This is a genomic window from Micromonospora sp. NPDC050417, assembly GCF_044458865.1.
Taxonomy (GTDB): domain Bacteria; phylum Actinomycetota; class Actinomycetes; order Mycobacteriales; family Micromonosporaceae; genus Micromonospora_G.
On sequence record NZ_JBITIH010000016.1, the window covers coordinates 1 to 57,671 of the forward strand.

General features: G+C 70.8%; 42 protein-coding genes and 1 pseudogene (1 of these 43 running past the window's edge). 26 read left to right on the plus strand and 17 right to left on the minus strand.

Annotated features, from left to right (window positions below):
* Positions 1-141: 141 nt before the first annotated feature.
* A complete protein-coding gene (locus ACIBF5_RS20795) occupies positions 142-2,733 on the minus strand; it encodes a M64 family metallopeptidase (protein ID WP_396813971.1) in 2,592 nt (863 codons plus the stop codon).
* A gap of 331 nt (positions 2,734-3,064) precedes the next feature.
* On the opposite strand from ACIBF5_RS20795, the gene ACIBF5_RS20800 reads away from it, so the two are divergent.
* Entirely contained in the window at positions 3,065-3,265 is a 201-nt protein-coding gene (locus tag ACIBF5_RS20800) for a hypothetical protein (protein ID WP_396813973.1), read from the plus strand.
* A 6-nt stretch (positions 3,266-3,271) separates the two neighbouring features.
* On the opposite strand, the gene ACIBF5_RS20805 is transcribed toward ACIBF5_RS20800, so the two are convergent.
* Positions 3,272-3,982, minus strand: coding sequence for a M15 family metallopeptidase (locus ACIBF5_RS20805; protein WP_396813975.1), 711 nt, complete (start codon positions 3,980-3,982; stop codon positions 3,272-3,274).
* A gap of 183 nt (positions 3,983-4,165) precedes the next feature.
* Between ACIBF5_RS20805 and ACIBF5_RS20810 the strand changes: the two genes are divergently transcribed.
* Entirely contained in the window at positions 4,166-7,030 is a 2,865-nt protein-coding gene (locus tag ACIBF5_RS20810) for an AAA family ATPase (protein ID WP_396813977.1), read from the plus strand.
* Here the strand turns inward: ACIBF5_RS20810 and ACIBF5_RS20815 are convergent.
* From ACIBF5_RS20815 to ACIBF5_RS20855, 9 genes are all read right to left on the minus strand, one after another.
* The gene (locus ACIBF5_RS20815) at positions 7,002-8,819 is read right to left on the minus strand and encodes a thiopeptide-type bacteriocin biosynthesis protein (protein ID WP_396813979.1); all 1,818 of its coding nucleotides are present in this window, start codon (positions 8,817-8,819) and stop codon (positions 7,002-7,004) included. The genes ACIBF5_RS20810 and ACIBF5_RS20815 overlap by 29 nt on opposite strands.
* Positions 8,816-10,054, minus strand: a complete 1,239-nt coding sequence (locus tag ACIBF5_RS20820) for a hypothetical protein (RefSeq protein ID WP_396813981.1) — start codon at positions 10,052-10,054, stop codon at positions 8,816-8,818. Before ACIBF5_RS20820 ends, ACIBF5_RS20815 begins: the two co-directional genes overlap by 4 nt.
* 8 nt (positions 10,055-10,062) lie before the next feature.
* Entirely contained in the window at positions 10,063-12,033 is a 1,971-nt protein-coding gene (locus ACIBF5_RS20825) for a TOMM precursor leader peptide-binding protein (protein ID WP_396813983.1), read from the minus strand.
* On the minus strand, positions 12,030-13,928 hold the full coding sequence (locus tag ACIBF5_RS20830) for a hypothetical protein (protein ID WP_396813985.1): 1,899 nt from the start codon (positions 13,926-13,928) through the stop codon (positions 12,030-12,032). The genes ACIBF5_RS20825 and ACIBF5_RS20830 overlap by 4 nt, the downstream gene beginning before the upstream one ends.
* On the minus strand, positions 13,925-15,241 hold the full coding sequence (locus tag ACIBF5_RS20835) for a hypothetical protein (protein WP_396813987.1): 1,317 nt from the start codon (positions 15,239-15,241) through the stop codon (positions 13,925-13,927). The genes ACIBF5_RS20830 and ACIBF5_RS20835 overlap by 4 nt, the downstream gene beginning before the upstream one ends.
* A complete protein-coding gene (locus ACIBF5_RS20840; protein ID WP_396813989.1) occupies positions 15,238-17,877 on the minus strand; it encodes a lantibiotic dehydratase in 2,640 nt (879 codons plus the stop codon). Before ACIBF5_RS20840 ends, ACIBF5_RS20835 begins: the two co-directional genes overlap by 4 nt.
* Positions 17,874-18,629 (minus strand): ABC transporter permease, encoded by a 756-nt coding sequence (locus ACIBF5_RS20845; RefSeq protein WP_396813991.1) that lies wholly within the window; start codon positions 18,627-18,629, stop codon positions 17,874-17,876. The genes ACIBF5_RS20840 and ACIBF5_RS20845 overlap by 4 nt, the downstream gene beginning before the upstream one ends.
* Position 18,630: 1 nt before the next feature.
* Complete coding sequence (locus ACIBF5_RS20850) at positions 18,631-19,533, minus strand: ABC transporter ATP-binding protein (protein WP_396813993.1); 903 nt, start codon at positions 19,531-19,533, stop codon at positions 18,631-18,633.
* A gap of 77 nt (positions 19,534-19,610) precedes the next feature.
* Entirely contained in the window at positions 19,611-20,120 is a 510-nt protein-coding gene (locus tag ACIBF5_RS20855) for a thiazolylpeptide-type bacteriocin (RefSeq protein WP_396814305.1), read from the minus strand.
* 33 nt (positions 20,121-20,153) lie between these two features.
* On the opposite strand from ACIBF5_RS20855, the gene ACIBF5_RS20860 reads away from it, so the two are divergent.
* A complete protein-coding gene (locus ACIBF5_RS20860) occupies positions 20,154-23,012 on the plus strand; it encodes an ATP-binding protein (protein WP_396813994.1) in 2,859 nt (952 codons plus the stop codon).
* A gap of 143 nt (positions 23,013-23,155) precedes the next feature.
* On the plus strand, positions 23,156-23,344 hold the full coding sequence (locus tag ACIBF5_RS20865) for a thiazolylpeptide-type bacteriocin (protein WP_396813996.1): 189 nt from the start codon (positions 23,156-23,158) through the stop codon (positions 23,342-23,344).
* A 140-nt stretch (positions 23,345-23,484) separates the two neighbouring features.
* On the opposite strand, the gene ACIBF5_RS20870 is transcribed toward ACIBF5_RS20865, so the two are convergent.
* Positions 23,485-23,652, minus strand: coding sequence for a hypothetical protein (locus ACIBF5_RS20870; protein ID WP_396813998.1), 168 nt, complete (start codon positions 23,650-23,652; stop codon positions 23,485-23,487).
* Between the two features lie 427 nt (positions 23,653-24,079).
* Here ACIBF5_RS20870 and ACIBF5_RS20875 point away from each other — a divergent pair.
* The 3 genes and pseudogenes from ACIBF5_RS20875 to ACIBF5_RS20885 all read left to right on the plus strand — a co-directional run.
* Positions 24,080-24,199, plus strand: a pseudogene (locus tag ACIBF5_RS20875) (sigma factor); the annotation flags it as partial.
* A gap of 131 nt (positions 24,200-24,330) precedes the next feature.
* Positions 24,331-24,921 carry a sigma factor-like helix-turn-helix DNA-binding protein gene (locus ACIBF5_RS20880; RefSeq protein ID WP_396814000.1) on the plus strand — a complete coding sequence of 197 codons (591 nt, stop codon included), beginning with the start codon at positions 24,331-24,333 and terminating at the stop codon, positions 24,919-24,921.
* Positions 24,922-25,120: 199 nt separating this feature from the next.
* Positions 25,121-25,957: a GNAT family N-acetyltransferase gene (locus tag ACIBF5_RS20885; protein WP_396814002.1), complete on the plus strand. Its 837-nt coding sequence runs from the start codon at positions 25,121-25,123 to the stop codon at positions 25,955-25,957.
* A gap of 121 nt (positions 25,958-26,078) precedes the next feature.
* Here ACIBF5_RS20885 and ACIBF5_RS20890 read toward each other — a convergent pair whose 3' ends face one another.
* Positions 26,079-27,134 (minus strand): LacI family DNA-binding transcriptional regulator, encoded by a 1,056-nt coding sequence (locus ACIBF5_RS20890; RefSeq protein ID WP_396814004.1) that lies wholly within the window; start codon positions 27,132-27,134, stop codon positions 26,079-26,081.
* Between the two features lie 143 nt (positions 27,135-27,277).
* On the opposite strand from ACIBF5_RS20890, the gene ACIBF5_RS20895 reads away from it, so the two are divergent.
* The 15 genes from ACIBF5_RS20895 to ACIBF5_RS20965 all read left to right on the plus strand — a co-directional run bounded on the left by ACIBF5_RS20895 (position 27,278) and on the right by ACIBF5_RS20965 (position 48,882).
* Positions 27,278-28,585, plus strand: coding sequence for an ABC transporter substrate-binding protein (locus ACIBF5_RS20895; RefSeq protein WP_396814006.1), 1,308 nt, complete (start codon positions 27,278-27,280; stop codon positions 28,583-28,585).
* On the plus strand, positions 28,582-29,580 hold the full coding sequence (locus tag ACIBF5_RS20900) for a carbohydrate ABC transporter permease (protein ID WP_396814008.1): 999 nt from the start codon (positions 28,582-28,584) through the stop codon (positions 29,578-29,580). The genes ACIBF5_RS20895 and ACIBF5_RS20900 overlap by 4 nt, the downstream gene beginning before the upstream one ends.
* Positions 29,577-30,443 (plus strand): carbohydrate ABC transporter permease, encoded by an 867-nt coding sequence (locus tag ACIBF5_RS20905; protein WP_396814307.1) that lies wholly within the window; start codon positions 29,577-29,579, stop codon positions 30,441-30,443. Before ACIBF5_RS20900 ends, ACIBF5_RS20905 begins: the two co-directional genes overlap by 4 nt.
* A 245-nt stretch (positions 30,444-30,688) precedes the next feature.
* Positions 30,689-32,314: a glycoside hydrolase family 43 protein gene (locus ACIBF5_RS20910; protein WP_396814010.1), complete on the plus strand. Its 1,626-nt coding sequence runs from the start codon at positions 30,689-30,691 to the stop codon at positions 32,312-32,314.
* 337 nt (positions 32,315-32,651) lie between these two features.
* Entirely contained in the window at positions 32,652-33,845 is a 1,194-nt protein-coding gene (locus ACIBF5_RS20915; protein ID WP_396814012.1) for an endo-1,4-beta-xylanase, read from the plus strand.
* A gap of 89 nt (positions 33,846-33,934) precedes the next feature.
* Positions 33,935-34,984, plus strand: a complete 1,050-nt coding sequence (locus ACIBF5_RS20920) for a polysaccharide deacetylase family protein (RefSeq protein ID WP_396814014.1) — start codon at positions 33,935-33,937, stop codon at positions 34,982-34,984.
* 71 nt (positions 34,985-35,055) lie between these two features.
* Positions 35,056-35,700 carry a polysaccharide deacetylase family protein gene (locus ACIBF5_RS20925; protein ID WP_396814015.1) on the plus strand — a complete coding sequence of 215 codons (645 nt, stop codon included), beginning with the start codon at positions 35,056-35,058 and terminating at the stop codon, positions 35,698-35,700.
* A 184-nt stretch (positions 35,701-35,884) separates the two neighbouring features.
* Complete coding sequence (locus tag ACIBF5_RS20930) at positions 35,885-36,400, plus strand: DinB family protein (protein WP_396814017.1); 516 nt, start codon at positions 35,885-35,887, stop codon at positions 36,398-36,400.
* A 121-nt stretch (positions 36,401-36,521) separates the two neighbouring features.
* Positions 36,522-37,001: an RNA polymerase sigma factor gene (locus tag ACIBF5_RS20935; protein ID WP_396814019.1), complete on the plus strand. Its 480-nt coding sequence runs from the start codon at positions 36,522-36,524 to the stop codon at positions 36,999-37,001.
* A complete protein-coding gene (locus ACIBF5_RS20940; RefSeq protein ID WP_396814021.1) occupies positions 36,991-38,376 on the plus strand; it encodes a hypothetical protein in 1,386 nt (461 codons plus the stop codon). Before ACIBF5_RS20935 ends, ACIBF5_RS20940 begins: the two co-directional genes overlap by 11 nt.
* A gap of 218 nt (positions 38,377-38,594) precedes the next feature.
* On the plus strand, positions 38,595-38,774 hold the full coding sequence (locus ACIBF5_RS20945; RefSeq protein WP_396814023.1) for a hypothetical protein: 180 nt from the start codon (positions 38,595-38,597) through the stop codon (positions 38,772-38,774).
* A 100-nt stretch (positions 38,775-38,874) separates the two neighbouring features.
* Positions 38,875-40,644 (plus strand): thiamine pyrophosphate-dependent enzyme, encoded by a 1,770-nt coding sequence (locus ACIBF5_RS20950; protein WP_396814025.1) that lies wholly within the window; start codon positions 38,875-38,877, stop codon positions 40,642-40,644.
* Positions 40,641-41,648: an SDR family oxidoreductase gene (locus tag ACIBF5_RS20955; RefSeq protein WP_396814028.1), complete on the plus strand. Its 1,008-nt coding sequence runs from the start codon at positions 40,641-40,643 to the stop codon at positions 41,646-41,648. Before ACIBF5_RS20950 ends, ACIBF5_RS20955 begins: the two co-directional genes overlap by 4 nt.
* A gap of 62 nt (positions 41,649-41,710) precedes the next feature.
* The gene (locus ACIBF5_RS20960; protein WP_396814030.1) at positions 41,711-43,009 is read left to right on the plus strand and encodes a low temperature requirement protein A; all 1,299 of its coding nucleotides are present in this window, start codon (positions 41,711-41,713) and stop codon (positions 43,007-43,009) included.
* Positions 43,010-43,257: 248 nt separating this feature from the next.
* Entirely contained in the window at positions 43,258-48,882 is a 5,625-nt protein-coding gene (locus ACIBF5_RS20965; protein WP_396814032.1) for a ThuA domain-containing protein, read from the plus strand.
* A 231-nt stretch (positions 48,883-49,113) separates the two neighbouring features.
* On the opposite strand, the gene ACIBF5_RS20970 is transcribed toward ACIBF5_RS20965, so the two are convergent.
* The 3 genes from ACIBF5_RS20970 to aceA all read right to left on the minus strand — a co-directional run bounded on the left by ACIBF5_RS20970 (position 49,114) and on the right by aceA (position 52,615).
* Positions 49,114-49,362 carry a hypothetical protein gene (locus ACIBF5_RS20970; protein WP_396814034.1) on the minus strand — a complete coding sequence of 83 codons (249 nt, stop codon included), beginning with the start codon at positions 49,360-49,362 and terminating at the stop codon, positions 49,114-49,116.
* Between the two features lie 278 nt (positions 49,363-49,640).
* A complete protein-coding gene (gene aceB, locus ACIBF5_RS20975) occupies positions 49,641-51,278 on the minus strand; it encodes a malate synthase A (protein ID WP_396814036.1) in 1,638 nt (545 codons plus the stop codon).
* The gene (gene aceA, locus ACIBF5_RS20980; RefSeq protein WP_396814038.1) at positions 51,278-52,615 is read right to left on the minus strand and encodes an isocitrate lyase; all 1,338 of its coding nucleotides are present in this window, start codon (positions 52,613-52,615) and stop codon (positions 51,278-51,280) included. Before aceA ends, aceB begins: the two co-directional genes overlap by 1 nt.
* Before the next feature lie 203 nt (positions 52,616-52,818).
* On the opposite strand from aceA, the gene ACIBF5_RS20985 reads away from it, so the two are divergent.
* Positions 52,819-54,243: a short-chain fatty acyl-CoA regulator family protein gene (locus ACIBF5_RS20985; protein ID WP_396814040.1), complete on the plus strand. Its 1,425-nt coding sequence runs from the start codon at positions 52,819-52,821 to the stop codon at positions 54,241-54,243.
* 31 nt (positions 54,244-54,274) lie between these two features.
* Here ACIBF5_RS20985 and ACIBF5_RS20990 read toward each other — a convergent pair whose 3' ends face one another.
* The gene (locus ACIBF5_RS20990; protein ID WP_396814042.1) at positions 54,275-55,429 is read right to left on the minus strand and encodes a magnesium and cobalt transport protein CorA; all 1,155 of its coding nucleotides are present in this window, start codon (positions 55,427-55,429) and stop codon (positions 54,275-54,277) included.
* A 157-nt stretch (positions 55,430-55,586) separates the two neighbouring features.
* On the opposite strand from ACIBF5_RS20990, the gene ACIBF5_RS20995 reads away from it, so the two are divergent.
* From ACIBF5_RS20995 to ACIBF5_RS21005, 3 genes are all read left to right on the plus strand, one after another.
* The gene (locus ACIBF5_RS20995) at positions 55,587-55,916 is read left to right on the plus strand and encodes an ArsR/SmtB family transcription factor (RefSeq protein WP_396814044.1); all 330 of its coding nucleotides are present in this window, start codon (positions 55,587-55,589) and stop codon (positions 55,914-55,916) included.
* Complete coding sequence (locus ACIBF5_RS21000) at positions 55,916-56,551, plus strand: cation transporter (protein ID WP_396814046.1); 636 nt, start codon at positions 55,916-55,918, stop codon at positions 56,549-56,551. Before ACIBF5_RS20995 ends, ACIBF5_RS21000 begins: the two co-directional genes overlap by 1 nt.
* 180 nt (positions 56,552-56,731) lie before the next feature.
* Positions 56,732-57,671, plus strand: partial view of a family 20 glycosylhydrolase gene (locus ACIBF5_RS21005; RefSeq protein WP_396814308.1) — the 5' end (the start) only. Its footprint extends 1,550 nt past the window's final position; only the first 940 of its 2,490 coding nucleotides appear in the window; the start codon lies at positions 56,732-56,734; its stop codon lies beyond the right edge, outside the window.

Sequence of the window (57,671 nt, forward strand, 5' to 3'; positions counted from 1 at the left end):
TGGGGCGCCCCCGGGTCGCTTCGTTACCCCCTGTGTTTTCGTAGCGGCCCGTCCCCGTTGGGGGTTCAACCCCCGGCCCAACGGGGGGGGGGGCGGCCCCCGGGCCGGCCCACCACCTGTCAACCTGCGATCACCACGGGCTCAGAGCTTCGCGCAGTCACCGCTCCGGGCACCGTTCACCTTGTTCGGCGCACCGAAGTCCTTGACCTGGGCGCTGTTGCCCGAGCAGCTCAGCGCCCCGTTGAGCCGGTTGCCGACCAGCAGCGGCCCGTACGCCCCCGCGAGCCGGCTGTACCGCTCGTTCGCCGAGACCTGGGTGTTGTTCGACAGTGCGACCGCACCGTTGAACGTGCTCCCGGCGATGGTCACGTCCCGCGTGGTCCCGGTGATCTGGGCCGCCCCGTTCAGCGTGGAGCCGAACATCTGCACGGCCTGGGCACCAGCCGACACCAGCGTCCCGTTGATCGAGCTGTCCCGGACCACCAGGGAGGCGCCGGCACGTACCGTCACCGCGCCGTTGACCTGGGCGTTCGTCAGGCAGGTGACGCCCTGGTCGACGACCACCCGCGACTGCCGCCCGGTCAGCGTGGTGGTGCAGGTGGGGGAGGAGCCCGGCAACACGGTGGCCTGGTAGCTCTCGGCCGTACCGATGTTGCCGGCCGGGTCGATCGCCCGGTGCTCGACCAGGTGCGTGCCGAAGCCCGGTACGAAGCCGCCACTCGGGTGGTCGTCCGGCAGGGTCTGCTCGAACGTGGCCCGGGAGAGCCCGCCGGTGCCGAGGTTGCCGTACGTGAGCGCCTTCACGCTCGTCCCCGAGTGGCGGAACTGGAACGGCGATGAGGGCATCGGCTGCTCCGGGAAGCCGAAGTAGTTGAACCAGCCGTCGTTGTCCAACCGGAGCTGACCGACGACGTACCGCTTCTCGTCATAGCCGGCCTGGTTGTCCTTCGGGTCCAGCCACATGTCCCAGCCGTCGAAGTAGACCGGGTGCTCCAGCGTGCCGGGCAGCCGGGTCAGCGGTGCCGACAGCGTCCGTGGTGCGGTCGGCAGCGCGTTGTCAATGGTCCATTCGACCTGGTCGGAGACGCCGCCCGGGTTGGCCGGGTCGGTCACCCGCGCGCTCAGGCTGTGGGTGCCCGGGGCCAGCTTCAGCGCACCGAGGTCCACGGTCCGGCTGTTGTTCGGGTTCGGCAACGCCTTCCCGTCAAGCGACCAGGAGACGTTGACGATCCGGTCGGTCGGGTGGTTGGTCTCCACGAAGACGACCTCGTCGCCGGCGACGGGCTGGGTGTTGATCGTCGCCGAGGTGATGTCCGCCTCGGGGGCCGACGGTACGGCGGTGGTGTTCCCGACCGTCCACTCCCGGGTCTGCACGAACCGGGGTCCGTTGTAGCCGGAGTCCGAGGCGGTGTTGTTCGTCGACGGGTTCCGTACCCAGTCGACGCCGTCCGGACCCACCGGGTCGCGTACCTCGACGTGCACCACCGTGCCGGCGGGCAGGTTGAGCGGGTCGAGATCGAGGTTGCGGCTGTTGCGGGTGTCGAGCACGGTGCCGTTGGCCCCGCCGACCCGCCAGGTCACCTGGAGCTCGTGGTAGCGCGGCTGTCCGGTCTCGACCCAGAGCACGCCGTCGCCGGGTACGACGTTGCCGAGCGGTGCCTGCCCGATGTTCATCTGACCGGCGTTACGCATCCCGGTGATCCGGGCCACCATGTTCTCCCGGCCGATCTGGTCCAGGTCGAACCCGATCCACCGCATCATCGAGTGCTCGCTCGGACGACGTTGCCCGCAGGGGTACATTCCGCCGCCCTCGTGCAACCCGATCGTGCCCCCGGAGAGGCTCTCCTCGCCCAACCAGCGGAACCACTTGTGCTGGTCGGTGATCATCTGCTGTTCGGAGGAGTAGGCGGTGTGGTGGAAGCTGCTCGGCTCGTTGCCGGTGTAGCAGCTCCGGACCACGTCACGGGAGCTGTACGGGTACTCGTCGACCAGGGTGCCGAGCGAGTGTCCCAGCTCGTGCAGCGAGATCAGCGGACCCTGCGGCGAGCCGCCGGAGGTGGTCGCGTTCGTGCCGCCGATGCCGCCGTACGTGAACGTGTTGAAGATGGCGAGCGACTGCACGTTCTGCGCGGTACGGGGCAGGCCCAGCACCGGAGTGACGTACCGGTCCATGATCCGGTTGTGGGCCTGGTTGCCGGTCTCGCAGGGGTTCACCCCCTCCGGGTAGTAGCCGGCGTAGCTCTGACAGTTGAGCGGCGCGGCACCGTACACCGTTCCCCGGGAGAGCGGGTCGGCGCACCCGTTCTGGTAGATCATCCGCAGGGCGGTGTTCTTGGCGTCGATCGGACCCTCGCGCTCACCGGTGTCCCGGACCGTTCCGTCCGGGTTCCGGACCCGACCGTCGGGGTCGCAGCGGACGCCGTAGTCGATGGAGGCGAGTTCGACCGCGTACACGTTGATGTAGTCGCGGTAGGAGCGGAACGGCTCGGTGGCCCACATGACCGCGAGGTTGCGGTCCACGTCCGCGAAGAAGAGACTCTGCTGGTCGGCCTGGTAGCCGTCACCCATGATGACCAGGTTGAGTCGTTCGGTGGCCGGACCGGTGACCTGGATCGGGTGGACCTTCGGCTCCGGCAGCGGCGTGTTCTCGGCCAGTGCCGTCGAGATCGGGCCGGCGACCAGCAAACTCGCTGCCAGGCCCGCCACCGCGAGCGATGCTCTCCAGCGTCTCACAAGCTTCACCTCACCTTTCAGATGCCGGTACGACGCCGGCACGCGACTGTCTGGCGGTGCTCAGGGTGAAATCCGCCCGGCCAACTCCAGCGGGCAGGAAGTGATCCGCCAACATCTATTCCGGGCCGCTAGACCGTATCCGCCGATCTCGATCGGCGGCACCGGACACCTGACGGAAGTTCCGTGTACGCGCTCCGTCCAACGTCGCAACGGCGGCGACAGCGGTCCGGGTCAGTCGGTGGCGACCCAGAACTGGAACAGGAAACCTTCCACGCCACGCGATCCATCTCCGGCGCGCCCCGACCTGTACCTGCTCACCGACCGTGCGGGGGTGCCGTTCGAGGACGACGGGCTGCGGGGCGGCGAGCACCTGCGCGGCTGGATGACCGGACGGTTCCGGGAGGTGTTGGGGGAGAGTGGCGTACCGGTCCGGGAACTGACCGGCCCGCCCGAGGTTCGTCTCGCTGCCGCGCTGCGCGCCTGCGACGAAGTGCTGGCCGGCGGCTGGCCGTTGGCCCCACCCCTGGGGTAGCCGGGCTCAGTCGCCGGTACTGCTGAAATGTTGGTAGTCCGGCGCCCGCCAGTCACCGCCCCAGGTCCAGCCCACCGCCGCGAACGCCTTGACCAGTGGGCTGTCCGGGACCGCGAGGCCGGGGCGGTCGCTGTCGCGATCGGCGTACGCGGCACCGGCCGGTGGCAGCACCCCACCGTCGACCAGGTAAGGGTTCTCCACCGGGTTGACGTCGATCGCCTTTCCGTACGCGTGCGCGGACCACTTCGTCGGACCGGTGGCCACCGCCGCGCGACAGTTGAAGCCGGAGGTGTTGTCGTCGGCCATCGACCGGTCGTCGTCCCCGCCGTACGCGTCGACCGGGGTCATCCGCCGGATCGGGAACCGTTGGTCGTACAGCGAACGGAAGACGGTGACCACGTCCGTGGCGACCGTCCGGTGCACCACGATCGTGCCGGTGTGGGGCTGCGCGTCGAATCCCCAGTAGCTCAGCGTGAGCAGGTTGAGCTGGTCCGGCCCGACCGGGCAGCCGGGGTGCCAGCTCTGGGCGACGTCGTCGGCGGTGACCGGGGCGACGGTGGCGGCGAACTCCGGTGGCCGCCCGGCGCTGGTGGCGACGGGTGCCGGCGTCGCGGTGGGGCCGCCGGGTGGCGCCGAGACCGACGGTGTCGCGCAAGCCGCGGTGGCGAGGGCGGGGAGCAGCACAGCCAAGATCAGTTTGTCCCGGTTCCGTGGCATTGTCGACACGGTACCCCCGGGACGGCGGGGCGTCGTCGCGGCGGCGGGCGGTGCCCGCGACTTGGTGTACTCCGGGCTGAATATTGGCTTTCCGCCGTACGTCGTCCTTTCGCCCATGGTGGGCAGTTGCCTGCATGTGATTGGCTCGGCGCCGAACGTGATCATCGCCGGGAGGTCCTGCACATGATTGCCCCGAAACCGGTCGTCGACACACGTCCCCGACTGCTCGGCCGAGACCCGGAGATGGGCCGAATACGCGGGTTGCTGGCCGGCACCGGTGGGCCGGCCTTCGTCGTGCTCACCGGGGACCCGGGCATGGGAAAGTCGCGGCTGCTCGGCGCTTTCGCCGCGGCGGCCACCGACCGCCCGGCGTTGCTCGGCCGCGCCACCGAGTTCGAGCGCAACGCCCCGCTGGCGCTGGTCCTGGACCTCCTCGACGACGCGGACCGCCACCCCGGCCTGGCTCGACCCGCTGGACGGCTGCGGGTCGCCCTCTCCGCCCGGATCGGGCCGACCAGACCCGACGCGGCGGTCAGCGGCGCCGGGGCGGCAGCCGGCCTCGAACGGCACCTGCTCTTCCGGAAGATCCGAACCGGGTTGGAGACGACCGCGGCGACAACGCCGCTGCTCCTGCTCCTCGACGACGTGCAGTGGGCCGACGACGCCTCGACGGCACTGATCGACTACCTGGTCCGGCATCCGCCGCGAGCCTCCGTGGTGACCGTTCTCGCCGCGCGTACCGGCCGGCTGCCGGCCGAGCTGCACCGCTCGCTCGACACCACCCCGGCGCAGGTGGTCCGGATGCCGCTCGGTCCACTCTCGCCCGCCGACGCCGACCTGCTGCTCGCCGACCGGCCGGCCGCGTACCGGCGTCGGCTGTACCGGGCCGGCGGCGGCAATCCGCTCTACCTGGAGATCCTGAACCAGCTACCCGGCCCGATCGTCGACGAGCTGAGCCGAACCCCGGCCACCGACGGATCAGGCCCGGCGGCGATCGGCCTGGACGTCCTGATCGCCCGCGATTTGCAGACCCTGGACGGGGTGCCCCGGCGGGTCGTACACGCGGCGGCGCTGACCGGTGCCGAGTTCGACGCGGCGCTCGTCGCGGCGGTGGCCGGTACGACCGAGGAGGAGGCCGGCGAAGCGCTCGACGAACTCGTACGCCGGGACCTGCTCCGGGTCGTCGACGGACAGTTGACCTTCCGACATCCGCTGGTCCGGGCCGCCGCCTACCGGATGGCCGGCCCAGCCTGGCGGGCCGCCGCCCACGGCCGCGCGGTCGTCTACCTGACCCGGCAGGGAGCACCGCTGTACCAGCGCGCCGAGCACCTGCAACACGCGGTACGCCCCGGCGACCTGGCCGGCGCGGAACTGCTCGCCACGGCCGCCGCAGCGACCCTGGAGACCGCCCCGGCCACGGCGGTCTGCTGGCTGCGCCCGGCGCTGCGGGTCCTCCCGGACGGTGTCGCGCTCGCCGAGCGGCGGGCGGAACTGCGGTTGCTGCTGGCGGAAGCCCTGATCAGGACCGGACGGCTCGACGAGGCCCGGGAGATCCTGCACTCGCTGGTCGCCGGGGCGAGCACGCTCCGATACCGCGCGGTCGAACTGCTGGCGGTCACCGAACGGGCGGTCGGTCGACTGGTCGAGGCGCGGGCGCTGCTCGGCGCCGCACTGGTCCGGGCCGACGCCGACAACAGTCACGCCCGAGCCGGTCTGCTGGTGGAGTTCGCCGCCACCGAGATGTTGCGGGGCAACTGGGACGCCGGGGTCGACCGGAGCAGCCAGGCGTTGGCGCTGGCCGGCGAGGACATCCGGCCCGCCATCTCCGTCACCGCGACCACCCTGCTCGCGCTCAGCGAGCTGTACCAGTGCCGGTTCGGCCGGGGTTTCGCGTTGCTGGAGCAGGCGCGTCGGGGTACCGACGCGCTGACCGACGTGGAACTCCGTGGCGACCTGGGTGTGGTGGCGGCACTGGCCTGGGCCGAGTACCTGGTCGACCAGCACGAGGACGGGCTGCGCCATGTCGAACGGGGCCTGCGGTTGGCACGCGCGCTCGGGCGTACCGGCCACGAGGTGTCGCAACTGTACGTGGTGCGGTCGGTGATCCACGCCCGTACGGGCGACGCGGCACTGGCACTGGCCGACGTGGAGGACGGTGAGGAGAGCGCCCGCCACATCGACAGCCCGGAGCTGCGGGCCTTCACCCTGGCGTTGAAGTCCCGGCCCCTGCTCTGGCAGCAGGGTCCCGACGCGGCCCTGCCGATCCTCGCCGCGCTCCGCCGCGAGCAGGGCATCCGTTCGGCGTGGTGGCGGGGGATCGCCGACCAGCACGAGGCCGAGGTGCTCTTCTTCGTCGACCAGACCCGTGCCTGCCGGGACCTGCTGGCGCGACGCATCGGCCCGGACCCGACCGGGCTGGGACCGTATGCACCGTCGGTGTACGCGTTGCGGGCGCAGGCGGAGGCGGCTTGCGGGGACCTGACAACGGCCTGGGAGTGGTACGAGCGGGCGGCGGCCGTCGCCGCGACCGGGGCACCCCGCGCCCAACTCGGCTGCGTGACGCGTACCCAGGCGGTGCTGTACGCGGCCGAGGGCCGGTACGCGCAGGCCCGCGAGGCGGGAATGGCCGCAGTCGAGCATTTCGAGGCGACGCGCCTGCCGATCGGCGCGGGGCTCGCCCGGACCGTGGTCGCCGACATTCTGGTCCGCTCCGGTGACTGGGCGGCGGCGAGCGACCAGTTGGGGCGGGCCCGTGAGGCGTTCGACGGTTGCGGTGCGCCCTGGCTCAGCCAATGGGTCGGACGGGAGCAGCGCCGAGCGGGCGCCCGCCAACCGCGTGACGCCGCCCGGGACCAGCTCTCCGGGCGGGAACGGGAGATCGCCGCACTCGTGGCCGAGGGTCTGACCAGCCCGCAGATCGCCGCCCGGCTCTTCCTCAGCCCCCGTACGGTCGAATCCCACCTGAACCGCATCTTCGCCAAGCTCGGGGTGAGTACCCGGGCTGCGCTCGCCCGGCTCGTCACGGCGGGCTCGGGTGTCGGTCGGTGACCCCGCCACCGGCCGGGACGGGCCGGTCACGGCCGGTACGACGCTCTCCGTCGCGGCCCAGTGGAAGGAGATAGACGAGCAGGTCGTCGATGCCGTCGAGGCCGAACAGTTCGTGTGCCACGTCGTCGTAGAAGCCACCGATCGTGTTCAACTCCAGCCCGGTGGCCGCCGCGACCAGGGCCAGGTTCTGGGCCAGGTGCCCGGCCTCGGCGATGGCGAAGCGGAGGGCGCGCAGCCCGTACCTTGGCCGCAGCGCGCCGAGCTCCACGTAGAGGCCGAGCAGGGCGGGGAGTTCGCTGATGCCGACCCGGCCACCCCCGTCGTCGGCATCGGCGTCATCGAGCCAGGCCGAGGTACTGGCCACCTCCGCCAGGCTGGCCGCTCCACCGAGCGGCGAGAGCGACCGGGTCACCCCGTCGACGTCGTAGCAGCCGGCCGGCAGTCCCGGCACGTCGAAGACGAGCAGTCGCAGCCGGGCCGCGCTGCTCGCGCCCGCACTCGGGTACGGACGGTGGACCAGGTCCGCGCCGGTCCCGTCGGGCAGGACGATGCCGGTGGTCCGGGTGGCGGCGTACGAGTTCCAGAGCAGTGTGCCGAGGTCGGACGCGGAGACCGGTCCGGTGAGTCGGCCCAGGGCGGAACGGCGGCGCAGCAGCGCCTCACCGAGCGTCATCGTGGGCGGTGGCCCCGCCGGCAGCGGCACGGCCCCGGCGGCGCCACGGCGGCGTTCCCGGGGCTGTGTCTTCGCCGCCGGGTCCTGGTCGGAGCGTCCGGGCAGCAACTTGCTCGCCTCGTGGTAACGCCGGTCCGGTGCCCCGACGGTGTCGGCGAAGAACGGCGTGATCCCGTCCGGGGCCAGCGTCGCCGACGCGATCAGCCAGCACAGGGTCCGCTCCTCCTCCGGTGTCACGCCGAGACGGTTCAGCAGCATGTGCAGTTGCGAGGCCCAGACCGACAGCCAGGGGTGGACCTGTCCGCCGGCCAGGTCGCGCCGCGCCCGACGTACCGTCGTGACCCAGTCCCGCACCACACTCGGCCAACCGGTGGCCGGAGTTCCGTCGGGCGCCGACAGCAGTTCGGCGATCGTCGACCAACGGGCCGCGATCGCGCCGGACTGTCCGCTCAGGAGACCGGTGACCCGCGCCTGGGCGGCCACGGTCGGCGGCATCGCCACCTCGTCGACCCAACGCCAGCTCATCGCATGTGACCGCAGCCAACGGGCCGCGAGCAACCGGTCCAGATCCAGCGCCTGCGCGGTCGCGGTGATCAGGTCGACCGCCGCGGTGAGCCGGGCGCTGCGCTGGTTCGTGGCCGCCAACGTACGGACCGCCACCTCGCTCGAACGGCAGAAGACCTCCTCCGCGACGGGGAGCGCGGCCGGGCCGCCGTACCGGCCGACCTCCGGCAGATAGTCGATCCGGCGTACGGTCCCGTGCGGTTCGAGGTCCTCGCGCGCCTCCAGGGCCACCACCGGGTACGGCGCCGAGGCAACCGCCGCGCGGAACTCGTCCGGCAGCGCCTCCGTTGTCTCCGGATCGGCCCCGAGCAACCGTAGTCGCAGGTGGGGACCGCTCTCGGCGTACCTGATGTAGAACCAGTCGGCGATCCGGCCCTGCTCGCGGAGTGTGTCGAGTCGGGGTGCGACGGCCTCCACCAGGAACCGGTCGAAGTGTTCGGACCGCCAGTAGGTGAAGCAGTGCAGGCTGAGCCACTGCGTCGTGGCACGCTCCGTCGTCGCGGCTTCCCCTGTCGTCGTGGCTTTCCCCGTCGTCGTGGCTTTCCCCGTCATCGTGGTTCCTCCCCGGAGAGGTCGTAGGCGAAGCCGCCGAAGCGGGTGCGTCCGATCAGCAGGAGGTAGACGAAGTCGTGCCCGGCCGGGGCGCCGGCCGCCCCCTCCAACCGGGCCTCGAAGACGCTGCGCACCGGGCGGCAGAAGAGTCCGGCAACGGCGGCGGCCGAGGCGACGTGCTGTGCGACCGCACCGGCGGTACGCAGCACCGCCCGGTAGCCGGCGGCACCGCCCGTGGTCGCCGCTGCGCGCAGGTCAGCCGTCATCACCCAGGCGACGTGCATCGAGGAGACGTCGGCGTGGGCCCGTTCGTAGCTGAACGCGCTCTGCACCTGGTCGAGCGCGTTCCCGCCGACGAGTCGTTCCACCGTGCTGCCACTGCCGCTGCCGTGCGCGTTACCGGCGACGGCGTACCAGCCGTCGGGATGGCCGGCGACCCGGCTCAGTGCGAGCCGGTGCCGCAGCGAACCATCCCCGGCCGGTGAGCCCGAGGGCGGTCGCAGCGCCGCCCGTACCAGGGTGTGCATGGTCTGCGTCGCGAGCGGACGGGGGTCGGGCGCCACCCCCACCGGGTACGGGCCCGAGCTGCGTGGCGCGGTGACCCGACGCCACCAGTGCTCGGTGCCGGTGACCCGTTCGACCTCCATGCTGTCGGGAGGTGTGGCGTGGTCCGCGAATGCCGCGAGGGCGGGGCCGAGTAGGAGCGCGTCGCCGTCGAGGCTGGCGGCGAGTCCCAGGCCGGCGGACGCCTCGGCCAGCGCGGCGAGGACGTGACCCGATTCCAGTACGGAAAGGGCGTCGGCCACCGGACCGTATCCGGCGGTCAGCCGCTCGGGGTGCCGGGTCAGCTCCAGCCGAACCGTGCTGTCGAATCCCGGTTCCACGGCCGGCCCGCTCAGCAGCCGGCGTACCGGATCCACCCGCCAGCGCCGCCCCCGCTCCACCAGCCACACGTCCACCAGGAACGCCGACCGGGGTGAGGGGTGGGCCCGGTGGTCGTTGTACGGGTTCCACGGCTCCCACCGGCGTGGTCCGAGCGCGGCGGTGAGGACCCGGACCACCGCCCCGGCCAGCGGGCCACGCTCGCCCACGGTGGCGAAGCGGTGCCCGCCAGTGGTCGGCGGGGTGCGTACGGGTGCCGTCCCCCCGCCCCGGACATCCTTGCCGTGGCCGTGCGTGTACACCTCGGCCAGCACCTTCCGGAGGGCGGCGGTGTCGGGAGAGCGGTCGAACATGTCGGGCCTCACGGGAAGGGGTGCGGGTGCAGGGGCAACGCCTCGTAGTGCAGCGGTGCCGGCACCCGGCCGAGCCGGTACGGCACCTCCAGCAGCCGTGGCAGGCCCAGAGTCCGGTGGTTGACCTGCCCGAAGGTCATCGGCAGCGTGCCCGGAACGATCACCTTGGCCGCGTACAGGCCCAGGCGCTCGGCGATCGCCGGATCGGTCTGGTCCACCGCGAGCACCTCCAACCCGAGGTCACCGAGGCGGCCGACCGTCTCGTCGAGCGCCCGGCCGAGGTCGGCCGTCGGTGCCGGCAGGCCGGGCCACAGTTCCCGCCAGTCGGCTGGTTCGCCGCCGTCGAACAGGAAGGTGTGCCGGGACGCCGCCTCCGGCAGCGTGTTCAGCCCGACATGGTCGTCCAGGCTGTGCACCAGCTCCGGCCGGTCCAGCATCGGGCGGAGCCGGTCCCGGTCCAGGTAGTCCGGTCGGGACCGGGCCAGGTCCGGCGCCATCATCGTGTTCACGATCGCCTCGGCGGCGGCGGAACGCATCGCGGAGCGGGGATTCGGGTGCGCGCCGGCGGCGAAGAACGCCACGGGAGCCCGTTCGTCGTCGCCCCGGTACCGGGTCATCCCGAGCACCGCCGGCACCCCGAGGTCGTTGGTGGCGTCGAAGAGCAGCAACTCGTACCCGATCCGCTCCAGGTCGTCGACCAGGTGCGGCAGGAGCGGATCGTCGTCGGGTAGGGCGATCCGTCGCAACGGGGTACGGGCGTACCAGGCCATCAGGAACGCGTCCCGTTCGGCGACCTCGAACAGTCCGTAGAGGACCGCCTCGGTGCGGCTGTTGCCCAGGCCGCAGCCGTTGGAACTCTCGTACAGGAACTGTGGCCCGCGTCCGCGTGGCAGGCCCCAGTAGGCCACGTGTTCCGGCACCGCGACCGGGCGCCGGTGCCGCAGCGACCAGCCGTACACCCAGCGGACCCGCAGGTCCGGGCGGTACGGCGTGAGATGGAACGCCGGGTGGTCGTGGTAACGCGGGTCGTGCGGGCCGAGCGTGACCGGGTCGATGGCGATGTCGGGACCGAGTTCGGCGAAGGACGCCTCGACCACCGTCCGCCGTCGACGGGGGCGCATGCCGGTGAGTCGTTCGACCGACTCGAAGAGCGCGACCTGTTCGGCTTCGGCGTACCCGACCGCCCGGCCGTAGCCGCCCTCCCGTACCGCGCTCTCGCCGACCAGTTCGGCGGTGACCAGGGGCACCGGTAGGCGTTCCGCCCGGAAGACGTGGGCGACCGGCCCGTACCGCCAGTCGAACAGGGCGTCGCGTAGGTCCGGGCGGCCGGTTCTCGGATTGGGGGCGCGCAACGAATCCGGGTCCGTGGTCAGGTGGGCTTCGGTCAGGCCCTGGACCGGTTCGGGTCCGTCGGCCGGCAGCGGGGCGCAGACGTGGCAGCCGCCGCCGCGCGGGCGTACCCGGTGCGTGCTGCACGTGGCCCGATCGGCCCGGATGGCCACCACGGTGGCGTCGTACCGCTGTGGGTCGGCGAGCATCGCCGCCGCCAGCGCGACCAGTACGGGACCGACCACCGGCGCCGGTACGCCACCCAGCCGCAGGCCGGGCACATTGTGCGGAACCTTCGGGCCCATGCTGGTCAGCCGGGCCGACTCGGCGCAACCGAGGCAGGCTGACGTGTCCGGGCCCAGCATCGGGCCGACGAGTACGAGGCCACCGTCGAGGCAGACCGGCAGCCAGCGGGCCGAGGTCTCCCAGGCCCGTCGGGACAGCGTCTCGGCCACCTCGGGAGTCCACCGCGCCAGGGCGACCAGCGCCGTACCGCCCTCGGCGGCCAGTGCCGTCGTCAGGTCGTACACCGGGTGCCCGGCGTCGGCGAGCAGCGCGACCAGCGCTGACCGGGCCGGCTCCGTCTCGGCACCTGCCTCGTCGACGTTGGTCGGGCCCGGGTCGAGCGCGCCCAGGGCGACCGTCGTCATGACCGCACCTCGACAACCTCGCCCGTGGGCTGCGGTCGGGCGGCCACGGTCGCCGGCAGCCGGGTCAGCGCGAAGCCGGCGCGCAGCACCCCCGGGGCGACGATCGCCGTCAGCGGCGGGTCCGGTGGCGGCCCGACCAGCGGCGCCAGTGCCCGCTGGAGTTCGTCTTCGGCCTCGGCGACCCCGGCCGGCCAGTGCCAGTTCGGCGCGGACCAGCCGCCGCTGTCGAGTTCCGTGGGCAGCCACCCGGGGGAGGCGCCGTTGAGCGTGATCTCACCGGTCATGACCTCGATTCCCGCTGCCCGCGCCTGGGCGACGCCGGTGGCGGCGAGTGCGGCGAGGCCCACGGCATCCGCCGAGGTGGCCTCGACGGCCCACGCCAGGACGGTGTCACCGGCGATGATCCGAGCGTGCACCGCGGTCGGTGCGAGCCGGCGCACCCGTACCCGCGCGTCGATGCCGAATCGTAGGGTCAACGCCTTCCACCAGCGCCGGGCGGCCGGCGAGTCGGCCCAGGCCGATTCCGGCACGTCGACACCGGGCAGCGAGTCCCGCGCCGCGTCGACGGCACGGCGCAGTGCGATCCCGGCGGCGTGCCGGGCGTCGACCCCGACCACCCAGTCGTCACCGGCGAGCCGTTCCGCAGCCCGGAGCCCGGCGTCCAACCGGGCCGCGTCGGTGGTGGCGCCGATGCCGAGCACCTTTCCGGCGATGGCCAGGGCAGCCGGGACCTGCGGTAGGTCCACCGGTTCGGGCGGTGGCGCGAGCCCCAGTTCCGGGTCGCAGAGCACGTCGAGGCGGCGCAGTGCGACCGCCAGGCCGACGGGACCGGCGGGTGGGGGGACGGCGGGCTCGCGTCGTACGCGGTCCCGGTCCCCGTCCGGCACGGCGGCGCCGTCGTCGCCGAGCCACGGGTGGTACGTCGCCCGCAGCGGGTCCATCCTCGCGACGAGCACGGCGGGGTGCACCGGTCCGGCCGGTTCCTCCGGTGGCGGCCCGTCCCCGATCCTGGCCTCCTCGGCCGGGTCGAGCAAACCGCCCACCGAGGCGACCAGGCGGTGCACCGCCGCCCCACCGACCAGCGCGGCGAGGGGTACGGGCGGGTCGGCGGCCGGCATGACCCGCAGCCGCCCGGCGAGTTCGGCGACCATGGCCGGCAACCGCTCGGCAGTGGTCACCGGGGTGACGAAGGCGACCTGGTCGCCGCAGCCGGCGCCGATCGCCGCGACCACCCTGCCCAGCGGGTCGCGGGCGCACAGGGCGACTCCCTGCGGCACGATCTCCTGCGACGCGACCGCCTGCCCGGTCGTCGCATCGGGACGAGAGAGCTCGTCGTGACCGGATGGCACGCCCTGACTGGATGGCACGCCCTGACCGGACAGCGTGTCGTGACTGGATGGCGCACCCTGGCCGGACGACGGCAGGTCGTGACCGGACGGCGCGTCGTCGCAGCGCACACCGGTGCCGCGCAGGGCGCGCCGTGCCGCCTGGGCCACCGGTCCGGCCCCCTGGACCTCGACGGTCACCTCTCGCAGCCGCGACCAGGTCGACGCCGGGGAGGCTGCCACCGCTTCCAACCAGCGAGCAACGCTGCTCGGCGGCAGCCCCTCCGCCTTGGACTCACCCCAGCCCTCGGGGACCTCGACCAGCAGGTCGTGTGCGTGAAGCTGGTCGAGGAAGCCGTCGATTGCCCGGCGCACCTCCGGTGGCAGCCCGGCCGGCGCGACGAGCCGGTCGGCGGGTACGCCCGTGGCGAGTTGCCCGGCGAGTGCCGACCAGACCCGCCAGAGCCCGGCACCGCCCTCGATCGTGAAGCTCGACGCCCATCCGCGTACGTGTACCCCGGTGGTGATCGGGGTGGCGAACACGGTGGGCCGCAGCCGGTGCACGGTCACGATTGCGCTCCCTGCCCGATGATGGCGCCGTCGCCGCGATCGTGGTTGCCGTCGCGGGCCTCGGCTGCCTCGCGGGCCTCGGCTGCCTCGCGGGCCTCGGCTGCCTCGCGGGCCTCGGCTGCCTCGCGGGCCTCGGCGGCGAGGATCGCGAGATAACCGGTCAGCCGTTCCCGCCAGGTGATGCCGGTGAGGCGCTCGGCGGCCCGGCTCATCAGGTACGCGGCCAGGTAGCGTTCGACCGGCGTGACGTCGCAGATGGTGAGCAGCAGGTACAGCACGTTCGTGGCGAAGCGGTAGACGACGAACTCCCGCTGGTGCCGTACCCGGCTGAAGTCGATCTGCTGGAGCAGTTGGTGGTAGTCGCTGTACGCCGTGCGCCGCTGCGGATCCCACCGCAGGCTGGTGCTGTCGTCGCCCATGTCACGGGCCCGGGCCAGATAACCCGCACCCGGTACGGGAGGCAGGTGCCCCTGGTCGAACAGCGGCTCGGTGAGCGTGCGCGCGGATCTGGTCCAGGTCAGCCACGCGTCCTCGGCCGGATCCGCGGCCCCGCCACCGGCCACCCGGGCCACCGCTTCGGTGACCGCGTCGCCGTGCCGCTCCCACTGGCGTTGGTAGCGCGCACGCAGGGTGCCCTCGGGGTCGGAGTGGAGCAGGAACTCCTCCAGGTGAGAGAAGAACGACTGGTGGCCGTCGCCGAGCCCCAGTGGATACTGGCCGGCGTGGGCCGACATCGCCGCGACGGTCAACCAGACCCGAGCGCTCGCGGTGTCGCCGGCGGCGCCGAGCCGGGCCAGCGTGGCAGCGACCGTGGGCAGGCCGAGCCGGAGCAGCGCGGCTCGGCAGCGTACCGCCTCGGTGGATTCCAGCAGGTCGAGCAGGTAACCGTCGTCGACCTGTTCGATCCGTACGGTGTTGTCCGGGTGGATCGGCGTGTACGGCGGCGGAACGAGTTCCGCCTGCCCGGCCACCTCCGAACGGGCCAGCAGCGTTTCGCTCGACAGGTCCACCGTGGAGGGATGGATCGCCAGGTGGTCCCGGAGGCTCTGCGCCATCCGGTTCGCGGCGCGGTCGACGGACGCGGCCTCGCCGGTCAACTGCACCCGCAGGTGCGGACCGTGCCGCCAGTGCCGTTCGAGCTGGGCGGAGACATCCGGGTGCTCTCGCCCGGCCGCGTCGATCGCCGGCAGGACGGCGTCCCGCAGCAGCGGGGCCTTCACCGGTTCGTGGTAGTAGCAGACGACGGCGGCAGCGGCGGCGACCGGCGTCGCCGCCCGGTCGGCGGGCCCGTGTTGGTGACCAGTTTCGGTCATGACGCCCTCCGGTAGGTCTCGGTGACGAGTTCGACGACCCGTCCGGTGGGGCTCTGTACGCCGGGCACCGGCAACGCCTCGCCGATCTGCACCGCGGAGCGGTGCCGGCCCAACAGGCGGGACAGGCAGCGCAGGTGCAGCGCGTTGCCGAGGTCCGCGTACTGCGGTTTGGGTCGGTCGAGGTAGTGGAACAGGTCCTCGGGGCGCCGCAGGGTCGCGCCGTCGGCGCTGAGGAAGACGTGCTCGGGCAGCCCCCAGCGGGCCCGCCCGCGCGCTGTGGCCAGCGCCGGCACCTCCCCGTCGGCGTCGAGTTCGGTCCGCCACGCGGCGACCCGGTCCGCCGGTACGGTCCACGACCGCCGGCTCAGCACCACGTCCCGGTAGCGCAGCCGGGGCCGTACGGCCACCCCGTCGACACTGGTGGCGGTCGTCAGGTGACTGAGGTCGACGACCCCGCAACCGAGGTCGCCGTAGAGCGGGGCGAACCGGTCCGGCATCACGAACGGCACCAGGAACCCGAGGTACAGCACGTCGACGAACTCACCGGTTCCCCGGTGGCGCAGCCGGACCTGGTCGGTTCCCGGGTGGTGCCACAACTCCAGGTCGTCCGCGACGATGCCGCCCAGTGCCGGGTCCTCGACCACCTCGTCCGGTGCGACCAGCGGATGCAGGTTGGCGTTGAAGCCGTTGACCGGCCGGAACTGGGCGAGCCGGGCGGCCGGGTCGAAGGTGCGGCGCAGTTGGGCGGCGACGGCGGCGCCCGCGCTCGGGTGGACCAGGTCCAGGAACCGGCTGGTGAAGCGACCGAACCCGGCGTACACGTGGTTGACCGCCAGCAGCGGGCCGGTCGGGGTGACCGCCGGTTGTACGAAGAAGCTGTACGACGCCGGTCGCCCGTACGCCCAGCGGGGCAGTGCCTCGGCCGCCTCGGTGAGCAGTCGCCGCTGTAGGTGCACCTCTGGTGCGCCGGGCTCGGCGCAGGCGCGGATGGCGGCGGTGAGTGCGGCCCGTCCCTCGGCCAGCGTCCGAAGTTCGTCGCTGAGCAGGTGTTGTCGCTCGCCGGACGCGGTCACCCGGCCGTCCACCGCGACCAGGTCGGCGGCCTGCCAGATGTCGGTCAGGTCGGCGGTGAACTCGGTCAGTTCGGCGCATCGTCCGCCGATGCCGAACCGGGCGACGAAGCGGTCCCGGAGCAGCCGGCGGACCAGCAGGTGCTGATCGAAGAGTTCGACCAGTGCGCCGAGTTCGGGCAGGGTGGCGGCGGCGTCCGCGCCGTGGGTGGCCCCGAGCAGCATCCGGCCGCGTCGGCCGACGTCTTCGGTGAGCGGGGACGCCGGCGACTCCGGTACGCCGGCCTCGTCGCAGACGACCTGCCACCGCTGGGTGATCCGGTGCAGGGCGGCGGGGCGTTCGGTCGCGGTCAGCTCGGGAAACGTGTCGGCGTCGGTCTGGAGGGCGCGTAGGCCCGAGGCGAGCCGGGTGGCGTCGTGCCGGTCCAGCCAGTCGGCGAAGTCGCGTACCGCCGTGGCCCGTTGGGGGTCGAACGGGGCCACCGGTGTGAGCAGGCCCGCCTCGACCAGGCCGCGTACGTAGGTGAGGGCCGCCGGCCCGGTCCGCTCGCCGGGGCCGGGCAACCGGGCGGCGAGTGTGTCGGCGAGGTCGGCCGGGGTGGCGCCGGCGGGACCGGCGGCCCGGACCGCCGCGACGACGAGGTCCAACGGACGGTTGTGCGCCAGCCCCACCTCCTCCTCGCGTTGCACGGCCAGCCGGTGGGATCCGGGCACCGGCACGTCCCGTCGGAAGATCACCCGGCTGTTGAGCACCCGTAGGCCGGGGGCGAGGCGGTGCGGCAGTTGGTCGCGGCGGGTCGCGGCGCCGAGCACCGACGCGGTCACGGCGGCCAACGGTGTCCGGTTCAGTGCGGTCACCGCCACCGGGGCACCGGCGTCGACCCGCTCGGCGGTCTCCGGCCCGGCCCACGTGGCCCAGGCGACCTGGGTGAACCAGGACAGTGGGCTGGTCTTCGAGGAGGCGCGCAGGGCGTACCGCAGCACCGTCGGTTCGGCCTTGCGCGCCCGAGCGTCCGGGCGGGCGCCGGAGGTGGCGACCCGGTCCACGCCTCGCAGCAGATCAGCGCCGATCAGGGTGACGGCGCGTCGTACCTCGTCGTGGCGGCAGATGCCGGCGAGCGTCTCCCGCTCGGCGGCGAGCGCGGCCGGCGCGGCGTCCGCGAGGGTCCTGCTGAGCTGGGCGATCTCGTCCTGCGTGCGCAGCCACTCACCCAGCCCGGGTACGCGTTGCGCGAGGTCGCCCAGCGCGGCCCGGACCGCCGTTCGGGGTGGTCGTCCGTTGTGGATGTCCCGGCGTAGTGGCAGCACCACCGCTCGGTGGAACTTCGGGTCGTGTCCGGTCGCCGTGTCGTGCAGGGCGTCGCTGAGTCCGGGCGCCGTCGACCTCGCCTCGGCGCTGCGCTGGACCAGTTCGGCCAACGCCGACCGGAACGTGGCGGACCCGGCCGGCGCCGTCGGGTACGGCACCGCGGCCATCCGGACCAGCGCGTACGGCGCCAGTTCGGTTTCCGGTATCCGCTGGAGGGTGCCCGGGTCGGCCTCGGTGGCGATGGGGGCGGGGCTCATCCGTACCGCACTCCCTCGTCGCGCCGGTAGCCGTCCCGGGCCACCAGCGCGAACAGCACGGTCCAGGCGGCGAGCAGGCCGATCATCCACGGCGGCGAGGTGATCTGGTCGGCCCGGCCGATCGTGCTCAGGACGAGGTGCAGGTATTCGTGCGTGGGCAGGTAGGGCGTGACGGCCTGGACCGCGCCCGGCAGCATCTCGGCCGGCACCAGCAGGCCGCCGCAGAACGCCAGGATCAGGAAGACGATGTTGCAGACCATGGCGGCGGCCGGGGCCGGTAGCCGGTAGCCGAGTGCCATGCCGAGCAGCCCGAAGGGGATCGCGCCCACCACCACCACGCCCAGCCACAGCGGCCAGATCGCCACCGGCAGTTTCAGGTCGGTGGCGAGCCCGGCGACCACGAGCAGCGGAAGCCAGCTCACCACGTTGAAGACCAGGACGTAGAGGAGCCGGCCGAGGAAGCGGGTCAGCACCGCGATCGGCAGCAGTCGCAACCGTTGCTCCCACGGGTTCTCCCGGTCGGCGGCGACACCGGCCGAGAGTGAGATGAGGGTGACGTTCAGCGTGGTGAAGAGCAGGAACGGGGTGACGACGTATTCGCTGCCGAGTCCCTGGCGGGCCAGTTGGTGGGCGGAGCTGAGCCCGAACAGGAGGAAGAAGAGCATCGGGAAGAGCAGTCCGGGGACCCAGTACATCGGCACCCGGACCATGTCGCGCAGGTGTGCGCCGGCGTGGAGCAGTACGTATCGCATGTCAGGCCGTCCGAAGTGGTTCGTGGCGAGGTGGGGCTTCTGCTGCCGTACGGATCGCTTCCTCAAGACCGACCCGGTCGACCCGGATGGCGCGGAACGGCACGTCGTGTCGGACCAGGGCGCGTACGGTGGCGTCCGGGTCGGCGGTGTAGAGCCGGGTACGGGCGCCGACCGGTTCGATCCGGACGGCGTGTGTGGTCACCGGCTCGGGCAGTGGACCGGGCACCTCGGCCTCGACCACGTGCAGCCCCACGTTCGCACAGACCTCGTCCACGGTGCCCACCTGCGACACCTGGCCGCCGGCGATCACCACGACGTGACTGGCGAGGCGTTCGACCTCCGGCATGTTGTGGCTGGTGAGCAGCACCGACCGCCCTTCGGCGGCGACCTTCTCGATCGCAGCCCAGAGCAGGTCGCGACTTTCCACGTCCAGCCCGGTGGTCGGTTCGTCGAGGAACACCAGATCCGGGTTGCCGACCAGGGCGGAGGCGAGCACCACTCGGCGGCGTTGCCCGCCGGACAGGGTGCCGTTGCGGCGGCCCCAGATGCCACCGAGGTCGAGCCGGTTGGCGAGTGCGGCCGGGGCGATCGGGTCCGTGTAGTGCGCGGCCAGCAGGTGCAGGGTCTCGGCGACGGTGAGCCGCCAGGGCAGCGCAGTGGCCTGGGGCGACAGCCCGAGCCGGGCCCGTACGGCGAGGCTGGCCGGGTCTGCGCCGAGCACCTCGACCTGGCCGGAGGTGGGCCGGCGCAGCCCGGCGAGGATGTCGATGGCGGTCGACTTTCCCGCGCCGTTCGCACCGAGGATCGCGGTGACCCCTTGGGGGATGGTGATCGACACGGCGTCGAGCGCGACGATCCGCCCGTACGTCTTTGTCACGTGGTCGAGGCGGGCGACGACTTCCATGGTCACTCCATTGGGGTTTGGGAGGATGAGGAGGCACCGGGCGGGGTGCCCCCTCCTCCGATGATCGTGTGGGCGGGTCAGCCGCCGGTGGAGCCGTCATCCGGGTTCACGCTGCCGCCGCCGCCACAGGACGCGCAGCAGGACGAGGACCCACAGGTCGACGTCGCGCTGCACGAGCTGGAGCCGGACGACGCTCCGGTCTCCGGCAGCGCCACCGAGTCGCGCATCGACGTCACGGTGATGTCGTCAAGGTCGAGGTCCGCCAAGTCGAGCATTTCCATCATTTTCTTCACCTCCTGATCGGGCTCCCGTCGACGTCCGGTCGGGGCGACCGGATGGTTGTCGGCGGGGCGAGGTGAACTGTCACATTCGGTCAGCGGGACCAGCATCCGAGAAATCCCCCATTCATTGACTCGGATGGTTTTCCGGCGCCGCCGGGCGGGTGTTGCGCGACCCTGGTCGTCGCCGCCGTGCCGGCCCGCGTAGGGGGAACGGTGCGCATTTTGGCCACTGTGGACGTACGCGTTGCGTAGTTTCGCGGATGTTCCGTACTCGGTCGTACCGGCAGCCTCTCCTTTGTCGATCATGCGCACGGGCACGAGGGACGGGGTAGAGGCGATATGGGGCGTTCGATAACGGTGGACCACCTGCTCGGGCGGGAAACCGAGCGCATCCTGCTGGGCAAGATGTTGGCCAATCCACCCCGTCAGTCCGTATTCGTCATGGTCGAGGGCGATACCGGAATCGGTAAGAGCCGCCTGCTCACCGAGTTCATGGCTACCGCCGCCCAACGCGGGTACGCCGTACTGAGTGGCCGCGCCAGCCAGTTCGAGGTAGGGCTCCCGTTCGGTCTGCTCTTCGACGCCCTCGCCAGGGAGCGGGCCTCGCCGGTGCTCGCCGCACGAGGCGGACCCTCCTGCGAGCGCCTGGTCCAGCTCGCGCACTCGGTCGGTGCCGACTGGCGTACGGGCGCGGTGCGGGTGAGCGACGGAACCCCATCCCCCGTCCTCGGTGTCGAACGCCACCAGCTCTACCGGACCGTACGGGAGGTGCTCGCCGAGATCGCCGGGGGAGGCGGCCTGGTAGTGGTCCTCGACGACGTGCACTGGTCCGACGAGGCGTCCGTGGAACTCCTCGACTACCTGGTCCGCCACCCCGTCGACGGCCCGCTCGTCTTCGTCCTGGCCTACCGCACCGGACAGTGCCCGGTCCGGCTCGCCCTGCAACTGGGTCGCGCCCAGCCGGCGCCGACCCATCTGCCGCTCGGCCCGCTCTCCCCGGCCGACATCGACGCCTGGCTTCCCGAGATGTCGCCGCAGCGGCGCCGCTCGTTGTACGAGGCGAGCAGCGGCAACCCGCTCTACCTGGAGATCCTCGCCGCTGGTACGGACGCGGTGGTGCTCGACCCCGGATGCGCCCCGGAGGTCGTCGACGACCGGGTGGCCACCGCCCTCGACGCCCTGGTCACCGCCGAACTGTGTGTGCTGCCGGGTGCCGAGCGGCTGACCGTGCAGGCCGCCGCGCTGGCCGGTGAGGAGTGCGACCCGCTGCTGGTGGCCCACGCCGCCGAGATCTCGGTGGGGGTGGTGACCAACGCCCTCGACGCGCTCGTCCGACGGGGAGTTCTCCGACAGGTCGACGGCCGGATCGTGTTCCGTCACCCGCTGGTGCGCGCCGCCGCGTACCAGAGTGCCGGCGTGGCGTGGCGGCTGGCCGCGCACGACCGAATGGCCCGGCACCTCGCCGCCGAGGGCGCCGGGCCGGTGCGTCAGGCCCAGCATCTGGAGCACTCCGCGCGGGTCGGGGCCGAGCACGCGGCCGAGGTGCTGGCCGCGGCGGCGGAGGCGACGCTGGACAGCGCCCCGGCGACGAGCGTGCGCTGGCTGCGCGCCGCGCTCCGGGTCACCCCGGACCGGGTCGACACCGCGCGACGGCGGGCGGCGCTCCGGTTGGCCCTGGCCCGTGCGCTCAGCATCTCCGGCAGACCCGCCGACAGCCAGCGGATCCTGCACGATCTGATCGGCGACGCACCGCAGTACCGATGTCCGGCGACCGAGTTGCTCGCGTCGACCGAGCGGATGCTCGGCCGGCTCAGCGAGGCCCGCGCGCTGCTCTCCGGTGAGCTGTCCCGACCGGGCGGGGTGGGTGCCTGCACGGAGGCCACCCTGCGGCTGGGGTTGGCGACCACGGAGATACTGGCGGGCCGTTTCGCCGACGCGGCGGAGAACGCCGCCCGGGCCGGCGAGCTGGCCGGGCAGGAGGATCACCGGGGGTTCGGTGCCGCCGCCAGCACGCTGCTCGCCCTGGCCTGGCTGCTCGACCGCCGTCCGGGGTACGACGCCCGTGGGCAGCTCGTGCGGGCCCAGTGGGCGGTGGACGGACTTGACGACGGCGCCCTGCGTGGCGTGATCGACCTGGTGCCGGCGCTGGTCTGGGCGGAGTTGCTCGGCGAGGACAGTGACGCCGCGGTCCGGCACCTGGCCCGGGGTTTCCGGGTCGCCCGTCGGTACGGGCGTGGCCACGTCCTGCCCGAGCTGTACCTGGTGCGATCCGTGCTGCACGGCCGGCTCGGGGACCTGCGGCAGGCCCAGCGTGACGCACAGGACGCCGAGGAGATCGCCCGCGCCCTGGGAAGCGACGAGTTGCGGCGGTTCGCCCTGGCGATCCGGGCCCCGCTGCTCGTCTGGCGCGGTGGGCCGGTGGCGGTCGCCGGCCCGCTCGCTGAACTACGTGCCGCTGCTGCGTTGCGTTCACCGTGGTGGCATTCGGTGGCCCAGGCAGGGCTCGCCGGGATGTTGATCGAGATGAACGAGCCGCAGTCCGCTCTGGCGCTGTTGACCGAGGGCGCTTCGCCGGTGGTGACCGCGGAGGGTCTGGCGCTCGTCGTCCGGGCCCAGGTGCTCTGCGGTGACCTTGGCGCGGCGCAGGAGTCTCTGGATCGGGCGGCCGGGTCGGCTGAGCGGAGCGGTTCGCGCGGCGAGGTGGCGGTGGTGGCCCAGGCGCGGGCCGAACTGTTGGCGGAGCGCGGTGACGTGGTGGCGGCGGTGGACGCGGCGCGGGTGGCCGCGACCGCTGCCGCGCTCGCCCATCAGCCGCTCCGGGAGGGTCAGGCACTGGTGACCCTGGCCACCATGCTCCACCGTGCCGGGGACCTGGCGGCGGGTCGGCAGACCCTGGGCGAGGCCAAGCACCGGCTGGCGTGGTGTGGGGCGGACTGGTTGGTGGGCCGGGCGACGAATCTGCAGCGGCGGTTCGCCGCCGCCCATCCCCGCCCCCGCGACGTCCGACCCGATCCGCTCTCCGGTCGGGAGCGCGAGGTCGCCGCGATGGTCTCCGAGGGGCTGAGCAACCGGGCCATCGCCACCCGGTTGTTCCTCAGCACCCGGACGGTGGAGTCACACGTGTCCAGGATCTTCGTCAAGCTCGGTGTCTCGACCCGGGCCGCCGTCGCGCGCCACGTGTCGACGGCGGATCGCTGAGCGGGCCGTGCCCGCCGACCGGTTCGTTGTCCGTGCCGTAACCCGGTTGGTGGTGTTCTCCCGGATGCTCGCGACGGTCCGGAACTGACACCGTGGTCTTCGCCCCGCCCCGACCGGGGTGGGACCTGCCTGGAGAGGAGTGGATGTCGATGGAGCTCGACGTCTTCGACCTGGACGATCTGGACCTGGACGACATCACCGTGACATCGATGCGTGACGCGGTCGCGTTGCCCGAGACCGGCATGTCGTCCTCGGGTGACGCCGCCGCGGCGTGTTCCTGCTGCGGTTCCAGTTCGTGCTGCCCGAACGTCGACACCTATCAGCCGTACTAGTTCGTCTGACCGCCGCTCCGGTCGCCTGTACGGCGCGGTCCGGCGCAGACACGACGGCGCCCCGTCGGCCAGGGTGGGGACCATTCTTGAGTCACCCGGGCCGGCAGGGCGCCGATCGCCTGTTACCAGGTGCCGCCGGTTTACCAGGTGCCGCCGGCCCCGCCCCCGCCGCCGCTGCCGCCGCCCCACTCGAACGGGCCGCCGTCGGCCGACGCCGCACCGGCGCTCAGCGCGAGCGCCGCCGCACCGGCGGCGATGATCACCGCCGCGCGCAGGGCCTTCCGGCCCGCCTTGGTCTTCTTGCGCATCAGGTCCTCCTGTGCTCACTGTCCGCGCCCGGTCGGGCCGGATCCGGCTGAGACGTCGCGAAGCGGGCCGCAACCGCACAGACCACTGTGCCGGCGAATCCGGTCGGTCAGGATCCGGGCGATCACCTAATCCTGTCGCCGTTCGGAAGCCAGGCCGGCGAAATGTTCGTCCGCCGGGGACGGGTAGCTTTGTCCTGCCCGCTCGGGCGTCTTGCCAGGTCGGGCGTCTTGCCGGGTCGGGCGTCTTGCCGGGTCGGCCGGGTGGAGGAGGTTCGCTCCACGGGAGGGGTCGGGTAACGACATCCCGAGCGGCCGGAAGGAGTATGGCGTGGTTTCAGCCGAGAAGTCGGATGCCGAACTGGTGTACACCGCCCGATCGGGGGAGGTGGCCGCCCTCGGTGTCCTCCTCGGCCGGCACGAGGCCGGGATGAAGGCCGTCGCGGTCAGCCTGCTCGGTTACGGGCCCGACGCCGAGGACGCGGTCCAGGACGCGATGCTGGTCGCCCTGCGGCGGATCGACGGGCTCCGGGAACCGGCGGCGGTCGGCGACTGGCTGCGGTCGATCGTCCGGAATGGGTGCCGCAACCGCCTTCGGGCCTCCCGTCGGGTGGTCGTCCGTGACGTGGCGGCGCTCGACCTTCCCGCCGCCGAGCCGAACCCGGAGGAACTCTCGAACAGGTGTCGCTGCGGGACTGGACCTGGCACGCGGTCGGCGAACTGTCCGAACCATTGCGGTTGGTTACGCTCCTGCGCTACTTCAGCGGGGTGTCCTCGTACGAGGAGATCGCCGCCCTCTGCGGTGTGCCGGTCGGCACCGTACGCAGCCGGTTGAACCAGGCACGGCGCAAGCTCGCCAGCGCTCTGCGGCACACCGCCGACCTCGCGCACGACGACTCGGCGGCGCTCCACGCCTCCTGCCGAGACCGGTTCGAGGAGGTGCTGGCGGCAGCGGGACGGGGCGAGTTCGAGCGGGCCGTGCGGGAGTACTGGTGGCCCGACGCCGACCTCATCCGGCCGAACGGGGAGCGCCGCGCCGAGCGGTCGTACCTGGTGGAGGTCATGGAACGCGACCTGGCGGCCGGCGTACGTCAAAGGGTCATCGGTGCGGTGGCGAGCCGGGGCGTGATGGTCTGGGAGGCCGCTTTGATCAACCCGCCGGACGACCCGCAGCACTGTCCGCCGGCAGCGGTCTGGCTGCACAGCGTGCGTGGCGGCCGGACCCAACGGCTGCGACTGTTTCACGCCGGACGGACGGTGGTGCCGAGCTGAGCGGGCGGACCCGGACCTGTGCCGCGCCCTGCGGTGTGCGGTGGCGGCCGGATAGTTCGATCGTCGGCCCGCGCGGTTAATCACAGGGGCGGAGCTTGGCGGGCGGCGGTGCCAGCGGCACCATGAAGACAAGACCGAACCGCATTTGGTGCTGATTCGGGTCGCTTATCAAATTCGCACTGAAGGAGCAGTCTGTCCGATGGATCGGGAACAACTGGGCCAGCTCGCAGATCTCGCCGAGGCGGAGTTCATGCTCCAGTACGTGGCCGGCGTACCTCAGGCTGTCTCGTCCGCGCTCGTGTCCGGTCACGCGAGGATCGGCGGTGGCGTGGCGCTCTCCGTGCCCAACGCCCCGACCTACTACTGGAACAAGGCGCTCGGGTTCGGTTTCGAGGAGCCGGTGACCCGGGATCTGATGGATCGGGTGTTCCGGTTCTACCGCGAGCAGGGGACCGAGGTCGCCACGATTCAGATCGCTCCCGACCGGTTGCCCCACGACTGGGAGGAGATCCGGGCGGCGGAGAAGCTGGAACCGGGCAGCGTGATCATCCAGCTCGGCTGCGAAATCGACGCGTTCCGGATCGACGACGCGACCGAACTGCGCATCGGGAGGGTTCCTTCCGATGCCGCCGACCAGTGGGCCTCGGTGCTCATGGCAGGGTTCGAGTGGCCGCAGGGCGGCCCGTTGTCCGAGATGCTCGCGGCGGCGGTGAACAACCCCCGCTTCCGTGCGTACGCCGCCTGGGACGGCGACCAGGTGGTCGGTGCCGCCGCGCTCTTCGTCCACGGCGAGGTGGCGGTCCTCTCCGGAGCGGCGACCCTGCCGAGCCACCGGGGCCGGGGTGCGCAGTCCGCGCTCATGGCGATCAGGGCCGGTGCGGCGGCCGAGGCCGGCTGCCGCTGGATGGTCGCGCAGACCGGTCGGCCGTCGGCGGGCTCGGTGAACCACTCGCTGAACAACATGCTGCGCGCCGGTCTGCGGCCGTTGTACGACCGGCAGGCCTGGACCTGGCGGGCGGCGCCGGGCGCACAGTGACGCGACACCGGCTGTACGGCGACGCCATCGGGATCTCGGTTCTGTCGGGGTTCCGATGACGTCTCGCCGCTGAGGCCGGCGTGTCCCCGGCGGTGGCGGCCCCTGGTCGCCGTGCGCGAGTTCAGCCACCCGCTGTCGCGGTGTGGGCGGACAACGGCAGGCTCCGCAGGGTGGGGGGATAGGGGCGGCAGGACGCGCGGACGACCAGTTCGGTGGGGAGCCGGATGTGCGTGTCGCGTTCCACGCCGCCGATCAGGTCGACAAGCAGGCGGAGGGCCTCGGCGCCCATGCGCTGCAGCGGCTGCATGATCGTTGTCAGCGGTGGGTTGACCAGCGCCGACTCCGGGACGTTGTCGAAGCCGATCACGGACAGGTCGTCGGGCACGGTGAGCCCCATGGTCCGGGCGACGTCCATCGTGGAGATCGCCGACAGGTCGTTTCCCGCGAAGACCGCGGTGGGCCGGTCGGGGAGGGCGAGCAGCTCCGCGGCCGTACCGGCGGCGCTTTCGATCCGGAACCCGCCCACCCGTACGAGCCGCTCGTCCACTGCCACGTCGGCGTCGGCCATGGCCTTACGGAAGCCCGCCTCGCGCAGGCGCGCCGACTCCAGGTCGGGGCGTCCGCTGATGTGCCCGATCCGGCGGTGGCCGAGTGACAGCAGGTAGTTGGTCGCGAGCACGGCGCCGGCGAAGTTGTCGGAGTCGACGGTGGGCAGGCCGGACGGGCCTGTGTGCGGGTCGACCGCCACGACGTGGAAGCCCTGTTTGGTCTCGACCACGGTCGGCGTGACGATCACGGCTCCGTCGATGAGCGTTCCGGAGAGTCGGGCCAGCGACCGTCGTTCCCAGCCTATGGCCGCGCCGTCGCCGTCGCCCCCGGAGTAGGCCAGCAGCTGGTAGCCGGTGCCGGCGACCTCTCGGGACGCCCCCTTCAGCAGCTCGGTCGAGAACGGCTCGAATTCGGCGACCAGGATGCCCAGCACGTTCGTACGGTGGCTGCGCAGGCTCTGCGCCCCCAGGCTGGCCTCGTACCCGAGTTGGTGGATGACCTGCTGGACGCGCTCCACGGTCGCTTGCGCCACACCGTACCGGCCATTGATCACCTTGGATACTGTCGCCACCGAGACGCCGGCCACATGGGCCACGTCCGACATCTTGACACGCTGCGGGAACGCCACGCAGACGATGATAGAGGGCTCTCCGCGCCTCGTCGCGGGGGAATCGAAAACGTTATCGACAACGGTTGACACCACGTTACGGGACTGTAAAACTCGCCATCAGTCCGAGTACCGCGACTGCCTGACAAGTCGAGGAGACATCGATGACGATCAAGCGCCGCGCTGGCGCCGTCCTAGCGCTGTTTTTGACCAGTGCACTGCTTGTCGCCGGGTGCAGCGGCGGCGACGAGGCAGGGCCCTCCGACGACGAGCCGTACAAGAACCCGGTAACCCTGACCTGGTGGCACAACGCCTCGCAGGACGGGCCCGGCAAGACCTACTGGGAGAAGGTCGCCAAGGACTTCTCCACACTCCACCCGACCGTCAAGATCGAGATCGAGGCGATCGAGACCAACCAACTCCAGCGCACCCGCCTTCCCGCCGCGCTGCTGAGCAACGACCCGCCGGACATCTTCCAGGCATGGGGCGGCGGCGAAATCCGCGAGCAGGTGGAGGCCGACTACCTCAAGGACATCACCGACAAGGTCCAGACCGAGGTCGGCAACATCGGTAGCGCGGCCGAGATCTGGCAGGCGAACGGCAAGCAGTACGGCCTGCCGTTCCGGATGGGCATCGAAGGCATCTGGTACAACAAGGACATGTTCGCGCAGGCGGGCATCACGGCTCCTCCGACCACCTTCCAGGAGCTCAACGACGCGGTCACGAAGCTCAAGGCGATCAACGTCATCCCGATCGCCCTGGGAGCCGGTGACAAGTGGCCCGCCGCGCACTGGTGGTACAACTTCGCGCTGCGCGCCTGCTCGGTCGACACGCTGAAGAAGGCGTCCGCCGACCCCGTCTTCGACGATCCGTGCTTCCTCAAGGCCGGCCAGGACCTGAAGACCTTCATCGCCACCAACCCGTTCCAGCCCAACTTCATCGCCACACCGGGTCAGAACGATCCGACCAGCGCGAACGGCCTGCTCGCCAACGGCAAGGCCGCGATGGAGCTGATGGGTGACTGGAACAAGGGCACCCTGGAGACCGTCGCCCAGGATCCGGCGGCCCTCAAGAAGTTCCTCGGCTGGTTCCCCGTACCGGCGATCTCCGGTTCGGCGGGTGACCCGAAGGCGGCCCTCGGCGGCGGCGACGGGTTCGCCTGTGCCAAGAACGCCCCGGCCGAGTGCGTCGAGTTCCTCAAGTACATCGTGAGCGCCGACGTGCAGAAGGGATATGCCGAGACCGGCACCGGTCTGCCCGTCACCAAGGGCGCGGAGGCCGGCGTGGCGGACCCCGCGCTGAAGGCCATCCTGGACGCCACGTCCAGCGCGACCTACGTACAGCTCTGGCTGGACACGGCCTACGGCAGCACCGTCGGCAACGCGATGAACGACGCCATCGTCGCGATCTTCGCCGGCACCGGCACGCCTGAACAGGTCGTCTCCGCGATGAAGGCGGCCGCGAGCAAGTGACCGCTCCCAACCCGACCCTGAACCCCGCTGGCGGCGCGTCCGCGCCGCCGGCGGGCGGGCGGCCGGCCGGGCGTTCGTCCGGTCGCGCGGCCGAGACCCGACGCAAGTGGTACGAGATCATCGGGCTGACCACGCCGGCGGTCATCGTCTACGTGATGTTCGTGCTGGTGCCGATGGGCTTCGCGGTCTACTACAGCCTCTTCCGCTGGCGTGGGGTGGGCCCGCCGACCGAGTACGTCGGCTTCGACAACTACGTCCTCGCCTTCCAGGACCCGATCTTCCTCGACGCGCTGCGGAACAACAGCATCATCGTGGTCGGGTCGCTGCTGATCCAGGGTCCGATCGCCCTGGGCGTGGCACTGCTGCTGAACCGTCGTTTCCGTGGACGCACCGTGTTCCGCCTGCTGGTGTTCGTGCCCTACGTGCTCGCCGAGGTCACCGTCGGCATCATGTGGAAGCTGATCCTGACCGACGGTGGCACGCTCGACGGGCTGCTGCGGTCACTGGGGCTGGGCGGTCTGGTGCAGGCGTGGCTCGCCGACCTCGACGTCGTCATCTGGACGATGCTGTTCGTCCTCACCTGGAAGTACGTCGGCTTCGCCATCATCCTCCTGCTCGCCGGCCTGTCGAACGTGCCGCACGAGCTGACCGAGGCTGCCGAGATCGACGGCGCGAGCTGGTGGCAGATCCAACGGCACGTCACGCTTCCGTTGCTGGGTCCGACGATCCGGATCTGGATGTTCCTGTCGATGATCGGTTCGCTCCAGGTCTTCGACGTCATCTGGGTGACCTCGGTGCCGGCGGTGCGGTCGCTCGGCGCGTCCGGCACCATGGCGACGTACATGGTGGACAACGGCTTCTTTGCCCGGCTGTGGGGCTACGGCAATGCGGTCGCCGTGATCCTGTTCGTCATCTCGTTCGTCGCGGCGCTGCTGTTCCAGCGCTTCCTCCTCCGTCGTGACATCCAGGGCGCCATCACCGGAAGGGTGAACTGATCGTGGCCGCGAACGCCGTCCTGCCCCCGTCCTCCAACCGCCGCCCGGTGTCGTGGAGCAGCCCGCTCACCTACGCGCTGGCGCTCGCGGTCGCTGCCGTGTCGATCGCCCCGGTCCTCTACGTGATCGTCGGCGGTTTCCGTACCACCCCGCAGATCGTCGCGGACCCGGCCGGGCTGCCTGACCCGTGGGTCTGGGACAACTACGCCAGGGTGTTGACGCAGAGCGACTTCTGGGGGCAGGCGTTCAACAGTGCGGTGATCGCCCTGGGTACGACGCTCGGCGTCGTGGTGCTCGGTGTCTGTGCCGCGTTCGTGCTCGCCCGGTACACCTTTCGCGGGCGTGAGGGGCTCTACACCTTCTTCACCCTCGGCCTGCTCTTTCCGGCCGGCGCGGCGATCCTGCCGCTCTACCTCATGTTGCGCGACCTGAATCTGATCAACTCCTACTACGCGGTCATCCTTCCGCAGGTCGCCTTCTCGTTGCCACTCACGATCGTGATCCTGCGTCCCTTCCTGGCCGCCGTGCCCCGCGAGTTGGAGGACGCCGCCGCGATCGACGGTACGGGCCGGATCGGTTTCCTCTGGCGCATCATGCTGCCGCTGTCGCGGCCCGCGCTCGTCACCGTCGGGGTCCTCGCGTTCGTGGCGAGCTGGAACGCATTCCTCCTGCCGCTGCTCGTCCTCGGGGACGTCAGCCTGCACACGCTGCCGCTGGGGGTGCAGAACTTTTCGAGCCAGTACACCTCCGACACGGCGGGAATCCTTGCCTTCACGTCGCTGTCGATGTTGCCGGCGCTCATTTTCTTCACGCTCGCCGAGAAGCAGATCGTCGGGGGCCTGCAGGGTGCGATCAAGGGCTGAGGACGGTGTGCCGTCATGAACCACCGGCGTGGTGGCGGTCGAGGGTGGAGAGAGGCGCGGCTGCGCAACTATCGGTCGTGGGCTGGTACTTCTGACTGATGTCGCGTCCGTTACGACGGCGTCACATCGAGATGGAGAGCTGTCCGGTGACGGCTTGAAGAGTTTTCGTGATCAGGAACTTCGATACATTGGTGCGAAACTTCCGGAAAGCTGCCGGAAGCTGGATCGTCAGAGGGGAACAAACTATGTCGACCGAGTTCGCGGAGGTGGCGACAGCTACCGGGTCGATTCGCAACCCGATCCTCACCGGCTTCCACCCGGACCCGTCGATCCTGCGTGTCGGCGACGACTACTACCTGGCCACCTCGACCTTCGAGTGGTACCCGGGAGTGCGGCTGCACCACTCGCGCGACCTGGTGCACTGGCGGGCGCTGGGTGGGGTGCTCACCGAGCGGCGTCTGCTCGACCTGAGCGGCAGCGGTGACTCCAACGGGGTCTGGGCACCCGACCTGACGTACGCCGACGGCCTGTTCTACCTGGTGTACAGCGACGTCGCCAGCTTTGCCAGCGGCTACTGGGATCCGCAGAACTACCTCATCACCGCGACCGATATCAACGGTCCGTGGTCAGACCCGGTTCCGCTGCACGCGCATGGTTTCGACGCCGCGCTCTTCCACGACGACGACGGCAGCAGTTGGCTGTTGGCGATGAGCGCCGACTGGCGACCGGGTCGGGATCGCTTCGGGGGCATCGAGATCCAGCGCTACGACCGGGCCAGCCGCAGGCTCGTCGGCAAGGCCCGACTGATCTTCGACGGCACCGACGCCGGACTCACCGAGGGTCCGCACGTGTACAAGCGCGACGGCTGGTACTACCTGCTGACCGCCGAGGGCGGCACCAGTTGGGAACACCAGGTCACGATCGCCCGGTCCCGTAGCCTGTTCGGTCCGTACCAGCCCGACCCGGATGGTCCGCTGCTCACCTCCGTCGGGCGTCCCGAACTGCGGTTGCAGAAGGCCGGTCACGGCAGTCTCGTGCAGACCCAGACCGGGCAGTGGTACCTCGCCCACCTGGTGGGGCGTCCCTACACCCCGCTGGGCAACTGCGTCCTCGGTCGGGAGACGGCCATCCAACAGGTCGACTGGCCCGTGGACGGATGGCCGACCATCCCCGGCGGCCACCCCGCCGACGAGGTCGCCATGCCCGACCTGCCCGCCCACCCGTGGCCGGAGGAGCCCGCCACCGACCACTTCGACGCCCGGGAACTCGGCACCGACTGGTCGACGCTGCGCCGCCCGGCGACCCCGGACTGGGTCGATCTGACCAGTCGCCCGTCCCACCTGCGTATCTTCGGCGGCCAGTCACCGGTCGGCCGACAGCGGCCGAGCCTGGTCGCCCGTCGGGTCGGTGCCACCCACTGCTCCCTGGAGACGGTGCTGGAGTTCGACCCGGCCGACCACCGTCAGCTCGCCGGCATCACCGGCTACTACAACACCGCGAACTGGTACTACGCGTACGTCACCCGGGCCGACGACGGCCGGCGCACGCTCGAGGTGCTCAGCTGTGACGGTGGCCGGCTCACCGCGTACCCGGAGCTGAGCCGGGACCTCGGCGCGGTCGGACGGGTGGGACTGCGGGTGACGTTCGACGGGCCGACGTTGCGCTTCGACTACCACCTCGGCGACGGTTGGTCGGGGGTGCCGACGGAGTTCGACGCGACCACCCTCTCCGACGAGCATGCCGCCATCGTCGTCGACGGGGAACCGGCCGCCTGGGGATTCACCGGCGCCTTCCTCGGTCTCTGGGTGCAGGATCTGGGCGCCGACGGCGCGTACGCGGACTTCGACTACGCCACCTACCTCGAACACTGACCCGTTCCGATAGATCGAGGCGTGGCTTGCTCGGCGAGCCACGCCTTGGTGGCTTTCTGAAACTTCCGGGATGATTTCTACGGCTTACATCGTTCTTTTCAAGGCACTTTCCTGTCTCCGATCTGTTGACGCTCATCGATTGCAGTCGTAAGGTTTCGGCAAAGTTACGGAAGACCGGGGCGCGTACGGCGCAGCTCCCGTCCGCGTACCCGCACCGCTGCTTCGGCAAGCGACGAAGCGGTTCCTGCCTGCCTGAACACCCGTCCGCTCGACCGCCACCGCTCGGGGCCCGTTCCCCGGCCCGGGCGGGACCCGTCCCAGTCCCGAAAGGACGCTGATGAAGTTGAGACGATGGATCGTCGTCGGTGCCGTCGCCCTGGCGACCGTCGGCACGCTGAACAGCCTGCCGGCGTCGGCCGGTGGCCACGACCGACCCGCGGACCAGAGTCTGCGTGCCCTCGGCATGCGCCACGATCTCTACATCGGCACCGCAGTCGACATGGCCGCGCTGAACGACCCGGCCGACCCGCAGTACCGACAGCTCGTCGGCTCGCAGTTCTCCTCGGTGACCGCGGAGAACGTGATGAAGTGGGAGAGTCTGGAACCGACCCGGGGCACCTACAACTGGGCCCCCGCCGACGAGCTGATCGCCTACGCGAAGCAGAACAACCAGCGGGTACGTGGCCACGTGCTGGTGTGGCACAACCAGTTGCCGGGATGGCTCACCACGGGTGTCGCCGACGGCTCGATCGACACGGCCGAGCTGCGCGACATCCTGCGTAACCACATCACGACCGTGGTCAAGCACTTCAAGGGCAAGATCTGGCAGTGGGACGTGGTCAACGAGGCGGTCAGCGACCCCTGGGACAACCCGCCGGCCCTGCACTACAAGGGGTTCTGGGCACAACACCTCGGCCCCGGGTACGTCGCGGACGCGTTCCGGTGGGCCCGTGCCGCCGATCCGAACGCGCTGCTGTTCTACAACGACTACAACATCGAGGCGTTCGGTTCGGGCAACCCCGCGGACGACAAGACCCAGTTCGTGTACGACATGGTCAAGCGACTACGGGCCACCGGCGTGCCGATCGACGGCGTGGGTAGCCAGGGCCACCTGGGCACCCAGTACGGCAACTACGACACGCTCCAGGTCGCCGACGCTCTCGAACGCTTCGGCGACCTCGGCCTGGCCACCGCGTTCACCGAGGTCGACGTACGAAGTCAGATGACTCCCGGTGTGCAGGCCGGGGACTCGAACGAGATCAACCCACGGCTCCAGGCGTCGGCGGCGAACTTCAGCGTCCTGTTGCAGGCATGTCTGTTGAGCCGGCACTGCCTGTCGTTCACCGTATGGGGCTTCACCGACCGGCACTCCTGGGTCCCGGGCTGGTTCGCCAATCCGCCCGAAGGGCTGGCCACCCTCTACGACGAGAACTATCAGCCGAAGCGGGCGTACCAGACGGTGAAGGCGGATCTGATCTTCGCTGGTGCGCCTCACGTGCTGCCGCGCATCCCGCAGAAGCCGCGCCGGTAGGCGCGTACCGAGGACCCGGTGCGGCCGTCCCACCCGTCCCGTCCGGCCGGCCGCACCGCGTCACCACCCTCCACCGCAGGGAGCTGGTCATGTCACCCACACGCCGTCCCTCCCGGTCCGCCGCTGCCGTCCTTTCCGCGTTACTCGCCGCCGTCGGCGGAGCCGCGGTCCTGCTCGGTGCCGGCCCGTCGCTCGCCGCCCCGAACTGTAGTAACGGCTACGTCGCCCTGACCTACGACGACGGGCCCAACGGGGGAACCACCACCAGCCTGCTCAACGCGCTGACCGCCAACGGCGTACGCGCCACCTTCTTCAACATCGGCCAGAAGGCGCAGCAGAACCAGGCGCTGGTCCGCGCCCAGCAGCAGGCCGGCATGTGGATCGGCAACCACAGCTGGACCCATCCGCACCTGACCCAGATGAGCGCCGCGCAGATCACCTCCGAGCTGACCCAGACCCAGCAGGCCATCCAACAGGCCACCGGCACCGCGCCTCGGCTCTTCCGGCCCCCGTACGGCGAGACCAACGCGACGCTGCGCTCGGTCGAGTCCCAGCTCGGGCTCACCGAGGTGTTGTGGAGCGTGGATTCCCAGGACTGGAACGGCGCCAGCACCGCCGCGATCGTGCAGGCCGCGAGCAGCCTGCAGAACGGTGGCGTGATCCTCATGCACGACGGCTACCAGACCACCGTCAACGCCATCCCGCAGATCGTCGCGAACCTCACCAGCCGCAACCTCTGCGCGGGCATGATCTCCACCAGCACCGGCCGGGCGGTGGCACCCGACGGCGGCAACCCCGGCCCAACGGCCACCTCCTCGCCGCCCCCGCCCGGTGGCGCCACCTGCACCGCCAGCTACCGGGAGACGCAGCGCTGGGGTGATCGCTTCAACGGCGAGGTCACCATCCGGGCGGGCGGTACGGCCCTCACCAGTTGGACGGCGACCGTGACCGTACGCAGCCCGCAGCGGGTCGCCACGGTCTGGAACGGCAACCCCAGTTGGGACAGCAGCGGCACGGTCATGACCGTCAGGCCCAGCGGCAACGGCAGTGTGCCGCCGGGCGGCAGCACCACCTTCGGCTTCACCGTGATGGCGAACGGCAACTGGGCCGCACCGACGGCCTCCTGCCGTACCCCCTGACCGGACGAGCCGTACCCCTGCCCCCGACGAGCCGCATCGGCCGAACCGGGCCGAAGGAAGGCAGACCCGGCATGCCCCTGTTTCCCGTGCACGGGCTCTCCCGCCCCGGAGCGGCGACGCCCGAGATCATCGACACCGCCCGGGGCGGCGGCAACGTGGTCAGTTACACCTTCGACGACGGGCCGAACCCCGCTGACACCCCACGGCTCCTCACGGTCCTGCGCCGACACCAGGTCAGGGCCGTGTTCTGCCTCTGGGGGGAACACGCCGTGGCCCACCCGGACCTGGTATGCGAGATCGTGGCCGCCGGCCACACCCTCTGCAACCACGGGATGCGACACGACGACATGGGCGCCTGGACTCCGGAGCAGATCGCGGCCGATCTTCGCGACACGAACACCGCGATCCGGCGAGCGGTCCCCGGTGCCCACATCCCCTACTTCCGCGCGCCCTTCGGGAGTTGGGGCCGGACTCCGGCCGTGGCAGCCCGCCTGGGCATGCAGCCGTTGGGCTGGCGGCTGGCCATCGCCGACTGGGAACCACCCGGCACCGACGAGTTGGTCGACCGCCTGCTGACCGGGGTGACGCCCGGAGCGGTGGTGCTGATGCACGACGGCGGTGGTGACCGGAGCCAGACCGTCGACGCCGTCGAGCGGACCATCCCCCTGCTGACGTCGCAGGGGTGGTGTTTCACCCTTCCGGACTCAGCCGGCTGAGCGCTCCGTCCGGGTCCGACTGTCGTGGCCGGGCGGGATCTTCACCGTCCGGTCCCGCCCGACCATCCGATTGACGACCAGGGACATTTTCTCGACCACGCGCGCTGAGCACCGGTGGTTTCGGTGCGGTGCCGGCCGGATAACGGGCTGCGGCGGGCTGCCGGTCCGGGTAGCGTCGGCCGGCGTGTCGTCGCCTTCCCGTATCCGCCCCCCATTCGTGGCCGACGAGCGGACCCAGCTTGTCGGTTGGTACAACATGCAGCGCGCGATCGTGCACTACAAGTGCGAAGGGCTGTCCGAGGAGGACGCCCACCGATCGGTTTTGCCGACCTCGCCCCTGATGACCATGGCCGGCATCGTCTCCCATCTGCGTTGGGTGGAGCACACCTGGTTCGAGGTGCTGTTCCTCGGCCGGCCGGCGGAGGGGCTGGCGGCCCAGGACAAGCCCGAGGACGCCGACATGATGGTCGAGGGAGTTCCGATCAGCCAACTGCTGGCCGACTACGAGCGGCAGTGCGCGATCTCGAACGAGATCATCGCGAGCCACTCGCTGGACGAGGTCGGCCGGCACCCGGACTTCAGGTCGGCGGCGGCGACCCTGCGCTGGATGGTGATCCACATGGTCGAGGAGACCGCCCGGCACGCCGGCCACATGGACACCATCCGCGAACTGCTCGACGGTGACACCGGCTACTACTGATCGGCCCCCGGGCGGCGCCCGCTTTCGGTCCGCGCGGCCCGCCGGCCCGGTAGAGGGCCGGCGGGAAAACCCCACGGGTACGCAACGAAACGGTCGAGGTGTGCGCCCTAGAGATGTGTTGGTGCAGACGCCCGCGCACGCGGAGGCGACCTTTGACGCGGTGTACGCCGCCCACTACGTCGTCCTGGTTCGGCTCGCCTACGTCACCACCGGCAGCCGGCAGGTCGCGGAGGACGTGGTGCAGGAGGTCTTCATCGAGTGGCTGCGGCGGATCGACGACGTCCGTGAGCCGGTGCCGTACCTGCGGCGGGCGGTCGTGTCCCGGTGCACCTCGTGGCTGCGTCGCCGCATCGTGGAACGCCGGCACAGCAGCGCCGACCAGGGGCCACCACCACTGCCGCCACCGGACGGCACGACCACGGCCGTACGCGCCGCGCTGACCCGGCTCAGTCACCGGCAGCGGTCAGTGGTCTTCCTCCGGTATTACCTGGACCTTCCGGTGGACGAGATCGCCGCCGCGTTGGGCTGCCGGCCCGGCACCGTGAGATCACTGTTGCACCGTTCGCTCTCCGCCCTGCAGGAGCACCTCGATGACGAGTGAACTCGACCGTCGGATCGCGGCCGGACTGCGGCAGGTCGCCGATGCGCTCCCCGTCACCCCGCCCCCGGTCGACCAGCTCCGCACCCGTGCTCGCCGGGGCGCCCCGCCCGGCGAAGTGGCGTGGCGCCGGCCCGTGTTCGCCGCCGCCGCGGTGCTCGCCGTCCTGGCGGTGGTTGCCCTGCTTCCCATTCCCGGCACCGGCGGACGCGGGTGGGATCCGGCGAGTCCGGCCCTCGCCCCGACGTTGCCGCACCGGTTCGCCGGCATGTCACTGCTGACCGCGCCGGTGTCGTCCGCACCATCCGGCCCCGCGGTGGCGCTCTACGGTCAGGGGTCACTCGGCACCCGGCTGGGTACCAGCCAGGTGTTGGTGCTGGGAGTGGACGGGCGGACGTACCGCCGGCTCGACCTGGCCGAACAGCGCGGCGCGACGGGCGACGACGGTGAGTGGCACGCGGCGGCGGCGCTGCTCGCGCCGGACGGCGCCCGGGTCGCGGTCGCCAGCGAGCAGCGCGTCGACGACGGGTTGGAACTGGTCGACCTCCGGACCGGCGACGTCCAGCGGATCCCGCTCGGGCGGCCGGTCGCGGTGCGACTGCTCGCCTGGACCCCGGACGGTTCCCGTCTGGTCATCGCCATGATCGACGGGCCGCTCGACGGGACGAGTTCCCGCACCGGGCGGCTTGCTGTGGTCGACCTGGGGGACGGCCGGGTGAGCACGGTCGGCCAGGAGCCGCTGACGGATCTCTACCTGAAGGTGGCGGTCTCGCCGGACGGGGACCTGCTGGCCGTGCCGACCGGGCCGGGGCGGGTCGCCCTGGTCGACCTCACCGGCGTCGTACGGCGCAGCCTGACCCTGCCCGAGGGTTACTACCTGGACAGTTCGGCCGCCTGGTCGCCCGACGGTCGGCTGCTCGCCGTGCAGCACCTCGGCGCGATACGGGGTGGACTGGCATTTGTCGACGCGACCGGTGAGGGCGCCCCGACGCCCGCGCCTCTCTCAGCTCCGGCGCACCCGTCCGCACTGCTCGGTTGGGTGTCGGAGCGGGCCGTGCTGGTCGGGGTGGAGGGCGGGGACTACGAGATCGTCGAACGGTCGGTGGACGGCGGGGCTACCCGTACCGTCGCCCGGGCGGGTCAGGGACCGGGCCGGATCGCCCGGGTTGACGCGTTGCAGTTGGCCAAGGGGCTGCTCGGGGATCTCCGGGTGGCCGAGGTGGGCGATCCGGACCGGGGGCCCTGGCCCCGCTGGTGGACGGTGTCCGTCGCCGCCCTCGTCCTGGGCGGCTGCTGGCTCGTCCGGCCCGTACGACGACGGGTGACGAGGTTGCTCGCCCAGCGGGGCCGTGCCGGTCAGCCGCCCAGCCGGAGGTGACCCTGGCGGCGACGGGATCGGGCAGGAGCGTGGAGGCTCGCAGGGCACCGGATCGACGTCACACTGTATGTCCAATATCTTGTGAAAGGTGAGTTATTGTCGGCTGGGTGCGGGCGACGGTCGGTGCCGGCACGTCGCGGCGGTGATGGGGAAGACCCGGTGGCAGCGGGCCGGGCGGCGGCGACGAATCCGGTGCCAGGCATGAGGGGGTGCGGCGCATGGCTCACGGACGCCTTGGTGACGTGGCCACCGGTGTGGTCGGCGACGCCGCCGGCACCGTGGTCGACCCGAAGCAAGGGCTCCAGCGGCTGAAGGGCGGGCGCGCCGGTCCGGCGCTGGTCGTCGTCGGGGTGGCCCTTGTCGTCGGATATCTGATCGGTCGTTGGTCACGCCGCTGACCGGCCACCGGATCGACACCCCACCGGATCGACACCACCGGGCGGGAAGCGTCGCCGGACGACCGGCGGCGCGGGCGCGCCACGGACACGGGGAGCACTGATGCAGGAGATCGTCGGGGAAGCGCTGGCCAAACGTCTGATCGACTGGGGCGTCGACACCGTTTTCGGGTTGCCGGGCGACGGCATCAACGGCCTGATGGAAGGCTTCCGTCGCCAGCGTGAGCGGTTGCGGTTCGTGTTGGTGCACCACGAGGAGGCCGCCGCGTTCATGGCGACCGGGTACGCGAAGGCGACCGGCCGGCTGGGCGTCTGTACCGCCACCTCCGGCCCCGGAGCGATCCACCTGCTCAACGGACTGTACGACGCGAAGATGGACCACACACCGGTGCTGGCGATCACCGGAATGCAGGAGACCTCGGTGCAGGGTACGCAGTACCAGCAGGAGGTGCAGACGACCCAGCTCTACCAGGATGTGGCCGGCGCCTACAACCTGATGGTGACCAACCCGCAGCAGGTTCCGGGCGTGGTCGACATCGCCATCCGGCACGCCCTGGCCAAGCGCACGGTGGTGCACCTGAGTTTCCCGAACGACATCCAGGTGGCGGCGGCTGCCTCGGACCCGTACCGGCATGTCAGTCCGGGGGCGCCTCCGGTCAGCAGCCCGGTGCTCTCCCGGCCGCCGACGCCCGCGGCCCCCGAGGACCTGGAACGGGCGGCCTCGGTACTGGACGCCGGTCGGAAGGTGGCGATGCTGGTCGGCATCGGCGCGCGGTACGCCCGGGAGGAGGTGCTCGCGACCGCCGAAGCCCTCGGCGCGCCGATCGTCAAGACGCTCTCCGGCAAGCAGGTGGTGCCGGACGAGCACCCGCTCACCACCGGCGGGCTCGGCCTGCTCGGCACCAAACCGAGCGAGGTGCTGATGGAGGAGTGCGACACGCTGCTGATGGTCGGCACGTCGTACCCGTACGGCAGCTACCTTCCCTCGCCCGGCCAGGCCCGGGTGGTGCAGATCGACCGGGACGCCAGCCAGATCGGCATCCGGCTGCCGGTAGAGGTGGCGGTCACCGCCGACGCCCGGATAGCGCTGAAGCAACTGCTGCCGCTGCTGCGGCGCCACGACGACCGATCCTTCCTCGCCAAGCACCAGCGGGGCCGCGACAGCTGGCGGGAGGAGATGAAGGCGTTGCAGGACCCGAGCCGGACTCCGATCGCACCGCAGTACCTGATGGCGTGCGTGGACGAGTTGGCCGCCGACGACGCGATCCTGACCTGCGACTCGGGCACCGTCGCCACCTGGTCGGCCCGGCACTGGACGATCCGGGGCGGCCGGCAGTACTACCTTTCCGGCAATCTCGCCTCGATGGCGCCGGGATTGCCGTACGCGATCGGCATCCAACTCGCGTACCCCGGACGTCAGGTGATCGCGTACGTCGGTGACGGCGGCTTTGCGATGCTGATGGCCGAGTTCCTGACCGCGGCACGGCACGCACTTCCGGTCAAGGTGATCATCAACAACAACAACGCGTACGGGCAGATTCTCTGGGAGCAGATCATCCTCGGCTATCCGGAGTACGCCGTACGTCATCCGGAGCCGGAGCCGGACTTCGCCGTCTGGGCGCGTAGCTGTGGCGGGTACGGGGTCAAGGTGGACGATCCGGGTCAGTTGTCCGGGGCGGTCCGGGAGGCGCTGGCGTACCCGGGGCCGGCGCTGGTCGACTGCAGTGTCAACCCGAACGAGCCGCCGATGCCGGGCAAGGTCCGGTACGAGCAGGCGAAGGAGTTCACCGAGGCGTTTCTGCGGGGTGAGCCGAACCGCATCGCCACCCTCGCCACAGTTGCCCGTGACAAGATCAACGAGCTGCGCAAGTGAGCCTGGTCGCCGTGGTCACCGGAGCGAGTGCCGGGGTCGGTCGGGCGACCGCCCGCGAACTCGCCCGTGACGGTGCGAAGATCGCGCTGCTCGCCCGAGGTGCGGTCGGCCTGGCGGCGGCGGCAGAGGAGGTCCGAGCGGCCGGCGGGGTGGCCCTGCCGATCGAGACCGACATGGCCGACTACGCGCAGGTCGAGGCGGCTGCTGCCCGCGTCACCGCCGAACTCGGCGAGATCGACCTCTGGATCAACAACGCCTTCACCTCGGTGTTCGCGCCGTTCGTCGAGATCACACCGGAGGAGTTCCGCCGGGTGACCGAGGTGACCTACCTGGGTTTCGTGCACGGCACCCGGGTCGCCCTCGACCACATGCTGTCCCGGGACCACGGCACCATTCTGCAGGTCGGCTCGGCGCTGGGATACCGCTCGATCCCGTTGCAGTCGGCGTACTGCGGGGCGAAACACGCGATCGTCGGCTTCACCGAGTCGCTCCGCTGCGAACTGCTGCACGACCGCAGCCGGGTACGGGTGACCATGGTGCAGTTGCCGGCCGTCAACACCCCGCAGTTCGACTGGGTCCTGTCCAGGTTGAGCCGGCACGCCCAGCCGGTGCCGCCGATCTACCAGCCCGAGGTGGCGGCGAGGGCGATCGTGCACGCCGCCCGCCGACCCCGCCGACGGGAGTACTGGGTCGGAGCCTCCACGGTGGCCACGATCCTGGCCAACCGGATCGCGCCCGGGATCCTCGACCACTACCTCGGGCGGACCGGTTACGCGTCCCAGCAGACCGAGCGGCCCACCGACCCGGACCAGCCGGTCAACCTCTGGCAGCCGGCCGACGGCGAGGGGGGCGCCGACTTCGGCACGCACGGGTCGTTCGACCACCAGGCGCACCGGCACAGCCCGCAGGTCTGGCTCTCCCGGCACCGTCGCCCGCTGCTGGCCGGCGCCGTCGGGCTGGCCGCCGTAGTGGGCGTGGCCGGGGCGGTGCTGGGTCGACGTTGAGCCGGGACGACGGGCCGCCGAGTGAACGGGAGAGTCATGGGCCAGGCTGATGGGGCCGGGGTGTGAACCGTCGCAGGGGACTGCTCGGACAGTTGCGCCGCGCCAGTCCGGGGACCCGGGCAAACAGCCTGGAGGTCTTCTTCGACCTGGTCTTCGTCTTTGTTTTCTTCAGCATCGCCCGGGTCACTTCCGAGCACCTGACGCCGAGCGGGCTCTACCATGGCCTGCTGATCCTGACCCTGCTCTGGTGGTGCTGGTGCTCGCACATGGTGGTGGCGAACTGGATCCGGCTCGGCGAGGGGATCGGCCCGCTCGTGGTCTTTCCCGTCATGGTCGCCACCTTCACGATCGCCCTGATCATCCCGCAGGCGTTCGTCGGGGAGACGAGCGGTTTCGACGCCCCGCTGGTGCTGGCCATCTGCTACCTCATCGTCCGGGCACTGCACGTACTGCTGCACTGGTACTCCGCGGGGGACGACCCGGTGCTCCGGCGCCAGATCCTGCACTTCGCGCTGCCGTTGGTGAGCACCACCACCCTGCTCTTCATCGCCGGACTGATCCCGGCCGAATTCCACGGCATCGACGAGGTGACCTTCCGTACCCTGCTCTGGACGGTCGCGGTGGTGATCGAGTACGGCGCCGGCAGGTTTCTCAGCGTCTCCCACTGGGGACTCGCCTCGGCCGGACACTGGGTGGAGCGGTTCGAGCTGATCATCATCGTCGGGCTCGGCGAGACCATCATCTCGGTCGGCCTCGGCACCAGCCTTACCGGCAAGACCGAGACCTGGCCGATGTTCGTCGGAACCGCGCTCGGCATCGGCATCACCGCGTCGCTCTGGTGGGCCTACTTCGACATCGTCGCGCCGGCCGCGCACAAGGTCATGCACGCGACCCACGACCTGGCCCGGATCCGACTCGCCCGGGACGCGTACGTCTACCTGCACCTGCCGATGATCGCCGGGCTGATCCTGCTCTCCCTCGGCGACAAGGAAATGATCCACCAGCTCAGCAGCGAACACGTCGCGGTCGGTGAACCACAGCACGGTCCGGGTGTCGCGCTGACGTACGGCGGTGTCATCCTGTTCCTCCTCGGTCACCTGGCCTTCCAGGCCCGCATCCTGGGCACCGTCGCCTGGACCAGGGTGGGGGCGATCCTCGTCATCGGAGCCCTGATCCCGGTCGCGGTCACGCTTCCCTCGCTCGCGGCGCTGGGCCTGCTCGGGCTGGTGTGCTTCGTGTTCGTCGCGAGCGAGGTCGTCATCTTCGCCGAGGCGCGGCACGCGCTGCGGGAGTCGGCGCTCCAGGAGGCGAAGGTGCACGAGGACCGCGAGACGGAGTGGCGCCGCGACCGTTACGAGTGACCGTTGGCCGACTTCCGCCCCAAGGCGTCCCCCTGTTCCTCGTTCGCGTCCGATTTCTCCGGCTGCGCCGAGATGATCCACAGTGGTACGTCAAGATCGGGTGACTTCTTGATCGAAGGGGTTGACGCCCCGTCCGCCCGGCAGGCAGAGTCCCACCGGTACAGACGAAAGACTCGGCGGCCTTTCGGTGACAACCCCCACAGGTGCGGCGGCGCGCTCCTCCTGACCGACCTCGTGAAGGAGCACCCATGCGCCGACGCCTCATCGCGTCCGCCGCCAGTGCCGCCCTTGTCCTCACCTCACTCGTCGCGATCGCGGCACCCACCGCCGCCGCGCCCACGGCCCAGGCCGAGCCGATCCTGCAAGAGGTGACTCTTGCCAAGGGACCGGCCGCGATGGGCGAGCCGATGGCACTCACCGTGCTACCCGACCGAACCGTGCTGCACACCTCCAGAGACGGGCGGATCTTCTCCACCGACGCACTCGGCAACACGACCCTCGCGGCGACCATCCCGGTCTACAGCCACGACGAGGACGGTCTGCAGGGCATCGCCGCCGACCCCGACTTCGCCACCAACCGGTGGATCTACGTGTACTACGCGCCGGTGCTCGCCGCCACCCCCGCCGGCGACGCTCCAGCCAACGGCACGGACGCGGACTTCGCCCGCTGGCAGGGTCACAACCAGCTCTCCCGGTTCACCGTACGCACCGACGGGACCGTCGACCTGGCCAGCGAGAAGAAACTGCTCCAGGTGACCGTCGACCGGGGAATGTGCTGCCACGTCGGCGGCGACCTCGACTTCGACGCCCACGGCAACCTCTACCTGACCACCGGTGACGACACCCAGCCCTGGTCCTCGGCCGGCTACACGCCGATCGACGAACGCGACGGGTTCAACTGGGCCTTCGACGCCCAGCGCAGCTCCGGCAACACCAACGACCTGCGGGGCAAGCTGCTCCGCATCCACCCCGAGGACGACGGAAGCTACACCGTCCCCGCCGGCAACCTCTTCGCCCCCGGGACGGAGAAGACACGCCCCGAGATCTACGCGATGGGTTTCCGTAACCCGTTCCGGATGTCGGTCGACAAGGCCACCGGCGTCGTCTTCGTCGGCACGTACGCCGCCGACGCCGAGGTCGCCGACCCGAACCGGGGTGACGGCGGACACCAGGAGTTCGAGCGGATCACCGGCCCCGGCAACTTCGGCTGGCCGTACTGCCAGGGCTACAACTCGCCGTACAACGACTTCGACTTCGCCACCAACACGTCGGGGCCGAGGTTCGACTGCGCCGCGCCGGTCAACCACTCACCGCACAACACCGGTCTGACCGAGCTGCCGCCGGCCCAGCCGGCCTGGATCGCGTACGACGGCGGCCTGGACTCGCCGCTGGGTAACGGCGGCGGCCCGATGGCAGGTCCGGTCTACCACTTCGACCCGGACCTCGACTCGCCGACCAAGCTGCCGGCGAGCTTCGACAACAAGTTCTTCGCCGGGGAGTTCACCCAGGACTGGATCAAGACGATCACCGCCGACGGTGACGGCAGCGCCGGCACGATCAGCGATTTCCCGTGGACCCACAAACACATCATGGACCTGGCGATGGGGCCGGAGGGCGCCCTCTACGTGCTCGACTACGGCGCCGGCTGGTTCAACGGGGACGAGAACTCGGCGCTCTACCGGATCGAGACCGCCCCGAACGGCAACCGTGCCCCCACCGCCGTGGCCACCGCGGACCGTACCTCCGGGCCGGGGCCGCTCACGGTCACGTTCGGCTCCGCAGGGTCGAGCGACCCCGAGGGGGACGCGCTGAGCTACTCGTGGAGCTTCGGCGACGGCGCCACCTCCACCTCCGCGAACCCGAGCCACACGTACGCGGCCAACGGCACCTACCCGGCGAAGCTCACCGTCCAGGACCCGGCGGGCAACTTCGGCAGCGCCACGGTCACCATCACGGTCGGCAACACCGTTCCGACGGTCATCATCAGCGGCCCACCGGCCGGCTCGGTCTTCGCCTTCGGTGATCCGGTGCCGTACCAGGTCACCGTCACCGACCCGGAGGACGGCACGATCGACTGCACCAAGGTCGTGGTCAACTTCGTGCTCGGGCACGACGAACACGGTCACCCGATGACCAGCGCCACCGGCTGCACCGGAGTGCTCCAGACGACCGCGAACAGCGAGCACGGGCCGAGCGACAACCTGTTCGGCGTGATCGACGCCGCCTACACCGACCGCTCCGGCCTGGCCGGGCACGCCCAGGTCGTGCTCCAGCCCCGGCACCGGCAGGCGGAGCACTTCGCCAACTCCAGCGGCAACGTCACCGTCTACCAGAGCCCGGCCGCCGAGGGCGGGTACGTCGGCGCGATCGACAACGGCGAGTGGATCTCGTTCGACCCGTACCACCTGGTCGGCGTCACCGGCTTCACCGCCCGGGTCTCCTCGGCCAACGCCGGTGGCACACTCGCCTTCCGGACCGGCTCGGCGACCGGACCGGTGGTCGGCTCGATCACCGTGCCCGGCACCGGCGGCTGGGACAACTTCGTCACCGTCAACGGCACGATCAGCGGTGCGACCGGCTCCGGGCCGCTCTTCCTCACCTTCGCCGGTAACCCCGACCAGGGGCTGTTCAACGTGGACAGCTTCACCTTCACCGGTGGCGGCACCGCCAGCAGCGACCTGGCCCGCTACCGGCCGGTGACCGTCTCGTCCACCTACGAGGACTACCGGGTGGGGAGCCTGGCCGTCGACGGCGACGCCAGCACCCGCTGGTCGAGCGAGTACGCCGACCCGCAGTGGATCAGGGTCGACCTCGGCGCGGCGTACGAGCTGGAACGGGTTCGGCTGAGCTGGGAGACCGCCTACGCGACCGCGTACGAGATCCAGACCTCGCTCGACGGCGACAACTGGACCACCGTGCACAGCACCACCAACGGCAACGGCGGCGTTGATGACATCCAGATCAGCGGCACCGGCCGCTACGTGCGGATGTACGGCACCGCACGGGCCACCGGCTGGGGTTACTCGCTCTTCGACTTCAACGTGTACGGCCCGTCCGAGGAGGAGAACCCGCCGGAGACGTACCAGGTGATGGTCTTCTCCAAGACCGCCGGCTACCGGCACGAGTCGGTCGAGGCCGGCATATCCGCGATCGAGCAGCTCGGCCGGGAGAACGGCTTCCGGGTCGACTCGACCGAGGACGCCGCCTCGTTCACCACCGCCAACCTCGCCCAGTACGAGGCCGTGGTCTTCCTCTCCACCACCGGTGACGCGCTCAACAACGAGCAGCAGGCGGCGTTCGAGGCGTACATCCGGGCCGGTGGCGGTTTCGCCGGCGTCCACGCGGCGGCCGACACCGAGTACGACTGGCCGTGGTACGGCGGGCTCGTCGGCGCGTGGTTCGACTCGCACCCGGCGACCCAGCCGGCCACCGTCCGGTTCGAGGACCGGGCGAACCCGTCCACCGCCCACTTCGCGCCGAGCTGGACCCACACCGACGAGTGGTACAACTACCGGACCAACCCCCGGGCGAACGTCAAGGTGCTCGCCACCGTGGACGAGTCGACCTACAGCGGCGGCGGTATGGGGGCGGACCACCCGATCACCTGGTGCCAGGAGTACGACGGCGGCCGGGCCTGGTACACCGGGATGGGGCACACCACCCAGTCCTTCGGTGAGGAGAACTACCTGAGGATGCTGCTCGGTGGGATCCGGCTCGCCGCCGACCAGGCCGACGCGGACTGCCGACCGGAGACCGGTTACACCGCCCTCTTCGACGGCACCCAGCCCACATTCGAGCAGTGGCGGCAGGCCGGACCCGGCGGGTTCACCCTGGACAACGGCACGCTCACGTCCTTCGGCGGGATGGGACTGCTCTGGTACCCGACCAGGACGTACAGCAACTACTCGCTCAAGGTCGACTGGATGATGCCGGGCGACGACAACGGCGGCGTCTTCATCGGCTTCCCCGACCCGCAGGGCGACCCGTGGAAGCCGGTCTCCGACGGGCACGAGATCCAGATCGACGCCACCGACGCCGACCCGACCAGGACCACCGGCAGCGTCTACAGCCTGAAGGCCCCGGACACCGCGCTGCGGGAGGCGAACCTCAACCCGCCAGGGGAGTGGAACACGTACGACATCCGGGTGCACGGGCAGCAGGTCGAGGTCTACCTCAACGGTGTGAAGCTGACCGACTACACCAGTGCCCGTAACATCGCCGAGGGCTTCTTCGGGGTGCAGAACGACGGCGCCGGAATGGACATCAGCTACCGCAACATCAGGATCCGCACCGACGGCACCCCGACCGGTGAGGATCTGGCCCGGGACCGCCCGGTGACCGCGTCCTCGGTCGAGCCGAACTCGTCCCACCTGCCGGGCAACGCGGTCGACGGCAACCCCGCCACCCGCTGGGCGAGTGAGCACCTGGTCGACCCGCAGTGGATCACCGTCGACCTCGGCGCCGAGTACGACCTGGAGCGGGTCCGGCTCGCCTGGGAGACGGCGTACGCCAGCGCGTACGAGGTGCAGACCTCGACCGACGGCGACACCTGGAACCGCATCTACGGCAGCACCACCACGGACGGCGGCGTGGACGACCTCACCGTCGCCGGAACCGGCCGCTACGTCCGGGTGTACGGCACCGCACGGGCCACCAACTGGGGCTACTCGCTCTACGACATCAACGTCTACGGCACCCCGGTCGACGAGCCGGAGCCAGACACCACCGCCCCGGTCACCCGGGCCGACGTCGCCGGACCCGCCACCGGAGGCTGGTACACCTCGGCCGTCACGGTCACCCTGACCTCGACCGACGAAACCGGCGGCAGCGGGGTCGGGTCGACCGAGTACCAGCTCGACGCCGACCCGACCTGGACCGTCTACACGGGCCCTGTCCCGGTCACCGGCGACGGCGAGCACCTGCTCCGCTACCGCTCCACCGACCGGGCCGGCAACGTGTCGGCACCCGGGGAGGTTCAGGTCCGGATCGACGGCACCGCGCCGGTCAGCACGGCGGCGTTCGCCCCGGCCAACGACAACGGCTGGCACGCCGGGGCGGTCCCGGTGACGCTCGCCGCGACCGACGCCGGTTCCGGGGTCGGTGGGCTCGAATGGTCGCTCGACGGCGGGGCGTGGACGGCGTACGCCACCCCGGTCGGCGTCACCGGCGACGGTCAGCACGAGCTGCTCTACCGGGCGAAGGACGCGGCCGGCAACGTCGAGACCCTCAAGTCCGCCCTGGTGCGGATCGACGGGACGAAGCCGACCGTGATCGTCTCCGGTCTCGCCGACGGGCAGCTCTACGGCGACAGCCAGGACGTCCGGGTCACCTTCCAGGCAGTCGACCCGACCTCCGGTGTCGCCGCCACGGTCGGCGCCCTCGACGGCGTGCCGTACGCCAGCAACACCTTGCAAGCCCTGTACGACCTCACCCTGGGCCTGCATGAGTTGACGGTCACCGCCACCGACAAGGCCGGCAACACCAGCACGAGTTCGGTACGGTTCTTCGTCACCACCTCGTTCCGCGACATGAGCAACCTGCTCGACCGGTTCAAGGCGACGAACCGGCTCAGCGCCAAGGCGCACCGGCAGCTCTCCAACAAGCTGGCGGCGGTACGTGACTCGGAGGCGGCCGGCAACGACAAGCGGGCCGTCCAGCAACTCACCGCCTTCACCGAGTTGGCCTCGGACGCGGTGCTGGTGCCCGACGCCGACGTACGCGGGGTGCTGGTCCGCGACGCCGACGCGATGATCGTGCTGCTCGGCGGTGTGCCCAGCACCGCCGGTGTCGCGGCGAACGAAGGCCGGCAGCTCAAGGGCACCGGCCGCCCCGACGGCGACACCACCCGCGTCCCCCGGGGAGGCAAGCTCTAGCCGGAGATGGGGGAGGGTCGCCGGTCGCGATTCTCCCCCTCGCCCGGCACAGCGGACGGGACGAAGGCTCGCATCTTTGCGGACACCTTCGTCCCGTCCGTACCTACGTCGTCATGATCGGCCTGACGGGGCTGTCGGGACCGGAGTTGGTCGTCCTCGGAGGAACTGAGCTGGGGGCCTGGCTGCTTTTCCCGACCTGGCCAGGGGGGAGTCGTCCGGTGGCGGCGCCGGTCACCGCGACAGGTCGGCCCCGCGTTCGCGACCGCGTTCCTCGGCCGTGCGGATCGAGTGGCGGAAGAGCATCATCAGCATGGATACGGCCACCGGCACGGCCAGGACCCACCAGATGTCGTACACGAGGCCGAGCACGACCGCGACCGGCAGACCCAGGCCGAGCAGGATGAGCATCGCGCTGTGGAACGACGTGTACTCGAACTGGTTGTCGGCGTCGATCCGGTCGTCGGCGCGGTGCTGCTCCAACGCCCGCCGGGCCGATTCCTTCTCTCCGGTGTCCCGATCCGCAGGTCGGGCGGGCCGTCGAGGGTCTGCGGCAGCCGTTGGTGTGGCACGAGCGGGCGCGCCGCGCGCCGCTCACCGGTGGGGTCCGGTGGGAGCGCGTCGTTCTCGAAATCGTCCACCGGCCCAGAGTACGAGGCTGTGGGTAACCGGATGATCACGCAAGATACCGCCGGCGTCTTTCCTGTCGTCCTCCAGCGCAGCCCGGGTGTGTGAATCCCCCAGGCTGCGGCATCTCGCGGCTATCGGGTACGTCGGCTGACCAGGTGCGTCGCGTACGCGCCGGTGGTGAAGAAGGTCGGCAGCGTTTCGGCCAGCGCGGTCCGTACGAAGATCTCCTCGGCGTCGTCCCACCGGTGTCCGGTGTCGTCGGTCGAGGTACGCGCAGCCGCAACCTCCTCAGCGAGCAGTTTGCGGACCAGTTCCCCGTCCACTGTCCGCCCGTCGGTGAGCCGGATCCGGGTCTGAATCCACTGCCAGACCTGACACCGGGCGATCTCGGCGGTCGCCGCGTCCTCCATCAGGTCGAAGATCGCCACCGCGCCGTTGCCGCCGAGCCAGGCGTCCAGGTAGCGCAGGGCGACGGCGATGTTGTTGCGTAGCCCGGCCTCGGTGACCGCACCGCCCGCCCCGGCGATGTCGAGCAGTTCGTCCGCGCTCACCCGGACGTCGTCGCGGAGCCGGTCGAGCTGGTGGGCGCGGTCACCGAGCGCCCGGTCGAAGACCTCCCGGCAGATCGGCACCAGAGCAGGGTGGGCGACCCAGGAGCCGTCGAAGCCGTCGGCGGCCTCGCGTTCCTTGTCCTGACGCACCTTTGCCATGGCCACGGCGTTGGTCTCGGCGTCCCGGCTCGGAATGAAGGCGGCCATCCCGCCGAGGGCGTACGCACCCCGCCGGTGGCAGGTCGACACCAGCAGTTCGGTGTACGCGCGCATGAACGGCACCGTCATGCTGACCTCGGCCCGGTCCGGCAGCACGAACCCGGGCTGGTTTCCGAAGGTCTTGATGACACTGAAGATGTAGTCCCACCGGCCCGCGTTCAGGCCGGCGCAGTGTTCACGCAGCTCGTACAGGATCTCTTCCATCTCGAACGCGGCGGTGATCGTCTCGATCAGCACGGTGGCCCGGATCGTCCCGTGCGCAATACCGAGCAGTCCTTGCGCCAGGGTGAAGACGTCGTTCCAGAGCCGCGCCTCCAGGTGGCTCTCCAGCTTCGGCAGGTAGAAGTAGGGGCCGCTGCCCCGGTCGAGCTGCCGCTGCCCACAGTGGAAGAGATACAGCCCGAAGTCGACCAGGCTTGCCGACACGGGCCGCCCGTCGACCACCACGTGCTTCTCCACCAGGTGCCAGCCGCGCGGTCGGACCACGATCGTCGCCGGTTCCGGTCCGACCCGGTACCGCTTGCCGGTCGCGGAGGTGAAGTCCAGTCGCCCGTCAACGGCGTCGCGTAGGTTCAGTTGTCCACCGACCAGGTTCGACCAGGTGGGCGAGAGGGCGTCTTCGAAGTCGGCCAGCCACACCTGGGCACCCGAGTTCAACGCGTTGACCGTCATCCGCCGGTCCGGTGGCCCGGTGATCTCCACTCGCCGGTCGACCAGTCCCGGCGCGGAACCGGCCACCCGCCAGCCGTCGTCGGCCCGGACCGCCGAGGTCTGCGTCAGCCAGCCCAACGTCTCCTCGCCCCGGGACAGTCGTTCCCGGCGCCGGGTCCGCGCCGCCAGCAGTTCAGCCCGCCGGCCGGCGAACTCCGCGTCGAGCCGGGCCACGAACGCCAGCGCCGCCGGGGTCAGGATCTCGTCGAACCGGTCGGTGTTCCCGTCGAGCGGTGGACCGTCCACCGTTCCGGCGACGGTGATCTGGGATCGCATGGTGGTCGACATCAGGCCACCGTCCCGGTGAACTGTTCCTCCTCGGTCGACCCGCGCAGGGCGACCGTGTCGCTGGTCGGGTTGATCACCGTACTGATCAGGTCGAAGTAGCCGGTGCCGACCTCCCGCTGGTGTCGGGTTGCGGTGTAACCAGCGGCCTCGGCGGCGAACTCCCGCTCCTGGAGTTCGACGTAGGCGGGCATGCCGTTGGCGGCGTACTCGTGGGCCAGGGCGAACATCGAGTGGTTCAGCGCGTGGAACCCGGCCAGGGTGATGAACTGGAATTTGTATCCCATGTGCCCCAACTCGCGCTGGAACTTCGCGATCGTCGCGTCGTCGAGGTGCTTGCGCCAGTTGAACGACGGCGAGCAGTTGTACGCCAGCAACTGGTCCGGGTATTCGGCCTTGACCGCCTCGGCGAACCGACGGGCCACGTCCAGGTCCGGGGTGGAGGTCTCCATCCAGAGCAACTCCGCGTACGGCGCGTACGCCAGGCCACGCGCGACGCACGCGTCCATCCCCGGCCGGACCCGGAAGAACCCCTCGGCGGTCCGCTCACCGGTGATGAACTCCCGATCCCGCTCGTCCACGTCGGTGGTGATCAGCGTTGCCGCGTCGGCGTCGGTACGGGCCATGATGAGCGACGGCACGTCGGCGACGTCGGCGGCGAGTCGGGCCGCGTTCAGGGTGCGGATGTGCTGGCCGGTCGGGATCAGCACCTTGCCGCCCAGGTGGCCGCACTTCTTCTCGGAGGCGAGCTGGTCCTCCCAGTGCACCGCCGCCGCACCGGCGCTGATCATGGCGGTCATCAGCTCGTACGCGTTGAGCACCCCACCGAATCCCGCCTCGGCGTCGGCGACGATCGGGACCAGCCAGTCGATCGGGTCGGGGCCGCCTTCGGCGTACCGGATCCGGTCGGCGCGCAGCAGGGCGTTGTTGATCCGGCGCACCACGGCCGGCACCGAGTTCGCCGGGTAGAGGCTCTGGTCCGGGTAGGTCTGACCGGCCAGGTTGGCGTCTGCGGCGACCTGCCAGCCGGAGAGGTAGATGGCCTTGAGGCCGGCGGCCACCTGCTGCACGGCCTGGTTGCCGGTCAGCGCGCCGAGCGCGGGGACGAAGTCCTCGGTGTGGAGAGACTCCCAGAGTCGTCGCGCCCCGCGCCGGGCCAGTGTCTGTTCCTCCACCACGCTGCCGCGCAACCGGAGCACGTCCCGTGCGGAGTACGTGCGCCGGATGTCGCGCCAGCGCGGGTCCTGCTCCCACTGCCGGGTCAGTGCGGCGGCGCGGGCGTCCTCCGCCGGTACCCCGGTGGTCGTACCCGTCGTTTCGGGTCCCGTGAATTTCTCCATCGCCCTCGTCCTTCCTCCGGCTTCGCTTGACTGCGCCGGCTCCGCTTGACTCAGCGCGTCCTATGGAGTGACCGTGACACAGGTGAAAGCGCAGGTCGATGGCCCCAATCAGCTAACAGTTGCGAATCTTTGTCGCCGTTTTGCGAAGGTTGCGAAGCCGATGTTGGCAAACTGGCGACCCGGTGTGTGGAAGGGAGACGTCGATGAGCAAGAGCGTGGCGGGTGCCCGGCTGCGCAGACTGCGTGAGGAACGGCGGATGACCCAGGCCGCCTTCGCCCGGATGCTCGGGATCTCGCCGAGCTACCTCAACCAGATCGAGCACGGGTCCCGACCGTTGACCGTGCCGGTCCTGCTCAGTATCAGTGAGTCACTGGGGGTGGACGCCGCGTACTTCACCACCCACGACACCGCCCGGCTCACCGCCGAGATCCGCGAGGTCTCCTCCGACGACACGCTCCGCATCGACATCCCGGTCGAGGAGGCGGCGGAGTTGGCCCAACGGCTGCCGCACACGGCACACGCGCTGGTGACCATGCACCGGCGCTACCGTCAGCTCGCCGACCAGTTGGCAGCGCTCACCGGCGACCGTGAGCACGAGTCGGGGGAGTTGGAACCGGGACCGCACGAGGAGATCCGGGACTACTTCTACCAGCGGCACAACTACATCGCCGAACTCGACGAGGCGGCCGAACGGCTCGCCGCCGTGATCGGGATCCGGGCCGGTGACATGCGCCCGGTGCTGACCCAGCGGCTGGGTGTCCACGGCATCCGGGTCCGGGTCGGCGACCCCGGTTCCGGCGACGACGCCGAAGAGCTGCACCGGTACGACCCGAGGACCCAACTGCTGCGACTGCACGGTTACCTGCGTCCGGGGCAACTGGCGATCCGGATGGCAACCCAACTCGCCTTCGCCGAGGTGGGAGAGACACTCGACGACCTGGTCGAGGCGGCGTCGCTGAGCAGTCCGGAGTCGGAGACCCTGGCCCGGATCGGGCTGGCGAAATACTTCGCCGCCGCGCTCATCCTGCCGTACCAGGACTTCCACGGGCGTGCGGAGGAGTTCCGCTACGACCTCGACCGGCTCGCCACCCACTACGGCGTCGGGTACGAGACCGTCTGCCACCGGGTCAGCACCCTGCAACGGCCCAGGGCCAGGGGAGTGGCCTTCTCGTTCATCCGGGTGGACCGGGCTGGCAACATGTCCAAGCGTCAGTCGGCCACCGGCTTCCACTTCTCGCGTACCGGCGGAACCTGCCCGCTCTGGAACGTCTACGAGGCGTTCGCCGCGCCAGGCCGGATCCTGACCCAGATCGCCGCGATGCCCGACGGTCGCCGGTACTTCTGGATCGCCCGGACCGTCACCCGCGCGCCCGGTCGTTACGGCCGCCCCGGTAAGTCCTTCGCCATCGGTCTCGGTTGCGACCTGCGTCAGGCCGGCCGTCTCGTCTACTCGACCGGGCTCGACCTCGACGACGCCGACGCGGCCGTGCCGATCGGCATCGGGTGCAAGGTCTGCGAGCGCAGCGCCTGCCCCCAGCGGGCATTCCCGCAGATCGGGCGGGGGTTGTCGATCGACGAGAACCACAGCACGTTCGCGCCGTACCCGGTGGCGGACCCGGACCGCTGAGCTGGCGTCCACAGTTCGATGAGGCCGCCGGTCAGAGCCAGTTGCGACGTTTGAAGATCAGGTAGAGGCAGGCGCAGACCAAGCCCATCAGGGCCAGCGCGAAGGGGTAGCCGAAGGTCCAGTGCAGTTCCGGGATGTGGTCGAAGTTCATCCCGTAGATGGTGCCGATGAGGGTAGGTGCGAAGAGGATGGCCGCCCACGCGGAGATCTTCTTGACCTCCTCGTTCTGCGTGTAGCTCGCTTCGGTCAGGCGTTTGACCTCCTCGTTCTGCGCCTGCGAGACGAGCGTCGCGTTGAGCGTACGGATGTCGGTGAGGATCTGCCGAAAGCCGTCCACCCGTTCGGCGGCGGTGGTGGCGTGGTCGGCCACGTCACCCAGGTAGCGCCGCAGCTCCTCGTCGGTGCCGTGCTTGGCGAACCCGGCGGCCAGCCCCTGGAGGATGTCCAGCAGCGGTCGGGAGGCCCGCTGGAACTCGATCACCTCGCGGGAGAGTTCGTAGATGCGCCGGGTCACCTTCGGGTCGCCGCCGAAGACCTCGGTCTCGATCTCGTCGATGTCGTGCTGGAGGCCGGCGACCACGGGTGCGTACCCGTCCACGACCGCGTCCAGGATCGCGTACAGCACCGCCTCCGGGCCACGACGTAGCAGGTCCGGGTCGTTCTCCAGGCGGCGACGTACCGCACCCACGTCGGGTGCCTCGCCGTGGCGCACGGTGAGGACGAAGTTCGGGCCGACGAAGACGTGCAGTTCCCCGAAGTCGACCTCCTCCAGGTCGTCGAGGTAGCGGGCGGCCCGGAGCACCACGAAGAGGGTGGCGCCGTACCGTTCGAGTTTCGGCCGCTGGTGTGCGACCACCGCGTCCTCGACCGCGAGTTCGTGCAGGGAGAATTCCTCGGCGACGGTCATCAGTTGGGCTTCGGCGGGTCGGTAGAGCCCGATCCACGCCATCGTCCCGGGCTGTTCCCGCAGTTGCTGGCGGGTTCCGGCGACGCTCTCCGGTCCGGGCACGCGGTGCCCGTCCCGGTAGATGCCGGAGGTGACAACACTCGCTTCCACCGATGCCGCGTGTGTCTCGGCCCGGGGGTCCATCGACAGTTCGGGCGGTGGTGCCTGGAGGTAGCGCTCACCTGACCGGCGTCGGCCGCGTTTGGCTGGCCGCCGGGCACGTGACCGCCAGTCGGACATGCGGGCCCTCCGTCGCCAGGGGTCTGAGTTCTCCCTCCACGTTCCCAGAACTGGCGGACGCCCGGACCGGTGCTGGCCAACTGGAGGCCGGCGAGCGGCCAAATGACGTCCTTGGTACAGCCAGCACTGAATACAGCCGATGCTGTATGGTCATCGCATGGAAGCGCTGACGTACGGGCAGGTGCTGGCCCGGTTCGGGCACGCCCTGTCCGATCCCACCCGATCCCGACTGCTGCTCGCGCTCCGCGACGGGCCCGGCTATCCGGCGCAGCTCGCGGAGCTGCTGGGGGTGACCCGGCAGAACCTTTCCAACCATCTGGCCTGCCTGCGCGGGTGCGGCCTGGTGGTGGCGGTGCCGGAAGGGAGGCGGACCCGTTACGAACTGGCCGACCCGCGCCTGGCCCACGCCCTCGGAGACCTGCTCGGCCTGGTGCTGGCGGTCGACCCGGCGGCGTGCGCGCACTCCGACGAGCAGGAGTGCTGCTGATGAGTACCCCGCTCACCGGCCCTGTCGCGCACCTTGCCCCGGGGCGTCGCACGGTGCTGACCCGGCGGGTCCGGCTGCTGGTCGCCGCCACCATCACCTACAACGTGGTCGAAGCGGCGGTTGGTATCGCCGCCGGGGTCGCGGCCTCGTCCAGCGCCCTGATCGGCTTCGGCCTGGACTCGCTGATCGAGGTCTCCTCCGCGGCGGCCGTGGCGTGGCAGTTCGCCGGCCCTGATCCGCGGTCCCGGGAGCGCACCGCGCTACGGTCGATCGCCCTCTCGTTCTACGCGCTGGCCGTGTTCGTCACCGTGGACGCGGTGCGGGCTCTCGTCGCGGGTGGTACCGCCGAGCATTCGTCCGTCGGGCTGGCGCTGGCGGCGATCTCGCTGGCGGTGATGCCCCTGCTCTCGTACGCCCAGCGCCGCGCCGGCCGTGAACTGGGCTCACGTACGGCCGTCGCGGACTCGAAGCAGACGCTGTTGTGCACCTATCTCTCCGGCGTACTGCTGGTCGGGTTGGCGCTGAACAGCCTGTTCGGGTGGTCGTGGGCGGACCCGGCGGCGGCGCTGGTGATCGCGGCGGTGGCGGTCCGCGAGGGCCGTCTGGCCTGGCGTGGCGACACCTGTTGCGACTGACGCAATGTAAGGACTCTTTACAGTCTGTCGACCCGGTGCCTATCATTCGGCCAGCGTCATTCACGTTGATCACTCAAGCCGCGCCGGCCGCCCGCCACCACCGCCCTGCCGACATCGACCGCGAGCGGTCGCTGCGACGGCGCCGGCGGACGCCGCGCACCCCGAGCAGGGAGCGTGACAATGCAGACGTCCGGCCGGTTGCCAGGCACACGGGACAGGTGGATTACCCGACGAGGGCGACGACGACTCGGCGGTGCCGCACTCGCCGTCACGCTCGCGCTTCAGACGGTGGCGCTCGCCGGCCCGTCGACCACAGCAGCGCTGGCGGGCACCACACCGACGCTGGCCGGTACCGCACCGGGCGGGCCGGCCCAGATCGTCCCGGTCCCGGTCAGCACCGAGCCAGTGCCGGGTCAGACCTTCGTGGTCGGACCGGAGACCCGGATCGTGGTAGCGCCGGGCGGCGCGGGGGCCGTACCGGTGGCGGAGGGCCTGGCCGCGATCATGCGGCCCTCGACCGGCTATCCGCTGCCCGTCTCCGACGGCGTCTCCCGCCCGGGAGACATCCTGCTCGGCCTGACCGAGGCGGCCGACCTCGGCGACGAGGGGTACCGGATCGACGTCTCGGCCATGAACGTACGGGTCGAGGCGGCCGAACCGGCCGGGCTCTTCTACGGGGTGCAGACCCTGCGCCAACTGCTTCCGGCATGGATCGAGAGCCCCACCGTACGGCCCGGCCCGTGGACCGTCTCCGGTGTCCGGATCACCGACACCCCCCGGTACGACTACCGGGGCGTCATGCTCGACATCGCCCGGCACTTCCAGACGCCGGCCACCGTCAAGCGCCTGATCGACCACGCCTCGACGTACAAGATGAACGTGCTGCACCTGCACGTCAGTGACGACCAGGGGTTCCGGATCGCGATCAACGGCCGCCCCGAACTGACCACCATCGGCGGCCAGTTCTCGATCAACAACGATCCCGGCGGCTACTGGACCCAGGCCGAGTACGTCGACGTGGTGAACTACGCCGCCGCCCGTTTCATGACCGTCATTCCCGAGGTCGACTCTCCCGGGCACACCAACGCGATCGTCATGTCGTACGCCGGCCCGGAGGCGA

What these genes read in the sequence shown, in the direction of transcription:
- ACIBF5_RS20910 (WP_396814010.1), top strand. Translation starts at nt 30,689, where the DNA reads ATGTCGACCGAGTTCGCGGAGGTGGCGACAGCTACCGGGTCGATTCGC.
- ACIBF5_RS20815 (WP_396813979.1), bottom strand. Translation starts at nt 8,819, where the DNA reads ATGACGGGGAAAGCCACGACGACGGGGAAAGCCACGACGACAGGGGAA.
- ACIBF5_RS20985 (WP_396814040.1), top strand. Translation starts at nt 52,819, where the DNA reads ATGAGCAAGAGCGTGGCGGGTGCCCGGCTGCGCAGACTGCGTGAGGAA.
- ACIBF5_RS20835 (WP_396813987.1), bottom strand. Translation starts at nt 15,241, where the DNA reads ATGACCGAAACTGGTCACCAACACGGGCCCGCCGACCGGGCGGCGACG.
- ACIBF5_RS20820 (WP_396813981.1), bottom strand. Translation starts at nt 10,054, where the DNA reads ATGTTCGACCGCTCTCCCGACACCGCCGCCCTCCGGAAGGTGCTGGCC.
- ACIBF5_RS20945 (WP_396814023.1), top strand. Translation starts at nt 38,595, where the DNA reads ATGGCTCACGGACGCCTTGGTGACGTGGCCACCGGTGTGGTCGGCGAC.
- aceA (WP_396814038.1), bottom strand. Translation starts at nt 52,615, where the DNA reads ATGGAGAAATTCACGGGACCCGAAACGACGGGTACGACCACCGGGGTA.
- ACIBF5_RS20965 (WP_396814032.1), top strand. Translation starts at nt 43,258, where the DNA reads ATGCGCCGACGCCTCATCGCGTCCGCCGCCAGTGCCGCCCTTGTCCTC.
- aceB (WP_396814036.1), bottom strand. Translation starts at nt 51,278, where the DNA reads ATGTCGACCACCATGCGATCCCAGATCACCGTCGCCGGAACGGTGGAC.
- ACIBF5_RS20845 (WP_396813991.1), bottom strand. Translation starts at nt 18,629, where the DNA reads ATGCGATACGTACTGCTCCACGCCGGCGCACACCTGCGCGACATGGTC.
- ACIBF5_RS20915 (WP_396814012.1), top strand. Translation starts at nt 32,652, where the DNA reads ATGAAGTTGAGACGATGGATCGTCGTCGGTGCCGTCGCCCTGGCGACC.
- ACIBF5_RS20990 (WP_396814042.1), bottom strand. Translation starts at nt 55,429, where the DNA reads ATGTCCGACTGGCGGTCACGTGCCCGGCGGCCAGCCAAACGCGGCCGA.
- ACIBF5_RS20925 (WP_396814015.1), top strand. Translation starts at nt 35,056, where the DNA reads ATGCCCCTGTTTCCCGTGCACGGGCTCTCCCGCCCCGGAGCGGCGACG.
- ACIBF5_RS20825 (WP_396813983.1), bottom strand. Translation starts at nt 12,033, where the DNA reads ATGACGACGGTCGCCCTGGGCGCGCTCGACCCGGGCCCGACCAACGTC.
- ACIBF5_RS20920 (WP_396814014.1), top strand. Translation starts at nt 33,935, where the DNA reads ATGTCACCCACACGCCGTCCCTCCCGGTCCGCCGCTGCCGTCCTTTCC.
- ACIBF5_RS20805 (WP_396813975.1), bottom strand. Translation starts at nt 3,982, where the DNA reads ATGCCACGGAACCGGGACAAACTGATCTTGGCTGTGCTGCTCCCCGCC.
- ACIBF5_RS20895 (WP_396814006.1), top strand. Translation starts at nt 27,278, where the DNA reads ATGACGATCAAGCGCCGCGCTGGCGCCGTCCTAGCGCTGTTTTTGACC.
- ACIBF5_RS20855 (WP_396814305.1), bottom strand. Translation starts at nt 20,120, where the DNA reads ATGATCGACAAAGGAGAGGCTGCCGGTACGACCGAGTACGGAACATCC.
- ACIBF5_RS20950 (WP_396814025.1), top strand. Translation starts at nt 38,875, where the DNA reads ATGCAGGAGATCGTCGGGGAAGCGCTGGCCAAACGTCTGATCGACTGG.
- ACIBF5_RS20870 (WP_396813998.1), bottom strand. Translation starts at nt 23,652, where the DNA reads ATGCGCAAGAAGACCAAGGCGGGCCGGAAGGCCCTGCGCGCGGCGGTG.
- ACIBF5_RS20995 (WP_396814044.1), top strand. Translation starts at nt 55,587, where the DNA reads ATGGAAGCGCTGACGTACGGGCAGGTGCTGGCCCGGTTCGGGCACGCC.
- ACIBF5_RS20840 (WP_396813989.1), bottom strand. Translation starts at nt 17,877, where the DNA reads ATGAGCCCCGCCCCCATCGCCACCGAGGCCGACCCGGGCACCCTCCAG.
- ACIBF5_RS20940 (WP_396814021.1), top strand. Translation starts at nt 36,991, where the DNA reads ATGACGAGTGAACTCGACCGTCGGATCGCGGCCGGACTGCGGCAGGTC.
- ACIBF5_RS20850 (WP_396813993.1), bottom strand. Translation starts at nt 19,533, where the DNA reads ATGGAAGTCGTCGCCCGCCTCGACCACGTGACAAAGACGTACGGGCGG.
- ACIBF5_RS20860 (WP_396813994.1), top strand. Translation starts at nt 20,154, where the DNA reads ATGGGGCGTTCGATAACGGTGGACCACCTGCTCGGGCGGGAAACCGAG.
- ACIBF5_RS20885 (WP_396814002.1), top strand. Translation starts at nt 25,121, where the DNA reads ATGGATCGGGAACAACTGGGCCAGCTCGCAGATCTCGCCGAGGCGGAG.
- ACIBF5_RS21000 (WP_396814046.1), top strand. Translation starts at nt 55,916, where the DNA reads ATGAGTACCCCGCTCACCGGCCCTGTCGCGCACCTTGCCCCGGGGCGT.
- ACIBF5_RS20865 (WP_396813996.1), top strand. Translation starts at nt 23,156, where the DNA reads ATGTCGATGGAGCTCGACGTCTTCGACCTGGACGATCTGGACCTGGAC.
- ACIBF5_RS20810 (WP_396813977.1), top strand. Translation starts at nt 4,166, where the DNA reads ATGATTGCCCCGAAACCGGTCGTCGACACACGTCCCCGACTGCTCGGC.